This window comes from Deltaproteobacteria bacterium, assembly GCA_029860075.1.
Lineage (GTDB): Bacteria > Desulfobacterota > JADFVX01 > JADFVX01 > JADFVX01 > JAOUBX01.
Map to the genome: position 1 here is coordinate 1 of JAOUBX010000039.1, position 42,228 is coordinate 42,228.

The following is a 42,228-nucleotide window of genomic DNA, read 5'->3' on the forward strand; positions in this document are numbered from 1 at the left end:
ATAAGGTATCCCGACATATTATCGGTAATAACCGTTACATCAATGCCGTCTTTCATCAGTTCCCAGGCAGTGAGTCTTGCTCCCTGGAGAAAGGGCCTCGTTTCATCGGCGTAAACAGATATTTTTTTGCCACCTTCCAGCGCCCCTCTTATCACACCGAGCGCTGTTCCATAACCGGCCGTTGCAAGCGCTCCGGCATTGCAGTGAGTAAGCACCCTGTCACCATCTCCGAGTAATGCGCCCCCATTTCTACCGATACGCCTGTTAATCTCTATATCTTCATGGCAAACCTTGAGCGCTTCCTCCTTCAATATTCCCTTAAGTGCGCTAATTCCCTCTCCCCTGCTGTCCGAGAAAACCTTCTTCATCCTTTCAATGGCCCAAAAGAGGTTTACCGCCGTCGGTCGTGTTCCACCAATATGCTCACATATTTTTTTGAACTCACTTTCAAAGGCATCCATTTCTTTTGCGTCTGAAGAACGGGCTCCCAAGGCAATCCCCATAGCCGCAGCAACACCGATAGCCGGCGCTCCACGGACAACCATCTCCTTTATAGCCACGGCAACACCTTCATAACCGTCATACTCATTATAAACTTCTTCAGCGGGCAACAATCGCTGATCAATCATGACGACTTTGTCATTAGTCCATTCAATCGTTTTAAAGGACATCTGCATCTCCCTCTCGTTTATTTTAAAAGAGGCATTTATAACATATCGGGGGGGTGGCGTTCAATCCCTGATCAACCAATTATAAATTGACTAGCTCCTCTTTTAAATGCTATCTTTAAAAAGTGAAAAGATTCATTTTTATAACAATATCGGCACTTTCTACTGCTCTTTTCTTCTCGGCATGCGCCTCTCAAAAAGGCTTCTCCGTCAACAATGAGTTAATCCCGGACAACCAAAAAACTTCCTATGAAAGCCCGGCCGACTCAAAAGCAGCCTTCAATTACCTGCGCAGCGAATTTCTTCTCATCGAAGGAGATCTGGCAGGAGCCATCGACAAACTGCTAAAAGCGATAGAATACGATCCTTCCTCCCCCTACCTTTATACAAGGCTGGCCTCCCTCTATTTGCGAAGCGGCGAAACCAGGCTTGCCATTGACAATGCAGAAAAGGCGCTTTTCATCGAACCGGGCTACCTCGATGCACACAAGCTCCTGGCGGCCCTCTACTCCTCTGCCAACAGGATAGATATGGCTATTGAGGAATACGAAAAAATCATTGAACTCGACAATGAAGACGAAGAGGCTCACCTCTTTCTCGGCATACTCTATTCCTCTCTTGGTGATTATGAAGATGCCGTCACCAGCCTGAATAATCTCCTGGAAATGAGGCCCGACTCCATTATGGCTTTTTATTATTTGGGGCGTGTTTATTCCGAAATGAGGCTCTTTACAAGGGCCATTGAATTCTACAATAAAGCCATTAATCTCAAACCGAGCTTCCGGGGCGCCCTTTATGAACTGGCATTTATCTATGAAATGGAGGGCAAAACGGAAAAAGCGATCAAAACCTACAGAAAGCTGCTTCATTTCCACCCCAATGACGATGGAGGAAGAAACAGGCTGGGAAACCTTCTCATCAAGGGGAATCGCTATGACGAAGCGCTGGAGCAGTTCCAGGAAATGAAAAAGACGACTTCAAACATTTCGGCAGTGCGCCTTAAAATCGGCCTCATCCATATGGAGAAGGGAAATACAGACGCAGCAATAAGGGAATTTCAGCTCACTCTGGATGCAGAGCCCGATAATGATATGGCCAACTACTACCTCGGTTTTGCCTATATGGGTAAAGATAACTTCAGCCTGGCCAGGGAAAAATTCGCTCTAATACCTTCATCATCGGGCTACTACCAGGAAGCGATCCTGAATATAGCTCACATATTAAAAAAAGAGGAAAAAACAGAGGAAGCCGTCACCTACCTTGAAAAAGCCATCGAAGCAGGCATGGGCGCCGCAGAATTCTATAACCTTCTCGTTTCACTCTACACCGATATGAAAGCCTACGAAAAAGGAATCGCTTTTTTCATGGAAAGAATCAAAGGGGCGCCGGAAGACAAGGAACTTCATTTCAACCTCGGCACCATCTATGAACAATGGGGAAAATCGGATCAATCAATAGAAGCAATGAAGAAAGTACTGGAAATCGATCCTGACCATGCCAATGCCCTCAACTACCTGGGCTATACCTACGCCGAAATGGGCAAAAACCTCGATGAGGCTGAAAAGCTTGCAAAAAGAGCGCTTGAGATCAAACCCGATAACGGATATATAATGGATACGCTCGGCTGGGTCTATTTCAAAAAAAAGGATTACAAAAAAGCCATTTCCGTCCTTAAAAAAGCGGTAGAACTCTCTCCCAACGACCCTGTAATCACAGAACATCTTGGCGATGCCTATCTTGGGAGCGGCAAAAAAGGGAAGGCAAGAAAACTCTACCAGAAGGCATTTGAAATCTACGACAAGGATGATGAAAAACGCAAGGTCAGGAAAAAAGCTGACGATTTGAAAAAGAGGTAGACATGCCCCATCAATTTAAATGTTTCCTGCTTCTTTTCATATTTCTCCTCCCCTCCTGTACGCTTTTTCCCCGGCAAACGATAACGTCACCGCCCACCAGGGAATACTCATACAAGGAACTCCTGCAAGCCCTGGATTCACGAAGCAACATCATCGAATCGATTGAGGGAAGAATCAGCAGCAAAATTATTATTAACGGTGATTCAAATGCTTCAAGGCAACTGCTCGTTTTAAAAAAACCGGCTTTTATCAGAATGGATATTCTAACACCCTTCGGCTCACCCGCCCTTACCATGGCCACGGATGGGGAATTCCTTGACCTCCAGTATCATTCGGAAAACCGCTTTTTTTCAGGCCAGGCCGATGACCGCAGCCTGTCGGGACTCCTTTCATCGTCACTTAATATTAGTGATCTGGCAAGGGTTTTGAGCGGAGACATTCCTCTTATCTCTTTTGACGAAGCAAAATCTACCGTAAGCATGGAAAAAGAAGGTTACCGGCTCACCGTTAAAAAGGGCAAGGCAAAACAGGAGATACTCCTGGAAAGCAAGCGGCTTTATCCCCTGGAGGGGATTATTTATGGTGATAAAGACAAGGTCTTGCTCTCTATCAGGTTAAACAAATACAAAAAGGTTAAGAGCATTGAATTCCCCACATCAATAGATCTTTCCATTCCTCTCGAAAACTACGAAATGAGAATCCGCTATCTTGATGTTGCCCTCAATGAATATACAGGAATGAATGCCTTTCAGCTGACTCCCCCCGAAGGCACACTCGTTGAAAACCTCAACAATATTAATTTCTAAATTTCCCTATCCCTTTCACCGGCAGCACCCCCATCGACAGAGGCATCTATCCAGTCGAGGTAATCACCGCTTCCCGTGGCAATGGGTATGCAGATAACTTCCGGCACATCATAGCTGTGCAGTTCCTTTACCCTTTTTACCAGCATGGGAGCAAGAGAAGAAGCCGTCTTTGCCACCATCATAACCTCACTTTCGTCGAATACTTTCCCCTCCCACCGGTAAACAGACCTGACTTTAGGGATAATATTCACACAGGCGCAAAGGCTTTCTTCAACAAGCTTTTTTGCTATGGCAGCGCCTTCCTCTTCATTAGGCGCAGTCATAAATACAGTCATATGCTTCGGCATATTAATCTCCCTGGTGAATCTATTTTATTTAGTTTATCTTAATCAAAAGAGCACCCTATTCAGGGGGGCTGCAGTCTCGTGGCTGCACTTGCCAGGCACCTACATTGCCTCATTAAATTCCGGCCTGTACCTTACAAGGCCTGAGACCTTGTTTACAACCGACTTATTTGGGAAAAGGACCATAAATGCTTCATCGGGAACGCCATCCCATTGGGAACGCAAACCATATTTTGAGGACCTTTCAAAACCGAAACGGGGGTAGTATTCTTTGTGTCCCAGCACAACAACAAAGGGATAGTTCTTCTTTGAAAGGATTTTCAGACCTTCCATAACCAGTTTTGATCCAATCCCTTGATTTTGAAATTCAGGCAAGACGGCCATAGGCCCCAAACCCATTCCCTTTATTTTGCTTTTTCCGGACAATACAGTAACGGGGCTAAAGAATATATGGCCGACAATTCGATTTTCTTCGACTGCCACCAGTGACAAGGTTTCTTTGCATGAAGCCCGAACTTTATTTATCAGACTGCTCTCAATAGTTCCTCCGAATGCGAGATCATTCAGCGATCTTATGCTGTCGTAATCTTCTTCTCTTTCAAAACGAATTTTCATCACCTCAATCCTTCCATTAAATTCGAATAGAAGACTTCTTAAAGGCTAAGGGCTTTATTACTCCACTACTGTTTATCCAATGATGTGCTTCAAAAAAATGTAAAATAGTCAATAGACTCAAAATCATGCCCATTTGGGTTCAGCAGCAGCGCTGCTTTTCACTGACAGCCCACTCAAACTGCAATTTTAGAAACGCTTTCATCACTTGCACCCTGCGGATATCCATTTATTAAAGACATAAGCATGCCACTTGTCAAATGAATTTTCCTGTTCTGTCAAGCAAAGCATAGCTGTTACAAACTGGTCACAGGTGCTCCGCACCATAACCTTTCAAGCCCTTTCCTTGACATAGCAGCAATCCCCTGATATTGTGATTTTGTAAAGTATTTGATGACCTGACTAAACTATAGGGGTAAAAAAATATTGCGCTACATTACAAACAATGTCCGTTCATGATTAACAATGGTAACGGGCTTTTTTGTATTAACAGGTTATTATGAATAACATATTAGTCGTTGATGATGACAGACTGATAAGAGAGGCAGCGGGGAAGGTGCTCCGCGATGCCGGTCACCGGGTATTTCTGGCTGCCGGCGCCGATGAATGCCTTCAAGTTCTCCAAAAAGAGGATATCGATGTTGCGCTCATCGATATTTTCATGCCTGTAAAAAGTGGTTTCGATGCTGTCCCTGAAATAAAGGCCATTGATGAAAACGTCGTTATCATTATTATAACTTCACACGCTTCCGTTGAAACGGCAATCAGCGCTATCCGGGTCGGGGCTTATGACTATCTCAAGAAGCCCTTCCATGAAGATGAACTTCTGCACTCTGTCAATATGGCTCTTGACAGATCAGCCTTGCTTCATGACAACACAGCGCTCATTGAAAGCCTGACGAAGCGGGTTTCCGAACTGGAGCTTTTCAAGGAGGTCTCTACGGCTATTTCCTCTATGTTTGAGATGAAGTCTCTCCTTGAAAAAATCATGAAGATTACAACCGATACCATTGGCGCTGAGGCATGTTCTGTTCTGCTCCTTGACAAGGAGACAGGGGACCTGACCTTTGAAGTCGCTCTCGGGGAAAAGGGAGAGGAAGTCAAGGAATTCAGGATAAAACCGGGACAGGGGATCGCCGGGTGGGTTCTAAGTAATGGTGAGGCCACTATTGTAAACAGTGTTAAAAAGGACAAGCGATTCTACCAGGGGCCCGATAAGAAAACAGGTTTTACTACAAGGTCAATCATTGCCGCCCCCCTTTACGACAAAGATGAAATTATCGGTGTAATCGAGGTCATCAACAAACTGGGAGATAAGGATTTCGATGACAGAGACCGTGCCACCCTCATCACCATGTGCGGCCAGATCGCAGTAGCCCTTAAAAACGTTCAGCTCATTTCTGATCTCGATGATCTTTTCATGGGAACCATCAGGGCCCTCTCTTCTGCCGTCGATGCCAAGTCGCCATGGACAGCCGGCCATTCGGAACGGGTTACTAAATATGCCGTGCTGCTTGGGGAGGGAATGGGGCTTTCCAGGGAAGACATCAAATCACTTGAATTTGCGGGGATATTACATGATATCGGCAAAATAGCCACCAACGAGTCAATCCTCGACAAGCCGGACAAACTCACCGATGATGAATACAGGGCAATAAAAAGGCACCCCGTCAGAGGCGCAGAGCTGATGAAGCACATAAAACATCTCGACCACCTCATCCCCATTGTGAGACATCATCATGAACATTTTAACGGAAGAGGATATCCCGATAATCTGGAAAGAGAAAATATTCCCCTCCTTGCCAGAATACTGGCCGTGGCCGATACCTTCGATGCCATGAAGGCCGACAGGCCCTACAGAAAAGGGAGAGACATGAAATTCATCGTTGAAGAATTCAGGCGCTCTTCAGGAACCCAGTTCGATCCCCGGGTAATCGATGTACTCCTCTCCCTTATAGAAAAAGGCAAGCATAATAATATTGACCACATTGACCTGACAGGAATAGCGACTTACTATGTTGAGCAGGAGGCATAAACCCGTCACATTGCTTCCATAAGATTGCCTGTTGCTTTCAGGCCGGGTAAAAGAACAAAAAGTCACCGGCAAAACCCGCTTGACAATTCCCCCCAAAAAGAAGAAAAAAACAATCGCATAGCGCTATGCTTCATTGCAAAAAAGTGCCAAACCCGCTAAAATAACCTTTTTTTATTAACTCACGGGAGGGATTTTCCCTCCTTTTTTATCTTTTAAGAAAGTTAAAGAAAAGCACTGTTATTATGACTAAAAAAATCATACATCCAATCAGGGAAATTCCTTATAACTATACCTCCTATTCAGATCGTGAAATAGCCATTCGCTACCTTGGAAAAGACATGTGGGACCTTATTGAAGAACTGCGTGGAACAAGGCGGACAGGCCGCTCGGCACGTATGCTTTTTGAAGTACTGGGAGACATGTGGGCGCTTAGCCGTAATCCCTATCTCATGGAAGACCTGGAGGAAAATGAAAAACGCAGACAGGCATTGGTTGATGCCCTTTACCATCGTCTGAAACAAATTGAAGAACGCTCAGAAGGGAATGAAAAGGCCCTTCAGCTGCTCTCAGCAGCACGTAATGCCGTTAATAGCTTTTCAAACAGTTTTGATGAAAATGTAAAGCTTAGAAAAAAAGTGCGAAAGCACCTTTCACAGGTGACCTCTAAAGACAACATCGATTTTGGTGGTCTGGCAAGAGTTTCCCATGCAACGGACGCCACCGATTGGCGTGTAGAACACCCCTTTGTCGTCGTTACACCAGACCGGGAAAAAGAGGTAGGAAAGATCGTCAAGGCATGCATCGATGCGGGACTGACTATCATCCCCCGTGGTGGAGGTACGGGATATACAGGAAGCGCCGTACCCCTTCACGCCCATTCTGCCGTCGTCAATACGGAAAAACTGGACAGCCTCGGTGAAGTTGAGTTCCTTAACATACCCGGTGTAGAAGAAAAGGTCCCTGTTGTGAGCGTCGGTTCAGGTGTGGTAACGAGGCGCGTGTCAGACCTTGCCTCAAAGCATGGTCTTGCCTTTGCCGTCGATCCCACTTCTCAGGACGCCTGTACCATAGGCGGCAACATCGCCATGAATGCAGGAGGGAAAAAGGCCGTACTCTGGGGAACAACGCTCGACAACCTTCTCTCCTGGAGGATGGTAATGCCCGATGCCAAATGGCTCGAAGTTGAGAGAATCAATCATAATCTCGGAAAAATCCATGACCAGAAAAAGGTCACATTTACCATTACCCGGTATGATTCGGACGAAACGACAGTTATAGGGAAACCGGAGAAGCTGGAGATCCCCGGCGCTTCCTTTCGCAAAAAGGGCCTCGGCAAAGATGTAACAAATAAGGTCCTTTTCGGCCTTCCCGGCATACAAAAAGAGGGCTGTGACGGTCTTGTTACCTCTGCCCGCTTTGTGCTCCACCGCATGCCACCCGAGGCACGCACTATCTGCTTGGAATTTTTCGGGTCAGACCTTTCAAAAGCCGTCCCGGCCATTATCGAGATAAAAGACTATTTTGAAAAAAAGAAGGACGTCCTCCTTTCCGGACTGGAGCATCTCGATGAAAGATATATAAAGGCCGTTAAGTATTCAACAAAGGCAGCCAGAAGGGAAGCGCCAAAAATGGTGCTTATTGCCGACATTGCCGGTGACGAGGCTCACGCTGTCAACAGAGCGGCCAAAGAAATGGTGCGGCTCACAAAAAAACGCCAGGGTGAGGGCTTTGTTGCATCGAGTCCCGAAGCGAGACGCCGCTTCTGGCAGGACAGGTCCCGTACGGCAGCGATCTCGGCACATACCAATGCCTTCAAGATTAACGAAGACGTCGTTATCCCCCTGGAAAACCTGGCTGAATACAGCCGCCAGATAGAGCGAATCAATATAGAGCAGTCTATTTCGAACAAGATCCGCATCGCCGATGCCGTTCTTCATTACCTTAAAGGTGACCTTCCTGAAATACGAAAGGCGAAGGAATTCGAGGACAGTGAAGAAAACAGGGTAATCATCGATGCCAAGAAAGTCCAGTCTCTTAAAATCGTTAAAAAGAGCCGTGACAGGTGGCAGTCTATCCTGAACGGGCTTGATGAAAAAGCTGATCACTGCCACGATCTTTTAAGTGAAGATGAGAAAGCTCGTATTTCAAAGGGAGATCTGCTCGTTGATCTTATCCTGCGGCGTGACCTGGTAATTTCCTGTAAAAGGGATGTGGCAGAAGACCTCTTTGATGTTTTTTCCGGCCGTGATCTTGCCGGAGTACGAAAGCGTATCGAGGAAATTCACGGGACCATAAGGGATGAAAGGCTTTTTGTTGCCCTTCATGCCCATGCAGGCGACGGTAACGTGCACACTAACATTCCCGTCCATTCACAAAATTATGAAATGCTCCATGAAGCAGAGCGTATAGTTGACCGTATCATGGATCTGGTCAGATCCCTTGACGGTGTTATCTCCGGTGAGCATGGCATCGGCATTACAAAAATAAAATATCTTATGCCGGAAAAACTGGAAGCCTTTGTGAAGTATAAGAAAAAAGTCGATCCCCATGAGCGCTTTAACAGAGGTAAGCTCATGCCCGGCTCCGGTCTGGAGGGGGCCTATACACCGTCCCTCAAGCTCGTTGAACAGGAAGCCATTATCCTTGAAGAGAGCGAGCTTGGCGCATTAAACGATGATGTAAGGCATTGTCTCAGATGCGGTAAATGTAAATCCAAATGCATGACTCACGTGCCGCGTGCCAACCTGCTCTATTCACCGAGAAATAAAATACTCGGTACAGGACTTGTGTTGGAAGCCTTCCTTTATGAAGAACAGACCCGCCGGGGAATATCTCTCAGGCACTTTGACGACATGGGTGACATTGCCGACCATTGCACTGTCTGCCACAAATGCCTTACCCCGTGCCCCGTAAACATCGATTTCGGTAATGTAACAAACAGGATGAGAAAAATCCTTACCGACAGGAAACAAAAGCGGAGAAGCCCCGGAGAAAGAGCCGCCTTTGCCTTTCTGAATACAACCAGACCCAAAAGCATCCGAATATTAAGAAAGGGTATGGCCAAGTGGGGTTTCAAGGCCGGCAACATGGCCCATGAAGTAGCCAGGCTGGCAGGGATGACGGGCAGAAAAGGCGATATACCACCGGCAACAACCTGCAGGCCGAATATGCTGCAACAAAGTATTAATATGGTTAAGAGACCCCTTGGCGTAGATGTTCCACCTCAAACAACGAGAGACCTGTTCGGCCTGGAGGATCCACGCACCATCCCCATTTTTCGTGATCAGAAAAAAATAACGGAAGAATCGGAAGCCCTATTTTACTTCCCCGGCTGTGGTTCAGAGAGGCTCTATAGCGACATTTCGCTGGCAACTATTGCCATGCTCATTGAAAGCGGCGCAGAGGCCATACTTCCTCCAGGCTACCTTTGCTGCGGCTACCCCCAGATTTCAACGGGCCAACACGCCAGAGGACACAGCATAACGACGGAAAACCGTATCCTCTTTCACCGTGTAGCCAATACGCTCAACTATATGGATATTAAAACGGTTGTCGTCTCCTGCGGGACCTGCCTCGACCAGCTGGAAACCTACCAGTTTGAAAAGATCTTCCCCGGCTGCAGGCTCATCGACATTCATGAATATTTGATGGAAAAGGGAATGTCAGTCCCTGAAAGAGAGGGAACAAAATACCTCTACCACGACCCCTGCCACAGCCCTTCAAAGCAATATTCTCCTGTAGAAGTTGCTTCTAAACTGACAGGCAATAAAGTACTGCTTAACGACCGTTGCTGCGGGGAAGCGGGAACGCTGGCTGTATCGAGACCGGACATATCGAACCAGCTCAGATACCGCAAGGTTGAGGAACTGGAGCAGGGAATTAAAGAACTGGCGCCGGGGGGAAAAACAAGAAAAGAGGACATCAAGCTTCTCACCTCATGCCCTGCATGCCTTCAGGGGCTATCCCGCTATGAAAACGAAACAGGAGTTAAAGCAGACTTTCTCGTTATTGAACTTGCAAAAAAATATTTCGGCGAAAACTGGAAAGCGCATTTCATCTCAAAAGTTGGGGAGGACGGTATAGAAAAAGTGCTGCTCTGATAATCCCGGAAACGGTAGTTGGGCATAGATTTATAGTGTAACATATTGTGCCGGAGACCATGATCCGGCTGCTGCCTCCGGGATAATAAAAAAGGGGGGTTCGGGAGGGCTCCCCCATTCCGCCCCTCCCTGCTTAATCTCTCTCTGCTTCACAAAAACCTTTCTTCCTGCCTTAAAAAGCCCGGAAACAGATCAAAAAAATCAAGTTATTTGACAAGATCACAGCATCTCACCCGGTCAGGGTGAAATTTTTTTTACTTAATAGTATCAACAACTTATAGATCGGGGAAAACATATCAATGCAACTATTGATAGAATTGTTTAGTATAATGCAGCACCAGTTGATTGACAATGCAACATTTGGCTGCTAGTTTTATAAAAACGGTTTTGTAAAAATACTGATTTGACAAAGAGTATTTTGGCGCTTATCAGAAAAAAATTTCAAACTTTTTACCGTAAGGAAACTGACATGAATAGTGATTATTATCAGATCAGCTTTGATGATAAGAAAAAAGTCCTTCTCGTCGATGATGAACCGAGGATGCTTGAGTCCCTCTCCATGCTTTTGGAGAGTGACTACAGAACCTATAAAGCGACAAATGGACTGGAAGCCTGGAACTTCATGAAAAAGAATGTGATGGATGCCATTATCCTCGACATCGTTATGCCTGACATGGATGGCCTTGACTTTTTGAAAAGACTAAGAGGGGAAGGGAACAAGGTTCCCGTCATCATTGTTACCGGAAAAAGCTGTCTCGAATATGCAGAAAAAAGTGCTCACCTCATGGTTAGCGGTTATTTCAGCAAACCTTATGACATCGACAGGATCATGGACAGGCTAAATTTTCTCCTAAAAAGCGTCTCCGGTTCTTATAAGAAATCCTTATTACCGAAAAAAGCAAAACATCCTTTACTCAAAAAAGTGATGGAACATCTGGAAGACAACTATACAAGCCCCGTCAGCATCAATGGCACTTCAAAAAAAGCCGGTATATCAAGCAGTCACCTGAGCAGGCTTTTCAAGGAGAACCTTAATTTAAGCTTTACCCAGTATATAAACAGGCTAAGGGTAGAAAAAGCAAAAGACTTGCTTGAAGATAAAAGCCTGACCATCAATGAAATCATGAATAGTGTGGGCTTTTCCACAGAGCAGCATTTTTTCAAGCAATTTAAACGATATACAGGAACAACACCGGGGAGACTCCGGCAACTGAATGAGATTGAGAAAAATTCGGGCAAACTCAATTAAGTTTTTTCGTTGAAATTGCTCTTCCTGATAAGCGGTATGCCCTGAACCCCAATTTATCACATTGATTGAGGACTAGTAATTCTCTCCACTTTGCCACCCCTTTTTCCCGATGAGCGGCACAAAAACACATCCGAGAAGATTCTCTTCGTCAAAAGTCTCTCCCCGCCGGGTAATCCTGACGAGGGACTGCATCATTCTTCCCCCAACAGGGATGACAAGCCGGCCTCCCTCAGCCAGTTGTTCCTTGAGGCTTTCAGGCACGTAAGGCGCCCCTGCCGTTACGATGATGCCGTCAAAGGGAGCCTTATGAGGCAAGCCGAGTGTTCCATCACCCACCAGGACATGGATATTATGATAGCCCTGTTCTTTTAAGGTTTTGTCCGCCCTCTCTGCAAGCGCGGCATGACGTTCAACAGAATAAACCTTATTACATATTTCAGCGAGAACAGCCGCCTGGTAACCGGAGCCGGTGCCAACCTCCATGACCTTTTCTCCACCCTTTAGAAGGAGCGCCTCCGTCATAACCGCCACCATATAAGGCTGGGAAATGGTCTGGGAACAACCGATCAGTAAAGGACCATCGTAATAGGCGCTTCTTTGACTTTCATGCGGAACAAACTCGTGCCTTGGAACCGTTAACATGGCTTTTAAAATCAAAGGATCTTTGATTCCCCTTTTCTTCAACTGCTGCGCCACCATATCTCTTCTTGCGTCACTGTAAATATCCATAGGAACAATTATACCTTATTAATTTCCAAAGGATAAGGAGAGGAAATAATTCAGGCTGACAAATAAAATACACCTCTGCCTCTATACTCTTTAAATTTAGAGCTACTCTTTTTTTGGAACCTGGAGACTTTATCTGTATCTAATAAACATAATAGAAAATAATATCTTGACAAGAATGACTGCATATTATAGAGATAATATTATGTTTATCAGGTTTTTCAGAAAAAAAGGATTTTCATTATTGTCGGCCATTACCCTCTTTTTTGTGGGCCTTTGCATTATTCCCTGCGGAATACTGAAAGAAGCTCATGCCGCTTCTGTTCATGAACAAATGACGGCACATGAAATGCCCCATACAAAGAAAGCGGATAAAATGGCGGGGCACAACTGTCATGATAGTGCCATGTCTGCTGTTGACAAGACTTCTTTAAACAAAATTTCTTCCTGCCCCCACTGCAAAAGCGAAATCCCTGTCATTATACAGGAAGCAAAGGTCAAATATCTTTCTCCCGAGATGCCGCTTAAACTTGCCCACTGGCAATTTGATACATTTTCAACGAATCTCAAGTTAGAACTTCCCGAGGATGATCCACCACCGGGAAATCAAAAACACCCCATTCATATTCTTCATTCCCTTTTTATAATCTGATACCCCGCAGTTGATGCAGGCTAAGGCAAGTCGCCCGGGTGCGTCTTGCATGAGCTATCCTTTCATGTGCCCCTGGAGCACATGAAAAAAAGTGGAATTCAACATGTGGAGTATTATTATGTGGTTTATCAAAAAAAGATGGCTTATTTTAGCTTTCCTGGTTTGCCTTCCGCTGGATGGCTATCCGGCAGAGAATAAAAGTATAAGCCTTACCAACCTTGTCAATGAGGTCATAAATAGTAATAGGGATCTGGCTGCATTAAAGGAGCATATTAATGCCATTTCAACCCTCCCCGACCAGGCCGGATCACTGCCCAATCCTTCTCTAACAGTTGGCCTCGTCAACATCCCTACAGACAGCTTCGATCTGAAACAGGAAGCGATGACGCAAAAAACTATCGGCCTCATGCAAAAATTCCCCTATCCCGGCAAGCGGGGACTCAAAAGAGAAATTGCCCAAAAGCAATTAGAGAAAAGCCTTACAGATTTGGAAACCCTTAAACTGCAACTTGTCCGTGATCTCAAAATAGATTATTACACCCTCTACTTTGTCAGCCGTTCAAGAGAGGTAACTCAGCGGAATAAGCGGCTCCTTCAGGATTTCATACGTATTGCCGAGACCAAATATTCCGTTGGGAAAGGGATTCAGCAGGATGTATTAAAGGCCTATGTTGAGCTTTCAAAGATGAATGAAAAACTCATATCGCTGGAGGAGAAAGAAGCTGTCCTCAAGGCAAGACTCAACTATTACATGAATCGTGAACCGGATTCTCCCTTTGAGATGCCGCAGGAACTGGAACTAAGCCATGGGACAATGTCCGACATGGAACTTATGAAGGGCTCTTTTGAAAAACACCCCCTTTTGAAAGGAATGAAGTCCCTCATTAAAAAAGGCGACAAGGCAAGGCTCCTTGCCGAAAAAAACTACTATCCCGATTTTAATGTAACTCTCCAATACGGCCAACGTGAAGACGGCAACATGGACAGGGCAGACTTTATAAGTACTATGGTGAGCGTCCAGCTCCCCATCTGGCAAAAGAATAAGGAAGATAAAAAACTTATGGAAAAGAGGGCCAGATTGAATGAAACCAGGCTGAGATATGAATCAGCCAGAAATCGACTAGCCTTTATGGTCAAAAAAACAAAAAGCGAGATGGAGAGCGCCTGGGAAAAAACACTCCTTTTCAGGGATGGTATCATCCCCCAGGCAAAGGCCTCTCTTGAATCAGCCATTGCCGGATACCAGGTGAACAAGGTCGACTTCCTGACGCTTCTCAACAATCACCTGACACTTTTTAATTACGAGATACAATACTACCGATCGTTGACAGACCATGAAATAAAGATGGCCGAGCTTGAAGAAGCCCTTGGCGGGAGTTTTATGGCCCCAAATAATGGAGAAATGGAATGAAAAATATAATTCTGTCCACATTGATATTACTGCTTATTACCGGAGCCGGTGCAGGTGGCTATTACTTTGGTAAGGGAGCTGCTGAAAATAATCATCCCGAAAACGAAAAAAAGGCTGAAGTCACAACAAAAGAAAGGAAAATAAAATACTGGGTGGCACCCATGGACCCGACTTTTATAAGAGATGAACCGGGGAAATCTCCCATGGGAATGGACCTTATTCCTGTCTACGAAGACGAGGGAGAAGAAAAGAGCAGTGAAGGGCTCATTCGAATTGATCCCATAACGGTCCAGAATATGGGCGTCAGAATGGCTGTGGTTAAAAAAAGACCCTTGTCGAGAAAAATACGTACTGTGGGCGTCGTCGAATATGACGAAAAGAGTGTTATACAGGTTCACAGCAAGGTAGAGGGATGGATTGAAAAACTATACGTAGACTTTACAGGCAAGTCCGTTAAAAAAGACGAAATGCTACTTGAAATATACTCACCCCAGCTTGTATCGAGCCAGGAAGAATATCTCGTTGCACTTGAACTGAAGGAAAAGCTTGGTAAAAGTGCCTATTCGGAAGTGGCAGGAGGGGCTGATTCCCTTTTAAAGTCAGCCAGAAAACGTCTGGACTATCTTGATGTTCCCAATCACCAGATTGAAGAACTTGAAAAAAATCGCCGTATTTTAAAGACCCTTCACATCCATTCACCGGGGAAAGGCATTGTTACAAAAAAGCATATACAGGAGGGAGGCTATGTTAAACCGGGCATGCCCATCTATACCATTGCCGACATATCGAAAGTCTGGGTCCATGCCGATATTTATGAATCTGAACTCCCCTGGGTCAAAACCGGGCAACCTGTCAATATGACCCTCGCCTACTATCCGGGCAAGGTTTTCGAAGGAAAGGTCTCATACATTTATCCATTCCTTGAGGCAAAGACGAGGACTATCAAAGTCAGACTTGAGTTTGATAATACCGACTGGCAGCTCAAGCCCGATATGTACGCCAATATCGAAATCGATTCTGTCATATCCGATAATAGCATTGCCCTCCCTACGGAAGCGCTCATACGAAGTGGCGAACGAAATGTAGTCATAACGGCAGTGGAAAAAGGGAAGTTTCTTCCAAAAGATGTAACCATCGGCATTGAATCGGGTGACGGCTATTACCAGGTACTTGAAGGCCTCAGTGATGGTGAAACAGTCGTTACTTCAGCTCAGTTCCTTATAGACTCCGAAAGCCGCCTCAAAGAGGCCATTAGCAAGATGTCTCATGACATCATGGACGACGATGACATGTCAGATATGGACATGAGTGATATGAGTCTTGATGATGATATGGATATGTCGGAAATGACCCTGGAGTAGAACGCCGATGACGCAGATTTAGCGGATTTTCACGGATAAAGAGAAAATAAAAGAGGAAGATTGAATGATTAATTCAGACATTACAGATAAGGTCATTAAGGCTTTTTATAATGTTTACAATACTCTTGGTTATGGTTTTTTGGAGAAAATATATGAAAATGCCTTAATCATAGAGCTTAAAAAGCTGGGATGTCAGGTAGAAGCACAGAAAAATATTAAAGTGTATTACGAAGGCAAAGAAATAGGGGATTATTATGCGGATCTATTAATTGATAATTCGGTGATTGTGGAGCTAAAGGCTGCTGAAAATTTATGTAAGGAACACGAGTGCCAATTGATTAACTACTTAAAAGCAACAGAATATGAGGTTGGGCTCCTATTTAATTTTGGTAAAAAAGCCGAATTCAAACGAAAGGTCTTTACCAATAGCAAGAAATAAAAAATCAGCGGTGATCCGTTAAATCCGCGTCATCCGCGTTCCATAAAACAAGGTAATATATAATGATTGAAAAAATAATCGAAACATCCATAAAAAATCGTTTCCTCATTATCCTCCTGACCTTACTGGCCGCCGGCTGGGGTATTTATTCCATGAAAAACATGCCCCTCGATGCCATACCGGACTTGTCCGATGTACAGGTCATTGTCTACACCGAATATCCCGGGCAGGCACCGCAGGTGGTGGAAGACCAGGTCACCTATCCACTGACAACGGCCATGCTTTCCGTCCCTTTTGCCAAAGTGGTGAGGGGCTATTCCTTCTTCGGCTACTCTTTTGTCTACATCATTTTTGAAGACGGGACGGACATGTACTGGGCACGCAGCCGGGTACTTGAATATCTCAACTTCGTTTCCAAACGTCTGCCACAGGGAGTCACACCCAGTCTCGGTCCTGATGCCACAGGCGTAGGCTGGATCTATGAATATGCCTTAATAGATAAGACCGGCAGGCATGACCTTTCCCAGCTTCGCTCCATACAGGACTGGTACCTACGTTACGAACTACAGACCGTCCCCGGTGTTTCCGAAGTAGCAGGCATCGGTGGCTATGTGAAGCAGTACCAGGTGGAAGTAGACCCCAACAAGCTCGTTGCCTACAACATTCCCCTGTCGAAAGTAAAAAATGCCATTGCACGGAGCAACCGTGACGTGGGAGGAAAGCTCCTCGAAATTGCCGAAGCAGAATTCATGATCAGAGGACGAGGTTATATTCAATCCATTGATGATGTAAAAACCATCCCTGTCCATGTCGATGGAAAAGGGACACCCATTCTCGTTAAAGACGTGGCTCACGTTCATTTGGGACCGGAACTGAGACGCGGGATTGCCGAACTAAATGGTGAAGGTGAGGTGGCCGGGGGGATTGTCGTTATGCGGTCGGGAGAAAACACCCTTCAGGTGATTGAAGCGGTTAAGGAAAAACTGGAGAAGCTCAAAAAAGGTCTCCCTCAAGGTGTGGAGATTATTACCACCTATGACCGCTCGGGCCTTATCCACCGGGCCATTGATTTTCTCAAGGAAAAGCTCATCGAGGAAAGTCTCATTGTGGCCCTCGTTTGCGTTCTCTTCCTTCTCCATGTGAGAAGTGCTCTCGTTGCCATTATCACCATCCCCCTGGGCATTCTCATTGCCTTTATTATTATGCACTGGCAGGGAATCAACTCAAATATCATGTCTCTCGGCGGTATTGCCATTGCTATCGGGGCCATGGTGGATGCGTCCATTGTTATGATCGAAAATGCCCATAAGCATTATGAAAAGATAGTACGCAAAAAAGCGATTGATCTAATGGGGGGAAATCCCCCTCAATCCCCCTTTGCCAAAGGGGGAAGCCAATCAACCCCCACTGTAACAAGAGGGGGCAAAGATGGGCTTTTAGATGAGAAAGCATTTGAAACCGAGCTTCATAAAATATATAAAAAGGTAAACCTCACTAGCGAAGAGAGATGGAACCTCGCCCTCACTGCTTCCAAAGAAGTCGGCCCGGCCCTCTTCTATTCACTGCTTATTATTACTCTCTCTTTCATCCCCGTCTTTACCCTTGAAGCGCAGGAAGGCAGACTCTTTTCTCCTTTGGCTTTTACCAAAACCTATGCCATGGGTGCTTCAGCATTCCTGGCAATTACCCTTGTCCCTGTTCTCATGGGATACTTTATCCGTGGGCATATCCTGCCTGAAAAGAAAAACCCACTTAATCGCCTGCTCATTGCAGCTTACCGGCCCCTTATCAGGATCGTGCTCCGTTTCAGAAAATCAGTCATTGTTGCAGCGCTTACTATTCTCGCTATTACAGCTTATCCGCTAACAGAAATAGGGTCTGAATTTATGCCCCCCCTGAATGAAGGGGACCTTCTTTACATGCCTGTAACAGACCCCGGCATCTCCATAAGAAAGGCGAAAGAGTTGCTGCAGCAGACTGATAAAATCATAAAATCTTTCCCTGAAGTAGAGCAGGTCTTTGGTAAAATCGGCCGGGCCGATACAGCTACCGATCCGGCACCTCTTTCCATGATTGAAACAACGATTACCCTTAAACCTAAAAGCGAGTGGCGGGAAGGAATAACTGTCGACAAGTTAAAAAACGAGATTAATCAAGCCATCAATTTTCCCGGCCTGTCGCAGGCATGCTGCACCATGCCCATTAAAACAAGGATAGATATGTTATCGACGGGAATAAACGCTCCCATCGGTATCAAGATCGCAGGCGATAATCTTTTCAAACTGGAAAGGATAGGGAAGGAAATAGAAACGCTTTTAAAAGACCTGCCGGGAACACTCAGTGTTAAGTCCGACCGTTCCCTTGGCGGTAATTATATCGATTACGATATCAATCGTGCGGCAGCGGCCAGGTATGGTCTTACCGTCGGTGACATTCAGGACGTGATTATAACGGCCATCGGTGGAATGAATGTAACGGAAACGGTGGAAGGCCTGGAGCGTTATCCCGTAAATCTCAGATACCAGCGGGAATTAAGAGATGACATGGAATCCTTAAGGAGAATACTGGTCCCTACAGCAAGGGGGGAACATATTCCTATCGGGCAGGTTGCAGACATAAGGATCAGAAAAGGCCCACCGGGAATAAAAAGTGAAAATGCACGGTTAAATGCCTGGGTCAGTGTGCATATCCAGGACACGGATGTAGGAACTTACGTGAAAGAGGCCATGGCTATCGTCAATGAAAAGATCGAACTGCCTCCCGGCTACACCATCACCTGGAGTGGACAATATGAATATATGGAAAGGGCAATCAAAAAATTGCAGCTCGTCGTTCCCGTAACAGTTGTCATCATTTTTCTACTCCTCTACCTCAATTTCAGAAATTTTTCAGAAAGTATGATTATCATGCTCTCCATCCCCTTTGCCCTTGTGGGAAGCATTTGGTTTATTTATCTCCTCGGTTATAATCTGAGTGTAGCCGTGGGCGTCGGTTTTATCGCCCTGGCAGGGGTGGCTGCTGAAACGGGCGTCATTATGCTCATCTACCTCGACCAAGCTTATAAAGAAGCCATTGAAAAAGGAAGGATGAATGATTTCTCCCAACTTACGGAAGCCGTTACCAAAGGCGCCGTCGATAGAGTAAGGCCAAAACTGATGACGGTCATCTCTACCATGGCAGGCCTCATCCCCATTCTCTGGGGAACAGGAACAGGCTCGGAAGTAATGAAACGAATTGCCGCACCCATGGTAGGAGGCATGGTGTCATCGACGATTTTGACGCTGCTGGTAATACCGGCTATTTATATTATCTGGAAGGGCTGGGAGATGAAGAAGCAATAGAACGTGGATTTGGCGGATTTACATAGATTAACGATTTAAGAGTTTTTAAATTCAGAAACAAAGAAAAAAATCAGCGGAAATCCGCTCAATCCGCGTCATCCGCGTTCCATAAAATAAATTTAAGGAGAGAACATAATGTGGGATTTAATAGGAAAGGTTTTACCGGGTATCTCGGAAATGATGAACATTCATCCCATGCTGGTTCATTTTCCCATCGCCCTGCTTAACGCCTTTGTTTTGATGGAACTGCTTGCCTACCTTCTCAAAAAAGAAGAGATGAAAAATGCCGCTACATGGATGCTCTACCTCGGAACGATGGGAGCCGCTGCAACGGTGGTGGCAGGTTTTTCCGCCGCTTCTTCCGTACCGCACAATGAAGAGGTTCACGCCATCATGACCCGGCACATGTACTTCGGGCTCACTGTGTTTCTGCTTAGTCTTTCCCTCACTACCTGGAGGCTGACAGGGTTTAAGAAAGGCTCTCCGGTACATCTTGTCATTGGATTTATTATGGTGACAATCATGGCCTTCGGCGCAGATCTGGGGGGACTTATGGTTTACAAATACGGCGTTGCAGTAAAGGCTGTTCCCCAGGCTGAATCCCATGATCACAGCATGGGTGGACATGATCACAGCACGGGAGAAAATAAAGAGGATGATATGGATATGGGAGGGATGACCCTTGAAAGTTTGGAAAAAGATAGAAAGCAGAGCCCTGACAATCATGATCATGGAGCACATGATCATTAAAATGGGGAAAAAACAATAGAACACAGATAACACAGATTGTACGGATTAACACAGGTTAAAGTATTAAGGTTTTAAAAATCCGTGTTCATCCGTTAAATCCGCGTCATCCGCGTTCCATAAAAAAAATTAAGGAGAAAAAAATGAAAAAGAAAATTGCAGCAATCATTGGAGGAGTAATTATAACAATGGGAGGTTCAACCTATGCCGCCATGGAACATGATCATTCCGCCCATGACCATGGTTCACAGTCAATGGAGCATCAGTCGGAAATGAAGATGCCTGACGGAATGGAGATGCATACCATGGAGATCGACGGGCACAAGATCAACTTCCACATTATGAACCGGAAGGCCTTCAGAAAATATATGGACAATATGGGCCATAAAACTCACAAGATGAAGGAAGGCATGACCCATTATGTCATGATGGATATCACCGATAAAGAAGGAAAGAAGATCAAGAGAGCAAAGGTAAAGCTCAAGGTCATCGGCCCTGACAAAAAATCAGAAGAAAAGGCTGCCTTCCCCATGATGGGGAATTTCGGTGCCGAGTTCCATATGATGGACAAAGGCAAGTACCAGGTTATGACCCTTTTCAAGATAAAGAAAGCAAAGCATTACGGTGGATTCTGGCATGAGATGAAGTAAAATTATAGAACGCGGATGACATAAAGCTTCACTTTCCGCATTCATGAGGATTAGTGAAACTTATACTCGTAGGGTGCTGGTTTGGCGGATATACACGGATTGGAGCATTAAGGATTATAAATGAAAATCTGCGGAAATCCTATAAATCCGCGTCATCCGCGTTCTATAGCACAAGTGCAGGACAGGTAAAAACTACCTTTGCGATTCATCAAACTTCTGGAGTGTTTCTTCAGAGGGTTTGGCTGTAAGCAAACTGACAAGGATAATTGCAATGAAGGCTAAAATGAAGCCCGGCAGCAGTTCGTAAAAATACTCACCCTTAATTTTAACGTAGTTTTTCACAACAAAAATTGTGACGGCCCCCACAATCATTCCGGCCAGTGCACCCTGTTTGGTAGTGCCTCTCCATGTTAAGGAGAGAATTATCAAGGGTCCAAAAGCGGCCCCAAACCCTCCCCATGCGTAGCCCACCATTGCCAGGATGGTTCCACCGGTGGCGGAAGTAATAAAATAAGCAATCAATGCAAAGCCAACAACAGCAAACCTGCTTATCCAGGCCTTTTGTTTGTCATCGAAACGACTGAATAAAGGGAGATCTTCTGTAATTGCCGACGATAAAACCAAAAGCTGTGAATCTGCCGTTGACATAACAGCTGCTAATACGGCTGCCAGAATAAAACCCGAGAAAAGAGGATGAAATAAAGCGCTTACAAGGGCCAGGAAAATTCTCTCCTTATTACCATCGGGGCCTGCAACTCCTTCCAGTGGTGTAACATCATGGTAAGCAATGCCCAAAATACCGATTGAAACAGCCAAAAGAAGACATAAAATCATCCAGGTCATGGCGATTCGTCTTGCACCGGGCACGTCTTCAACGGTTCTGATACCAATAAACCGGGCCAGGATGTGAGGCTGCCCGAAATAACCAAAGCCCCAGGCCATAAGTGATGCGCCTGTAAGCCATGTTGTCGTAAAATTAAAAGCCTTCGGCTTTGCTGCTGCAATGTCGGCACCTGATCCGGCAATTGCGAAAAAAGCCAGAAGTGAACAGAAGATTAAAGCGCCCAGCATGAGAAGCCCCTGAATGAGGTCTGTCCAGCAAACAGCCATATACCCACCGAGAAAAGTATAAGAGACGACCACTAATGTCGTGATTATGAGGGCTGTTTGTTCAGTGGCACCAAAGCTGTGCGCAAAAAGCAAGGTTCCGCCTTTGAGGCCCGAAGCAACATAGAGTGTAAAAAAGAGAAGAATTACCACCGCTGATACCGTTTTAAGCACGCCTGTAGTATCATCAAAACGGCGAGACAAATAAGTGGGCAAGGTAACGGCATCCAACTTTTTGCTATAGGCTCTTAGCCTTGGGGCGACGATATACCAATTACCATAGGCACCCAGAATCAATCCGAGAGAAATCCAGACACCATCAACCAGTCCGGCAGCAAAGACAGCGCCGGGTAAACCCAGGAGCAACCAACTGCTCATATCCGACGCTCCGGCACTGATGGCCGTTGTCACCGGACCCAGTGTACGACCGCCAATAATAAAGTCCTCATTATTTTTGGTCCTCCTCATGGAGTAGTAACCAATGCCCAACATGAGCAACAAATAAAGACCAAATTGTATTGAAATTCCCATTATGGGTCCTCCTGAAAGTTTTGCTCTACCCTTTAGCGATACTTCTGATTCGCTCAATTAACAGGGCAAGCCTTGCCTGGCTTGCCTCATCGGGAGGCAGGTGCCCGGGAAGACTGTGCATAAAATCCGATTCTTTAAGCAGCGAAAAAAATTTCTCCATCAGGTATTTCTTTAACGCTTCATCACCGTTTACAACTTCAGCGACAAGCTCTTTCCGTCCATCGATAAGTGCAATAATGTCCTCCATATCGTGGCTGCTCATGTAATCACTGTCTCCCCTTCCGATGAAAGCCTCAATTTTTGTGGCGATAAAGTATGGCGCCGTAACCAGTCTTATAACATGACCCGAGGGAAGAGTAACTTTTTCTGCGGTTTCCATAGCAGTATCGTACCACCGGTTGCTGAATCCGAGAATGTCCGGCTCCGTGGGCATAACGTCAAGCAAGATCTCCCCCGAAATCCACCTGCAAAGAGGTGCGCCTTCTGATTGGTCCTCCTCAAAGCCCCTTTCACGCAATCTTTCCGATAAGCGGTAATAATCACTCCTGGAGGCAACCTCCGTAATAACATCCACGTCCATGGTAACTCTCGCCTCAGGAGCCGCCGGGTCTGTCATAAGCAAAGGGGTTGCACAGCCGCCCAGGAACACCATCTCATCAGCCAGCGAACCGAGTTGTCTGACGGCTGCCGACAGGATTTCCATGTTTGGATTTCGCCCTTTAATCATCTGTCGGCCAGCCGCTTTTCAAGTTCTTTCACAGCGACCTCTCTCTCCCTGGCCCTGCCGCCTCTTATGGCATCGACAAGGACGAGAAGCTCGTAGAGGGCCATATCCTTCCTCGCGGCTACGGGTACGCATTTATAAAGGGGTGAAAAGGACACGCCCCTCACCTCGCCTTCGGGATCGGGCCATACATAAGGGAGTTCATCCCCCTGCGATATAATAGAGGAAAGGGGCGGAGCGGAAAAGCCTGTCACCATTCCCCTGGTCACCTCGCCCAGGTCGGGAACAAAAACATAGCGGATACCGTGAAGAAGGAACTCCTTCAGCGCCTGCACGGAAGGTGAGAACCTGTCATTGATCCGTCCCCCCAGTCTTGCCGCCACAAGTCTTTTTATCCCGGCATGGACCTCGGCGGGGCTCATCCCTATCTCTATGGCAAGGGAGGCATAGGACCACGAATCCCTCTTATCCTCGGGCATGGCGACGATCTTGAGCGCTACGACAATGTCCTGCGGCTTTAATACCATGGAAAACCTTTCTTGTTTACTATTTGCGATTCGCGAATAGCATACAATGGGTTTTGGTAGAGTGTCAAGTTTTTTGTACTTCTATATGTGCTTGGATTGCTTTAAGAGGGAAGGGAGAGAATGAAGGCGGGTGTTAAGCCTTGCGTCCCTGGAATTCATAGATGATATAATGCTTCACTTTCCGAATTTATGAGGATTAGTGAAACTTATACTCGCAGGGTGTCGGTAGGTGTCAACATACCTTTCGCCTGACCTCACCATTTAAGCCGCTTTTTTCATATCAAAATGCAGCGGTTGTTCATTAACAGGATTGAGCATCACCACTGGTTCATGATCCCAGTTTCTGGTTTTGCCTGCCCAACGCTCTGGGTACTGCATTTTTGCCTTCTCATAAACCTCTTTTCGTCGTTTCAGGATAATCACATCGTCGCCATTATGACGTTGCACCGGGGTTACAAATTTCAATCCACTATGGTGATGACAATGGTTATACCACTTTGTGAAAATGGCCACCCACTTGCGAGCTTCATCAATACTTTCAAAAGGCTTTGATGGATAAGAGGGTGTATATTTCAGTGTTTTAAATAATGATTCTGAAAAAGGATTATCATTACTCACCGATGGTCGGCTAAATGATGGCATAATCCCAAGCTTTTGCATCGTTGCCAGCATGCTTGCTCCTTTCATTGGACTACCATTATCCGAGTGTAAAACCAGTTTATGATTGATTGGCAAGCCTTCAGAAAGCCGTGTCTTTCTCAGAATATCTGCAGCCTGTTCTGATGATTCATTCTCATAAACTTCCCAGCCCACAATTTTCCGGCTATAAATATCCATAAAAAGGTACAGGTAAAAAAATGTGCCTTTAATATTCCTTGCCAGGTACGTTATATCCCAAGACCACACCTGATTAGGGCTATCTGCTGTATAAGTCCGGGGCTTATTTGTTGTGGCCGGACTTTTTGCTCGTCCACGGTGCTTCAGTTGATTGGCACCACGCAGAATACGATAAAAACTACTCTCTGAAGCCATAAACACACCTCTATCAGCTAATACAGGTACAATCTGTTTCGGTGCATGGTTCTTAAATTCGCGGCTATTACAAATATCAAGAATCGCATCTCGTTCCTGTTGGCTAAGTTTATTGGCAGGTACTTTCTTTACTTGTTGACGACCATCATTGTATCCAGCTATACGCCAGTTTTGTAAGGTACGGGCACTTATGCCAATAACCTCACAGGCCTGTTTCTGACGAGATCCTTTATTCATTGCTTCTCTTATTGATCCTATAGCCATCTGACGATTCTCGGAAGAAATTAATCTTCCTCCTTTACCCCCCAGATGGCTTCGCACTTTTTTGATAGAACCAACAGTGCAGCTGTCTCAGCCAATGCCTTTTCCTTGCGTTTTAATTCTGATTCCAGACGCTTGATTTTCTTCTTATCTTCCTGACGACTGCGAAGCTTCTCTTTCTTGTCTTTTTCTCTCTTTTGATAACCTGATAAGGCCGATAGTTTCCATTCTTCTATTTGTTCTGAATACAATCCTTTGTTACGACAATACTCACTCAACTGCATTTCATTAAATGAAGCAGTTTCAATGACTGCAGCGAGTTTGTCTTCTGCTGTCCAGTTATTCGGTTTACTTTTATCTGATGGCACGGCTATCCCTCTATTTTTATAATTGTTTCTCCATTTATAGAGGGTAACATCTGAAACACCTGTTTCTTTACATAATTTGGATACTGATACCGCATTGGGTGGCAGCATCTTTTTGATTACCGATTCCTTAAATTCTTCTGAATACCTTTTTTGCATTATTTACTCTCCATTCGCCCCTCATATCTTTACTTTAAATGAGGCGAAAGGTATTCTGACACATAGGGGTGTGGATATGGGAGGGATGACCCTTGATGAGAGTGGGAGCACCTCAGGTTCTCACAACCATGAGGGACATGATCATTCGCATTAAGAATTTATTTATAAGGACTTTTATCTGGTAGTTTTTTTGAGGGGGATAGGTATTATGTCCCCGGAACACCCCTGGTGTATTTCGTGAATTTACCTTGACGCTGCTATTTTTCTTACTGATTTCGCGTAAATTAGGCGGCTATTATATTTTTGTAATGAAGCGATATATTCATCGTTTGAAATCTCACCATTTCTGAAACAAACCGCATTGTTATGAAGTTCAGCTCTCCAATTTTTCTTCTTATTGCCAACTGTTACACCATGCGCCACATTCAACCCTGTTATAATCTGGCTTTTAGATTTGTCAGCCTTTTGGCTCTTATCCGGATGAATTGTAAAGCCTTCCTCTTTTATTATCCTGTATACCATTTCCTCAAAGCCGTCGGATATTCTATCCCCGGAAAAGGTTATATCATCTGCTAGAATCGAAAAGTCTTTCAATCCCCAGCTTTTTGTCAAACCATATAAACGTCGCTGCAAACGAAGCGTCACCAGATTTGCAATATCAGTACTGGTCGGCGCCCCTTGCGGCAATTGATAATCATGAGTAACAAGTCTCGTTAGAAGTTTTGCTACTTCACTTGGAATTTTTATTTCTTCGATGAAGGCATTCATAACCCGCTTTGGGCTTACTGAAGGGAAAAAAGATTTCAAATCGCATGAGAATGTCACTCTGTTATCTCGATGAACCAAGGCATTTGTAATATTGGATTTGCCTTTAAGACCATAATGCGAGTGCATGCTGTGAATTAGCTTTGAAAATAATTTCTTGTGAAGAGTTTTTTGTAGCTTTTTTAGAGGTTTGTTTGGTGATGAAATTTTTCTGGTGCCACCGGACGGTTTTGGTTCTTGACGGCACTTGTACGATTTACAAGCTATGTTGGCCATGTGTCTTAAGTACGCTTCTGGCACCTCCAAGGTATTGGCCAAGTCTAAAATGTTATTGAACGCAGAATCTGTTTGTTTCAAATTAACGCCTTTTCAAAATATGAATGCAATATCCATAGAATAATCAAAAAAAAGATTAACTAGATTGTTTGAAGATATAGTCTAGTACCCTAGCTGCTTTAGCCAAAAGCGAATTCAGGAGCCTTGCAAATGGCATAAGCAATGCTACAAGAGCAAAAAGGTGAACATATTTACTCTGGTGCAGTCTTTCAGGTTGTCTAAGAACAATTTCCTTCTTACAATCGGGCCTCACTGAATTACTTATATCAGACAGGTCCCTTTGTACTAATGAAACAGCAATAAGAATTTTAAGCTCCCATGTTTTCATGACCTCACCTCCTTTCGTTGTAAATTATCAGTTAACGAAAAGGGTAACATAAAATACTGATGTTAATATCACCCAAGCCCATACTTCATTGTGTCGTTCTCCCGGCCTTGTCGTTAATCTGATTTTCTGGCAATAAACATTCTTATTGCCATTACTGTTTAAAAATAACGATAAACAGTTAAACTATGGCCATTAAATTGCCACAGTAATCTTCATCATCATGACGAAGGCAGGCTAAACCAGATAAGCCATTGCAGACCTATGATCTTCGGTCTGGGTTTAAATGGTAAATCCTGGGAAGCTTGAGCGATTTAGCATCGAAAGGAGCTAAAAAACCGCCTGTCCTAATATGTAATTCAGTTTTAAAAGAACAACTCCGCGAATCACGGAGGACACAATCATATATCAAACATCTTTTGTCTGGCTTTATGAGTTACTTGCAACTCACAGGCCCGCAGCTACAAAATATCACAAGATGTAGTAGACACACTACAATATAAGCACTATCTATTGTAGTGTCAAGAGGTGCAATAATAAATTTGGAAAATTGGATGCCTAATATTGAACCGACCCAACCCCTTTTAGAAACTGTGGAACTTTCAATTTCCAGTTAAATACTGCTGGAGTCTTTTCTTGAGGGCTTAAGGAAGAGATGAAGTATAAAAAAATAGGCCCTGACCTATTTTTATACTTCCTGATTTCTAATCAAAACATTTTCGATACTTACTATGGGAACGCTAATTGTCTGTCCTGTTCGTTCAACGTTAACAAGAACCGAAAATTGTTGTTTATTAGATATTTTCTTTGCCACCTTCTTTGCATTTTCGAGAACAACGCTAGAGATTTTTTCCTGTTCGTAACCAGCTATTGAAAAAGCTTTTGCTGCACCTGTAACACCAATCGTGTGGCAACCACCGACAAGTATAATGTGCTTCTTTGGATTGTCGGGATTCTCAATTCTTTCCAAATAGCCATAATCTCTTTGGTCTGTGTCTTCATAATAATTCTTTTTGTTTTGCTTATTGTATAAAGCGGTTTCTTTGCCTAAACTGCTATAGTTATATTGTGCAATTTGTTTTTCTAATATTTTTGCCGTTAAAAAATTATAATCCGGGCCACCTATTAAAATTAAATGCTGGGACATATCAATACGGGTGCTTTCAGCCTCACCCGCCGAAAGCATTCGTAGTTTTATATTAGGATAAAGGTAGAAAAGGGTTACTATAACTTCAAAATAAGCATCTATATCGCCGTATTTCAACGTATATATAAATTCACGTGGCTCTTCAGTTTGTCTTTCTTCTGGATTATCTAGTTCAGAGCAAACAATATTAACGTAATCACCATCTTTTATTCCCCATACTTTTCGGAGATTCCGGGTTTCAAATAATTTAATATATGCCTTACGATTATGTATGAGATGCATGAAACCATATACTACTGCGACTAACACCAATACTAAATGGAGATAATCAAACCCGTGTGTAAAGCTCTCAATAGAATAAGGACTGCTATGCGTGGAGGTAGCGTTACTCATCACGGTCTGTGAAAAAATCTGAAGCACCTAGCTTTCCCCTCCATTCTTTATGATGAATCATTACATTATTACCTACTACAATATATGATGATGGAACGTCTTTAGTTAAGATTGCTCCTGCAGTTATATATGCTTTTGTTCCAATCTTCACTCCGCCGACAACCTTTGCACCAAATCCGATAAAAACATTGTCATCTATCTTTGGAGATGGTTCTATTACATCGTCCCATCCTAAATGGGGTTCTCTCTGGGAATGTATTAATTCTCCAAATATCCTTGCATTATTTCCAACTACGGCTCTTTCGCAGCAAAATCCAGTTATTATAGAATTATTTCCAACTACAGTTTCGTCACTTATATTTGCCCCATACAGTATTTTACAATTATTCCCAATTTTTACAGCTGACCCAATTCGACAATAATCATCAACCATTGTTCCATCGCCTATTGCCGTTTCCTCATGAATAATTACATGCGAACCAATGATGCACTTATTTCCTATTATTGTTTTCTCTGTTTTTTTAAAAGACTCCTCAGATTCGACATACGGATAACCTATAATAGAATATTCACCAATTATGCACTCACTACCAAAACAAACATTTCCATATTGCTTTACACTATCAGGTATCCTGATCACGACTTGCACCATTTCTCTATCCATGTAACGACGGCTTCTATTACCACTTTTTTATTTTGGATAGTTCTGTTTGAATTACCAACTTCATCATCAATATCAATAAAGCCATGGTCTGAGTTTTGTATTGTCATAAATTCAGATTTTTTATTTGGTTCACTGTATGTCCTTGAGACTTTAAAGGGAACCATTGAGTCATTGTCCCCATGTATTGTCAATACAGGCAACTTGGTCTCTTTTAGAATTTCATATGGCTTAATTACCTTAAATTCTTCGATTAAATTTGCACCGAGCTCGAACTCACCATCTAGCATTAAAAAACCTTCTTTCTTTAAATGCTCAAAACCCTTCTTGTTAAAACTATCCTTTGCCCAAGGAACGATTGGTTTTAAGAAAGTAGAGACATAATCCAAAACCGGACAGAGCAATACAAGACAGTTGATATTACTCATATTTTGTGCCGAATACATTAATGTTGGTCCAGCACCGAAGCTCATACCAATGATTGAAATATCGCCAGCCCATCGGTTAGATATCTGTTCCACACTTGAGGCTACATCAATATTTTCTCCTATGATTGTCATATCTCTTTGAGTTCCTCCACTTTCACCGTGACCCCTAAAATCAAATCTCAAGGAGGCAAATCCTTTTTTGTATAATTCCATTGCAATATTCGTAAAGAAATTATCATATTCATTCTTGTTAACATTAATGCCATGTGCTAAAAGGACAAAGCCCTTTATATGTTCAGGAATTAAAAAAATACCACATAATTTTGTGCCATCTTTGCTATTGTAAAATAACTTCTCTTCCTTATACATACTGCCTCCAATTACAACTCTAAATTAAGTCAAATACAGTGCGCCATTGGGTTCTACTTTCAAAATACCTCTGAAAAACATTAACAAATAATACGTGAGAAGTTTTTGAGTGATAATCTCTTAAGTTTTTATATATATTTAAGCCAACATGCTCAAGATTTGTTCTATTTGTTAATTTAGGCAATTGATTTAAAAAATTTACACGCGCGTCACAAATTTCTTTCCAGAAATTTTCCTTTAGCAATAGACTATGGCTTTTTTGTCTGAAAGCTTCTTCTGAACCCTCTTGTAGAATTTCCCCAAATTCTTGACTATAAGCCTTGGTTATTGCATTTTCAAAAGTACTATATTCCTGTTGTTCAACTGAATGAAAACTCTTAAATCTTGTCTCCGGTGAATGAAGAAAAAGCCATATTTGATCTTCATTGTAATGATTAAGAAAGTACTCGGTAACAGTGTTAATATCAAACGCCAAAAAACCACCAGCTAGGAACTCATAACATTCACCACCACAGGCTCTATTTAAATGACCAACAACTGAATCATCAATCATCCCCGTAATTTTCGCACCTACAAAGTCAAATTTACCTATTTGGTTGAAAACTTGATAGACTTGGTCTGGTTCACCGATAATTATATCATCATCCATAAATAGTATTTTTGAGCCACCATGAATGATTGATTTTGCCACAATTAGTGCATAATTTCTAACAAATCCAAGGTTCCAACCTTTTGTCCCTAAAGGCTTTATAAATTTTTTAAACTCTAGATCCTTAAAGCTCTTCAATAATGCATCTTGTTCATTTTTACCATGATATACAATGTTTGAACCTTTGTACTTATCTCTAATAAAGTTATACGTTTCAGGTAAGGTAGAGTCATCAACAATAACCGTATTGATGTCTGTCTTTTCTAACTTCACGAGAGATTTAGCTAGCGTGTCTGGTCTATCTTTTGTAATGAGAACAATACATCCGTTTGCCATATAATTCTATCTCTACCGTTTATCTTCTTCCCTGCTTAAATTCAACCCGTTAGAGATAGAAAACGTTTCCCTCACAAAGTTAATCAAATTTAATCCCCTGTATTAATTAGAGATAGAGTAAAATCTCAATCCTATTAATTCCTTAGTTAACAGGCTCCAAATCCCGTTAATAATTTCCCAAACAAAAAAGCCCGTCACCGTTTTGCCGATGCGGGCTTTTGAAATATCATCGCTGTTGTTGATTCCCCGTTTGAACTGCCCCACCGCCAGGGGACGGTCCTTACCCCCTCATTTTGTTGACTATTCTATAATCATGAATTCCTTTTTGCAAAGAATAAATGACAGGTTTGTCAACTATAGATATATAGAACGCGGATGACACGGATTTGGCGGATAAGAGCGGATTAAAGGCAAAATCTTTTATCTCGCGCAAAATAGTTTATGCCCTGTGGGTACAGGGAGCGCAAAGAAAAGATTGAATCCTGTAGATCATGCCTGCCCCGTGAGAGATTCAACGGGATTAATCCTGTCAAAGAAAAAGAAATCTTTAGACGGGATTTACGGGATAAGGGCGGATTAAGAAAAAAGAGCTTTATATCTGCTTCGCAGGAAAGCCACAGCCCATCCTGCCTGGCTTGCAAAGCTGAATCATGGGGTTATACTTTAATAAAAAAGGGATAAGGAGGTGGTGCAATATGCGAAGACTGATAATGTATGTAATGGCTCTATGCTTTTTCTTCAGCTCCACTGCAGCCATGGCCGCTGATGTGGGAGAAAGAGCCGTCGATTTTTCCGGGGCCTCCACTGCGGGGGAAATAAAACTTTCCCACTACCTGGGAAAGAAGAACGTGGTGCTGGCCCTCTTCTTCAGGGCCTTTACACCTGTCTGACAAGAGGAGTTGAAAGCTTTTCAAAAGGACCTTGAAAAATTTGAAAAGCTGAACGCCCAGGTCCTGGGCGTAAGCGACGACGATCTTGAGACGCTGGAAAAGTTCAGGGATGAGCACGGGATTACCTTCCCCCTGATAGCCGATGACGCAAGAAAGGCGAGAAAGGCCTACGGTTGGGGGAGACAGACCTATCTCATCGACAAAAAGGGAATTGTCCGCTTCATGCAGAAAGGGGTGCCTGATAATGAGCTTTTTTTGAAAGAACTTGAAAAGCTGGATAAAGAGTGAATAAAGGGATATTAACAAAGCTTTTGTTGCTGCTGGTCTTGCTGCCCGGATGCACAGGAATACCGGAGGGCGTTGACGCAGTTGAAAAGATCAAGTCCTCTAGATCCTGTTAATCCTGTCAAAAAAAAGAAATATTTAGACGGGATTTACGGGATAAGGGCGGATTAAGAAAAAAAGCTTTCTATCTGCTTCGCAGGGAAGAGCAAAACCACTTGACCACGGAAAAAGACGGAAAGGGCCGGAAAAGGGGCAAAAGCAAAGTCTTTTGTCTCGCGCCAAATAGTTTATGCCCTGTGAGTACAGGGAACGCAAAGAAAAGAATTATTTAGAGGGGAGTTTAAATTACCTGTCGTCATAATGTCCACCAATGGCAAAGATATAGATATAGTGGTCATCAAACTTATATATTAAACGGTCTTTTTGAGAGATGCGGCGGGACCAGAGGCCCGAGAGATTATGTTTTAAGGGTTCCGGCTTTCCCGTACCTTTGGTTGGGTCCGAGCGCTGTAATTCCTGGATGAGTTTACAGAGGTTTTTATGTAATACCTTGTTTTCTTTTCGCAGTTCCTCATATTTGCCCCATGTTTTCCCCTCAAATACGATTGATCTCATCCAGTTCCTCTTGGGTCGGTTGATAGCCCTTTCCTTTGCTATGGGTCTTGAGAGATTCGCCTATCTGTTTCATTAAGGAATCATTTTGAAGCACTAAAAGCGTTTCCTGTTCCTGTTGGTAATCCTCAAGGCTTACAACCACAAAATCCTCACCGTTTCGACGTGTTACCCGCAGCGGTTCATGGTCTTTTATTACCTTTTCAACCTCTTCTTTTAAATGCGCCCTGAACTGATTAACAGTTGTTTCATACATGGTTTTTACCTCCCTGTTAAAGTTATTTAATTGTACTGTAGTTCAGTACACCTTGTCAATTATAGAGCTAAGTTGGACATCCTGATACCATACCGGGCAAAAACTGCACGGGAAAACCCTTTATCTCGCGCAAAATAGTTTATGCCCTGTGGGTACAGGGAACGCAAAGGAAAGATCAAATCCTGTAGATCCTGTTAATCCTGTCAAATCTATCTTCCTCCCTGCACCATGATCTCTCTTGTGCGCACTTGACAATTATACCATAGGGGGGTATGGTATAAACAGGACTAAGAAAAAGAGGAGACTTTTTATGCATCCAAACCATGGTAAGGAAATCGGCAGGCTCAATCGTATCGAAGGGCAGGTGAAGGGGATTAAGAAGATGATAGAGGAGGGGCGCTACTGCATCGACATACTCTCCCAGATCAAGGCGGCCCATTCTGCGCTCAGGCAGGTGGAACTCAATATCCTCGAAACCCATGTGGGGAGCTGCCTGAAGGAGGCCGCCCAATCGAATGACTCCCTTGAAATTAACAATAAAATCGGGGAGATAATGAAACTCCTCGGGAAAAAAGGATAAAAGGCCCGAGAATGTACAAGAGGCCCTATTACTTTAAGCATAAAGAAGGCATCTCATGAAAAAGCGGATCATCTAAATAGACAAGAGGTAATGACTATCCTGAAGGATAACTGATATGGATGAACCAAAGATCATAGATTCACTGAGAAGTCTGCACGATCTCTCCAAGGCGATTAACTCCACCCTCGATATCGGTGAGGTGGTGGATATGGTTCTGGAGAATACATCGCGGCTTATGAAGGCCGAGAAGGTCCTTATCCTTTGCCTTGAAAGGGATAAAAACATCCTCAATGTTCATGACGCCTACGGTTTTGCAAAAGGTGAGATGGAAATCGAACAATTTCAAAACATCGGTTCCTTCGATCACTGTCTTCTTCATAAGGGGAAGGTAATCAGGCTGGAAGAAATTCTTCCCCCTGGGGATTACAAGGAATACCTGAAGACAATGCCTTTCCTCGCCGAGATGGTTTTTGCCCCGATGGAGATCAAGGGGGAGGCCGTCGGCCTGCTCGGCGTATCTAACAAAAAGCATGAGTTCTCGCAAACAGAACTTGAGATTTTCTGCTCTCTCGCCAGCCAGGCGGCGGTAGCCATGGAGAATGCCAACCTGTACAGACGGTTGAAAGATACCTTTCTCCATACCGCAGAGGCACTTGCCGAAGCTGTCAACAGCCGGGACCCATATACAGGCGGCCATGTAAGGCGGGTTGTTAATTATTCCCTCAGCCTTGCCCATGCTCTGGGACTGCCGGCAGAGGAAAAAGCAAACCTTCAGCTTGCCGCTATTCTTCATGATATCGGGAAAATCGGCATCGATGACGCCATATTGAGAAAGAGTGGGGCTTTGTCAGATGAAGAAGAAAGCTTGATGAGGAAACATCCCGAGATAGGAGCAAGGATTTTGAGCTTTATCAAGGAGATGCAAGGTGTTATTCCAGGTGTTCGGCACCACCATGAAAAGTTTGATGGAGGTGGCTATCCGGAGGGGCTCAGGGGTGAAGATATCCCTCTTTATGCCAGGATAATAGCGATTGCCGACACCTTTGATGCTCTTACCACCGACAGGCCTTACAGAAAGGCCATAGACAAGAAAAACGCTTTGGAAAAGTTGTATAAGGATGAAGGTGCTCATTTTGATCCTTTTCTTTTGAAACTCTTCTCAAAGTGCATGAAGGTAAAACCATAGGCTCCTGATATGATCTGATATGAGGTGGAATTAAATGTATTGGAATGTCAATCCTGAAATATTAAGCCTTGGTCCTATAGCCATTCGTTGGTACGGGCTGTTCTTTGCTCTGGCATTTCTCTTAGGCTTTGGCATTGTACGCTGGATTTTCAGGTGTGAAAGCAAGGCGGAGAGAGACCTGGAGCCTCTCTTGTTTTATATGCTGTTCGGCACACTCATCGGTGCACGCCTGGGGCACTGTTTCTTTTATGATCCTTTATATTACCTCAGCAATCCGCTTGAGATCATCAAGGTCTGGAAAGGGGGACTTGCCAGCCATGGCGGAGCCATTGGCGTCTTCGTCGCTCTCTACCTGTACTCCAGAAACCGCCCTGACCAGCCTTACCTTTGGTTACTGGACAGGATGGTAATTCCGGCAGCACTGGGCGGGGCATTGATTCGCATAGGTAATTTTTTTAATTCCGAAATAATCGGGGTGCCTGCTGATGTGGCATGGGCGATTGTCTTTGCAAAAGTCGACTTGCTGCCAAGACATCCGGTGCAGCTCTATGAGGCGACTGCCTACGTCTTTGTATTCCTGCTGCTGATCCATATTTACCGTCATCAGGAATGTAAAGTTAAGCCCGGACTATTGCTGGGATTGTATCTGGTCACTATATTCACGGCACGTTTTTTTATCGAACTTTTAAAGATCCGGCAGGCAGCCTATGGAATCGAGTTGCCATTTAGTGTTGGTCAGTGGCTGAGCTTGCCTATGATTATTGCCGGTGTGATGCTGCTTTTTTTAAAACCCGAAAAAAGAAGGAATGTATGCGGGCATTGTGAACATGGGGTGTAATCATTTTTCCAGGTAAGCTAAAAAAGAAGAGGGGACATAGTCATGGCTAAAGATCCGCTATGCGGTATGGAAGTTAACGAGGAGGGGGCCAAATTTATGGTCCATTTTGGACATGAAACCTACTATTTCTGCTCGGAAAAATGCAAGGAGAGCTACGAACAGCAGATAGGCTTAAAAAAGCCGGTTTCAAAAAAAGGGTTTTTAGAAAAGCTTGCAGAAGGAACACAGAAAGCAACAGGCGGCAAGCCACCCAAGTGCCACTAAACAGGAGGTAATCAAAATGACTAAAGATCCCGTATGCGGCATGACTGTCGACCCGGAAAAAGCCGCCGGCAAATCGGAATATAAGGGCGAAACTTTTTATTTTTGTAATGTTAACTGCAAAAAGAAGTTTGATGAAGCGCCTGGAAATTATCTGGCACCCCAAAAGGGCGAAACAATTACGCTTCCCGTTGAAGGGATGCGCTGCGGAAACTGTTCCTCCAAAGTAACAAAGGCCCTTAGTGAAGCGGAAGGCGTCATAGAGGCCTGCGCCGATCATGAAAAGAAAAATGCCGTCATCAGTTTTTATCCTTATCGAACGAACAGGGGAAAGCTCGTTAAAATCATTGAAGGACTGGGGTATACTGTTCCGGGGGAAGAGGGAAAGCAGACTGAGGAGTCATTTATATCCCCCTCACCCCAACCCTCTCCCACCAGGGGAGAGGGAGAAGTTGTGGGGAAGAAGTCTTCCTCTAAAATTGAGACGGTCACCCTTCCCATTGGAGGGATGACCTGCGCCTCATGTGCCTCTACCATTGAAAAAGCCCTTTCCACACTCGACGGTGTTGCCAATGCAGCCGTTAACTTTGCCGCCGGAAAGGCCACTGTAAAATACGCACCTGAGCTGGCAAGACCGGAAGAGTTGGAAAAGGCCATCACCGATGCGGGCTACGAAGTACTCAAGTCCGATGAAGAAGGTACCGATAGGGAGAAGGAGGCAAGGGAAAAAGAGATCTCGTCGCTGAAAAAGAGATTTACCCTGGCGGCCCTTTTCACTGTGCCCATTTTCTACGTGGCCATGGTGGAGATGATAAGCGAAAGCCTCATACCGGGTTTCATATCCCCTTCACATTCCCCTGCAGGTTTTGCCCTTTTCCAGATCATCCTCTCCATACCGATCATTATTATAGGGTGGAATTTTTACAAAAAGGGCTTCCCCGCTCTTTTTCGTGGAACGCCTAATATGGACTCCCTCATCGCCATGGGAACATCAGCCGCCTATGGTTACAGCTTTTATGCCGCCTCCCAGGTGCTGCTGGGGCTGGACCCTTCGGGAAAGTATGTAAAAAGTCTCTATTTTGAGACGGCAGCCGTCATCATTACTCTTATCCTCTTCGGGAAATACCTGGAAACGGTGAGCAAGGGGAAGACCTCCGAGGCCATAAAGAAGCTCATGGGCCTTGCACCGAAGACGGCCATCATTGAAGTGGATGGAGTGGAAGAGGAGATCCCTGTCTCCCAAGTGCATGTCGGTCACGTGGTGATTGTAAAGCCGGGGGAAAAGATCCCTGTTGATGGTGAAGTTATCCATGGGAGAACGGCCATCGATGAATCGATGCTCACGGGAGAAAGCATGCCCGTTGAAAAAGTCGAGGGTTCAAAGGTAGCGGCAGCCACACTGAACAAGACGGGTTCTATAAAATTCCGGGCAGAGAAGGTGGGAAAGGATACGGCCCTTGCGCAGATCATTAAGCTTGTTGAAGATGCCCAGGGCTCAAAAGCGCCCATCGCCCGAATGGCCGATATTGTTGCAGGGTATTTTACCTGGGGAGTCATTGGGGCTGCTGCAATTGCAGGACTCCTATGGACTATTGCAGGGACGGTCTTCGGTGTTAGCCTTCCGGGCGGAACCTTCGTCTTTGCCCTGACAGTGATGATAGCGGTGCTCATTATCGCCTGCCCCTGCGCCCTGGGGCTTGCCACACCCACATCTATTATGGTCGGTACGGGCAAGGGCGCCGAACTGGGTGTACTGATTAAGGACGCCGCAGCCCTTGAACATTTCAGAAAGATCAACTTTATCGTCTTCGATAAAACAGGGACACTGACAGAAGGCAAGCCCCGCGTTACGGACATCCTTACCTATAATAACTACGATGAAGAGGAGATTTTAAAGATCACCGCCAGCGGTGAAAAGAAGTCGGAACATCCCCTTGCCGAGGCCATCGTCAATGAGGCTGCCCGCCGAAATCTGGAACTCTTCGACGTACATCACTTCAATGCCATCCCCGGTCAGGGCATTGAAATCCATGTTAATAACTCGACCCTCTTCCTTGGAAACAGGAAGCTCATGGATGATAAGAAGATTGAAATGGAGGCCGCAGATAACGATGCGAGCCGCCTTGCCGATGAAGGGAAAACGCCCATGTTTATCGCCAAAGAGGGCAAGCTGGCGGGAATCATTGCCGTTGCCGATGTGTTAAAAGAAAGCAGCGTGCAGGCCATAAAAGAGCTCCACAGGCTCGGGATCAAAGTGGCCATGCTCACCGGGGACAATCGCCAGACGGCAGAAGCCATTGCAAGGTTGGCCGGAATAGACCGCGTCCTGGCCGAAGTGCTCCCTGAAGACAAATCGAATGAAGTAAAAAAGCTCCAGGCCGAGGGCTACACCGTAGCCATGGTAGGCGACGGCATTAACGATGCACCGGCACTGACCCAGTCCGATGTAGGAGTAGCCATCGGGGCAGGCACCGACGTGGCCATGGAATCGGCCAAGATCGTCCTCATGAAAAGCGACCTGCTCGATGTGGTAAGGGCCTATAAACTAAGTGCCGCAACAGTTCGGAACATTAAGCAGAACCTCTTTTGGGCCTTCGGTTACAACACCATCGGTATCCCCATTGCGGCAGGAATACTCTATCCCTTTTCAGGTTTTCTACTAAGCCCCGCCATTGCCGCAGCGGCTATGGCCTTTTCTTCCATCTCTGTTGTAACCAATGCATTGAGATTAAGAAAAGTCAGGTTGTAGTTTTTATTTATTAGAAAGTGGAAAAAGAGACTTTTCCCAGACAATTACAGTTGCACATTTAGCCGCAGGCATTATAATGGTGATCTTTATGGTTAAGTGCAAAGGAGATCTTTTATTTCGATGAAATTGTAGAGACGACTCACCGAGTCGTCTCCCCTGAGACGTTCCACCGAAACGTCTCTACAAAATAAAAGCAGGATTATAAACCAGGCAGATTACATACTTTTTTTAGGGTAAACCAAAAGGAGAAGCAAATGAAAAACCTAACATCAATACTATTCTCAACTATTTTAATGATGGCAGCTTCTACCCATGCCGCCATGGAACACAATCACAACCACAGCGCACACCAGATGGAGCATAAATCCGAGATGAAAATGCCCGAAGGAATGCACATGCACAACATGGACATTGACGGCCACAAAGTGACTTTCCATATTATGGACCAAAAGGCCTTCCGTACCTATATGGATAACATGGGTCACAAAACCCACAAGATGAAAGCGGGAATGACACATTACATTATGATCGATATTGTCGACAAGAACGGAAAAAAAATTAAAAGGGCCAAGGTAAAAATAAAAACCATTGACCCTGCCGGAAAAGCCTCTGAAAAAATCGGTTTCCCCATGATGGGGAGTTTTGGAGCCGAGTTTGACATGACGGTCAAAGGAAAGTATCAGGTGATGACGCTCTTTAAGGTTAAAGACCATAAGCATCATGGTGGGTTCCGGCATGAGATGAAGTGAGTATTGTCAGATATTTATAAAAAAAGGGGCTGTTTTTTTCAGCCCCTTTCTTTTTCTAAAATGCCCGGACTTCCAGTCCCTGCCCCGAAGCACCGGTATAATACAAGCGCACCCTGAGATAATCAGGTCCGACCACGGAAAAGTCATGCCTTGATCTGCTCGTTAAAAACAATCCCTCTACCGTCGTCACCGTCAACGTATACAGGTTCACCATTAACACCGTCTACAAGAATCATCATCGTGTCGATGCGTCCGCCCCCCCTATCGCCACTTAATCCAAATTTCACATTTTTATTAATTATTTCTCAGCTTGTTTCACCATTGCGACCTCACAATATTACGGCCAAATATCCCTGTCTACAGGAAAAATATGTGCTTTGCAGGATTTATCTGTCATTATTTGTATTACGCTGTCTTTAGCTGCATATTAATGATATTTAACTGGATTTCTTATACAAGATGGGGCGGGAGATTACCATAACGATGGGGGGAGGATAATTAAGGGCAAAAGGGGAAAAAGATCCGCTTTTTATGCTCTTTTTCAAAAACCAATAAAAACCCTTGACATCGTATTTTTTTATGAGTAGATTTATGTAAATTTCCACTTTAATTATATTTGATCTTTTGATCGGAATAAAAATATCGGGGTAGAGCGAGGCTTCACCTGGATTTATCAACTGCCGTCAGGTTGGTCTGATAGAATGCTTGTGAACTGATCGCTCCAGGGGTGGGGCATGTCAAAATCTCTTAAAAAATCAAAACATATCCATATTATAAAGCGCTCGTGGGGAACCCACGTTGTGTATCACAGACTTTTTGGTAATCTTACTGTGCTCGATGACAAGGCCGCAATGCTACTGGACCTCTTTGATGATCCTGTGGGCGGGGACGACCTGGCGCTTCTCTTTCAACAATACGGAACATATCTTAATACATTTTACGATATGTATTATCTTGTTGAAGAAAGTAGCGATGAAAGAGAAGAACAAAATCTGGACCTTGAGGAGAGGGCCCGGTCACTTGTTGACGGAAACCTCATCGGCGGTTTGCAGCTCAATATTTCGGATGCCTGCAATTTTGCCTGTTCCTATTGCTTTTGTGATATTGTTGATGAGCGGGGACAAAGACGGACTGAGCTTGCCGATAGCAATGAGAAACTCATGCCTTTTGAAATTGCCGCCAAGGCTATAGACACACTCCTGGCAAAGGTGAAAAATACCGGAAAGCCGGGGCTGGTGATAAAATTCTACGGGCGGGAACCTCTGCTCAATTGGAAAGTTATAGAAAAAATCCTCAACCATTACAATCATGGAGAACATCACGGCGCTCGGATTGCATATGCTATTACAACCAATGCGTCTCAACTTACCCCTGAAATTGCGCAAACCCTTGCTCACTATAAGGTAGGTACAATAGTAAGTATTGACGGCCCGGCAGCATCTAACGACAGATTACGAAGAACGAAAAATACAGGATCAAATACCTTTGATGTTATCCAACAGGGTATTGACTGCCTTAAAAAGGCAGGAGCGCTTCAGGCATTATCAGCGGTAGTTACTGAGGAGAATTTTGATGAATTCGATAACCGTCTCGTCGATTTGGCTGAAAAGCATGGCGTAAAGGAGGTCCAGATACTCCCGGGAGTACAGGGAGATTTTCTTGGTCGTATGGGACCGGAAAAAGTAATCGAAAAACTTTATAATATTTTTGTTTACGGGCGCAGGAAAGGAATTGCCGTAAGTGGTTACTGGCTCAATCCGGTGATTAGTTCCCTTTCCACACATAGATTTCGTTCCACAGGAGAAGTGGTGCGCACGGCTCCAGACAGCTGTGCCGCTACAGGGTATCAAATTAGTGTAGAACCTTCAGGTGACATATTCCCATGCCGTTCCATGTCAATGCATCTGGGACACATCGATGATTTTAAAAAAATGCTTAAAACAGATGCATATAAACATGTGGCTATGCGAACCTACAACAATGTAAAGGCTTGTCATGGTTGTTCTATTGAGGGATTCTGCCAGGGGCCCTGTCCCGGCAACCTGGAGGAGAAATCCAACGACATATACCAATTGGATCCGTTTTTTTGTGATGTTTTTAAAGGAATTCATGAGAAGGTGCTATCTCATTTCGTTACCTTGCCTTCCTATCAATAAACTGAGTCTGTTAGCAGGGGAGAAATGCCGGGGGATGCCTTTTCAAATATAAAGGGAGGTGTGAAAAATGTATTATAATCCTTTTTATGGAGGGGCCTATTTTCCCTGGCCTCAAAGTGTGCCAGGTTGGGCAGGGCCGATTATCGGTTCACCGGTTCTATCCACTGCACCTATCGGCAACCAGGCAAGTGAAACACTCAGAGCGGCGGCCCGTGCAACGCCTGCATTTGATCCTTTTGGATTGGGAGCGGCGGCCCGCGCCACACCTGCATTTGATCCTTTTGGATTGGGAGCGGCGGCCCGCGCCACACCTGCATTTGATCCTTTCGGATTGGGAGCGGCGGCCCGCGCCACACCTGCATTTGATCCTTTCGGATTGGGAGCGGCGGCCCGCGCAACGCCTGCATTTGATCCTTTCGGATTGGGAGCGGCGGCCCGTGCAACGCCTGCATTTGATCCTTTCGGATTGGGAGCGGCGGCCCGCGCAACGCCTGCATTTGATCCTTTCGGATTGGGAGCGGCGGCCCGCGCAACGCCTGCATTTGATCCTTTCG

General features: G+C 44.6%; 38 protein-coding genes and 1 pseudogene. 22 read left to right on the forward strand and 17 right to left on the reverse strand.

Going from position 1 to position 42,228, the window contains the following annotated elements; translation table 11 throughout:
- The coding region (locus OEV42_12320) for a s-methyl-5-thioribose-1-phosphate isomerase (protein MDH3975057.1) at positions 1 to 671 on the reverse strand (671 nt) is incomplete at its 3' end.
- 122 nt (positions 672 to 793) lie between these two features.
- On the opposite strand from OEV42_12320, the gene OEV42_12325 reads away from it, so the two are divergent.
- Entirely contained in the window at positions 794 to 2,524 is a 1,731-nt protein-coding gene (locus OEV42_12325; protein MDH3975058.1) for a tetratricopeptide repeat protein, read from the forward strand.
- A gap of 2 nt (positions 2,525 to 2,526) precedes the next feature.
- Positions 2,527 to 3,330, forward strand: a complete 804-nt coding sequence (locus tag OEV42_12330) for a DUF4292 domain-containing protein (GenBank protein MDH3975059.1) — start codon at positions 2,527 to 2,529, stop codon at positions 3,328 to 3,330.
- Here the strand turns inward: OEV42_12330 and OEV42_12335 are convergent.
- Together OEV42_12335 and OEV42_12340 are read right to left on the reverse strand one after the other, a co-directional pair.
- The gene (locus OEV42_12335) at positions 3,327 to 3,677 is read right to left on the reverse strand and encodes a divalent-cation tolerance protein CutA (GenBank protein ID MDH3975060.1); all 351 of its coding nucleotides are present in this window, start codon (positions 3,675 to 3,677) and stop codon (positions 3,327 to 3,329) included. The genes OEV42_12330 and OEV42_12335 overlap by 4 nt on opposite strands.
- Positions 3,678 to 3,776: 99 nt before the next feature.
- Positions 3,777 to 4,289 carry an N-acetyltransferase gene (locus OEV42_12340; protein MDH3975061.1) on the reverse strand — a complete coding sequence of 171 codons (513 nt, stop codon included), beginning with the start codon at positions 4,287 to 4,289 and terminating at the stop codon, positions 3,777 to 3,779.
- A gap of 496 nt (positions 4,290 to 4,785) precedes the next feature.
- On the opposite strand from OEV42_12340, the gene OEV42_12345 reads away from it, so the two are divergent.
- From OEV42_12345 to OEV42_12355, 3 genes are all read left to right on the forward strand, one after another.
- On the forward strand, positions 4,786 to 6,321 hold the full coding sequence (locus tag OEV42_12345) for a response regulator (GenBank protein ID MDH3975062.1): 1,536 nt from the start codon (positions 4,786 to 4,788) through the stop codon (positions 6,319 to 6,321).
- A 242-nt stretch (positions 6,322 to 6,563) separates the two neighbouring features.
- Positions 6,564 to 10,421 (forward strand): DUF3683 domain-containing protein, encoded by a 3,858-nt coding sequence (locus tag OEV42_12350; protein MDH3975063.1) that lies wholly within the window; start codon positions 6,564 to 6,566, stop codon positions 10,419 to 10,421.
- Between the two features lie 469 nt (positions 10,422 to 10,890).
- A complete protein-coding gene (locus tag OEV42_12355) occupies positions 10,891 to 11,670 on the forward strand; it encodes a response regulator (GenBank protein ID MDH3975064.1) in 780 nt (259 codons plus the stop codon).
- 72 nt (positions 11,671 to 11,742) lie between these two features.
- Here OEV42_12355 and OEV42_12360 read toward each other — a convergent pair whose 3' ends face one another.
- Entirely contained in the window at positions 11,743 to 12,399 is a 657-nt protein-coding gene (locus tag OEV42_12360; GenBank protein ID MDH3975065.1) for a protein-L-isoaspartate(D-aspartate) O-methyltransferase, read from the reverse strand.
- A gap of 175 nt (positions 12,400 to 12,574) precedes the next feature.
- On the opposite strand from OEV42_12360, the gene OEV42_12365 reads away from it, so the two are divergent.
- The 7 genes from OEV42_12365 (at position 12,575) to OEV42_12395 (ending at position 20,997) form a co-directional block, all read left to right on the forward strand.
- The gene (locus tag OEV42_12365; GenBank protein ID MDH3975066.1) at positions 12,575 to 13,048 is read left to right on the forward strand and encodes a hypothetical protein; all 474 of its coding nucleotides are present in this window, start codon (positions 12,575 to 12,577) and stop codon (positions 13,046 to 13,048) included.
- 118 nt (positions 13,049 to 13,166) lie between these two features.
- A complete protein-coding gene (locus tag OEV42_12370) occupies positions 13,167 to 14,459 on the forward strand; it encodes a TolC family protein (GenBank protein MDH3975067.1) in 1,293 nt (430 codons plus the stop codon).
- The gene (locus tag OEV42_12375; protein ID MDH3975068.1) at positions 14,456 to 15,820 is read left to right on the forward strand and encodes an efflux RND transporter periplasmic adaptor subunit; all 1,365 of its coding nucleotides are present in this window, start codon (positions 14,456 to 14,458) and stop codon (positions 15,818 to 15,820) included. The genes OEV42_12370 and OEV42_12375 overlap by 4 nt, the downstream gene beginning before the upstream one ends.
- Positions 15,821 to 15,884: 64 nt before the next feature.
- Positions 15,885 to 16,259, forward strand: a complete 375-nt coding sequence (locus OEV42_12380) for a GxxExxY protein (GenBank protein MDH3975069.1) — start codon at positions 15,885 to 15,887, stop codon at positions 16,257 to 16,259.
- A gap of 62 nt (positions 16,260 to 16,321) precedes the next feature.
- Positions 16,322 to 19,600 (forward strand): efflux RND transporter permease subunit, encoded by a 3,279-nt coding sequence (locus tag OEV42_12385; protein ID MDH3975070.1) that lies wholly within the window; start codon positions 16,322 to 16,324, stop codon positions 19,598 to 19,600.
- A 135-nt stretch (positions 19,601 to 19,735) separates the two neighbouring features.
- Positions 19,736 to 20,350 carry a DUF2231 domain-containing protein gene (locus OEV42_12390; GenBank protein ID MDH3975071.1) on the forward strand — a complete coding sequence of 205 codons (615 nt, stop codon included), beginning with the start codon at positions 19,736 to 19,738 and terminating at the stop codon, positions 20,348 to 20,350.
- A gap of 140 nt (positions 20,351 to 20,490) precedes the next feature.
- Positions 20,491 to 20,997, forward strand: a complete 507-nt coding sequence (locus OEV42_12395) for a hypothetical protein (GenBank protein MDH3975072.1) — start codon at positions 20,491 to 20,493, stop codon at positions 20,995 to 20,997.
- Positions 20,998 to 21,189: 192 nt separating this feature from the next.
- Here OEV42_12395 and putP read toward each other — a convergent pair whose 3' ends face one another.
- The 10 genes and pseudogenes from putP to OEV42_12445 all read right to left on the reverse strand — a co-directional run bounded on the left by putP (position 21,190) and on the right by OEV42_12445 (position 31,112).
- Positions 21,190 to 22,635 carry a sodium/proline symporter PutP gene (gene putP / locus OEV42_12400; GenBank protein MDH3975073.1) on the reverse strand — a complete coding sequence of 482 codons (1,446 nt, stop codon included), beginning with the start codon at positions 22,633 to 22,635 and terminating at the stop codon, positions 21,190 to 21,192.
- A gap of 25 nt (positions 22,636 to 22,660) precedes the next feature.
- Complete coding sequence (locus OEV42_12405) at positions 22,661 to 23,362, reverse strand: hypothetical protein (protein ID MDH3975074.1); 702 nt, start codon at positions 23,360 to 23,362, stop codon at positions 22,661 to 22,663.
- Positions 23,359 to 23,886, reverse strand: a complete 528-nt coding sequence (locus OEV42_12410) for a hypothetical protein (GenBank protein ID MDH3975075.1) — start codon at positions 23,884 to 23,886, stop codon at positions 23,359 to 23,361. The genes OEV42_12405 and OEV42_12410 overlap by 4 nt, the downstream gene beginning before the upstream one ends.
- Before the next feature lie 261 nt (positions 23,887 to 24,147).
- Positions 24,148 to 25,703 (reverse strand): annotated as a pseudogene (locus tag OEV42_12415) (IS3 family transposase).
- 243 nt (positions 25,704 to 25,946) lie between these two features.
- Positions 25,947 to 26,825: a reverse transcriptase family protein gene (locus OEV42_12420; protein ID MDH3975076.1), complete on the reverse strand. Its 879-nt coding sequence runs from the start codon at positions 26,823 to 26,825 to the stop codon at positions 25,947 to 25,949.
- Positions 26,826 to 26,880: 55 nt separating this feature from the next.
- A complete protein-coding gene (locus tag OEV42_12425) occupies positions 26,881 to 27,132 on the reverse strand; it encodes a hypothetical protein (protein MDH3975077.1) in 252 nt (83 codons plus the stop codon).
- A 685-nt stretch (positions 27,133 to 27,817) separates the two neighbouring features.
- Positions 27,818 to 28,669, reverse strand: a complete 852-nt coding sequence (locus OEV42_12430) for a hypothetical protein (protein ID MDH3975078.1) — start codon at positions 28,667 to 28,669, stop codon at positions 27,818 to 27,820.
- On the reverse strand, positions 28,662 to 29,333 hold the full coding sequence (locus OEV42_12435; GenBank protein MDH3975079.1) for a hypothetical protein: 672 nt from the start codon (positions 29,331 to 29,333) through the stop codon (positions 28,662 to 28,664). The genes OEV42_12430 and OEV42_12435 overlap by 8 nt, the downstream gene beginning before the upstream one ends.
- Positions 29,306 to 30,127 carry an alpha/beta hydrolase gene (locus tag OEV42_12440; GenBank protein MDH3975080.1) on the reverse strand — a complete coding sequence of 274 codons (822 nt, stop codon included), beginning with the start codon at positions 30,125 to 30,127 and terminating at the stop codon, positions 29,306 to 29,308. Before OEV42_12440 ends, OEV42_12435 begins: the two co-directional genes overlap by 28 nt.
- Before the next feature lie 19 nt (positions 30,128 to 30,146).
- Positions 30,147 to 31,112 (reverse strand): hypothetical protein, encoded by a 966-nt coding sequence (locus OEV42_12445; protein ID MDH3975081.1) that lies wholly within the window; start codon positions 31,110 to 31,112, stop codon positions 30,147 to 30,149.
- A 695-nt stretch (positions 31,113 to 31,807) separates the two neighbouring features.
- Between OEV42_12445 and OEV42_12450 the strand changes: the two genes are divergently transcribed.
- The gene (locus tag OEV42_12450) at positions 31,808 to 32,002 is read left to right on the forward strand and encodes a hypothetical protein (GenBank protein MDH3975082.1); all 195 of its coding nucleotides are present in this window, start codon (positions 31,808 to 31,810) and stop codon (positions 32,000 to 32,002) included.
- A gap of 9 nt (positions 32,003 to 32,011) precedes the next feature.
- Positions 32,012 to 32,290 (forward strand): redoxin domain-containing protein, encoded by a 279-nt coding sequence (locus tag OEV42_12455; GenBank protein ID MDH3975083.1) that lies wholly within the window; start codon positions 32,012 to 32,014, stop codon positions 32,288 to 32,290.
- 342 nt (positions 32,291 to 32,632) lie between these two features.
- Here the strand turns inward: OEV42_12455 and OEV42_12460 are convergent, their stop codons facing one another.
- Positions 32,633 to 32,902, reverse strand: a complete 270-nt coding sequence (locus OEV42_12460) for a Txe/YoeB family addiction module toxin (GenBank protein ID MDH3975084.1) — start codon at positions 32,900 to 32,902, stop codon at positions 32,633 to 32,635.
- Positions 32,883 to 33,155, reverse strand: coding sequence for a type II toxin-antitoxin system Phd/YefM family antitoxin (locus OEV42_12465; protein ID MDH3975085.1), 273 nt, complete (start codon positions 33,153 to 33,155; stop codon positions 32,883 to 32,885). Before OEV42_12465 ends, OEV42_12460 begins: the two co-directional genes overlap by 20 nt.
- Positions 33,156 to 33,465: 310 nt before the next feature.
- Between OEV42_12465 and OEV42_12470 the strand changes: the two genes are divergently transcribed.
- From OEV42_12470 to OEV42_12495, 6 genes are all read left to right on the forward strand, one after another.
- Positions 33,466 to 33,735: a metal-sensitive transcriptional regulator gene (locus OEV42_12470; protein MDH3975086.1), complete on the forward strand. Its 270-nt coding sequence runs from the start codon at positions 33,466 to 33,468 to the stop codon at positions 33,733 to 33,735.
- A 115-nt stretch (positions 33,736 to 33,850) separates the two neighbouring features.
- Positions 33,851 to 34,921 (forward strand): HD-GYP domain-containing protein, encoded by a 1,071-nt coding sequence (locus OEV42_12475; GenBank protein MDH3975087.1) that lies wholly within the window; start codon positions 33,851 to 33,853, stop codon positions 34,919 to 34,921.
- A 34-nt stretch (positions 34,922 to 34,955) separates the two neighbouring features.
- Positions 34,956 to 35,759, forward strand: a complete 804-nt coding sequence (gene lgt / locus OEV42_12480) for a prolipoprotein diacylglyceryl transferase (GenBank protein MDH3975088.1) — start codon at positions 34,956 to 34,958, stop codon at positions 35,757 to 35,759.
- A 42-nt stretch (positions 35,760 to 35,801) separates the two neighbouring features.
- Positions 35,802 to 36,023 (forward strand): YHS domain-containing protein, encoded by a 222-nt coding sequence (locus OEV42_12485; GenBank protein ID MDH3975089.1) that lies wholly within the window; start codon positions 35,802 to 35,804, stop codon positions 36,021 to 36,023.
- 16 nt (positions 36,024 to 36,039) lie between these two features.
- A complete protein-coding gene (locus OEV42_12490) occupies positions 36,040 to 38,769 on the forward strand; it encodes a heavy metal translocating P-type ATPase (GenBank protein ID MDH3975090.1) in 2,730 nt (909 codons plus the stop codon).
- A 254-nt stretch (positions 38,770 to 39,023) separates the two neighbouring features.
- Positions 39,024 to 39,518: a hypothetical protein gene (locus OEV42_12495; GenBank protein ID MDH3975091.1), complete on the forward strand. Its 495-nt coding sequence runs from the start codon at positions 39,024 to 39,026 to the stop codon at positions 39,516 to 39,518.
- 143 nt (positions 39,519 to 39,661) lie between these two features.
- Here the strand turns inward: OEV42_12495 and OEV42_12500 are convergent, their stop codons facing one another.
- A complete protein-coding gene (locus tag OEV42_12500) occupies positions 39,662 to 39,805 on the reverse strand; it encodes a hypothetical protein (GenBank protein ID MDH3975092.1) in 144 nt (47 codons plus the stop codon).
- Positions 39,806 to 40,252: 447 nt separating this feature from the next.
- Here OEV42_12500 and OEV42_12505 point away from each other — a divergent pair, with 447 nt between their 5' ends.
- Together OEV42_12505 and OEV42_12510 are read left to right on the forward strand one after the other, a co-directional pair.
- Positions 40,253 to 41,674: a radical SAM protein gene (locus OEV42_12505; protein ID MDH3975093.1), complete on the forward strand. Its 1,422-nt coding sequence runs from the start codon at positions 40,253 to 40,255 to the stop codon at positions 41,672 to 41,674.
- Positions 41,675 to 41,741: 67 nt separating this feature from the next.
- The coding region (locus tag OEV42_12510; protein ID MDH3975094.1) for a hypothetical protein at positions 41,742 to 42,228 on the forward strand (487 nt) is incomplete at its 3' end.

Coding starts and splice junctions, on each gene's coding strand:
- OEV42_12395 (MDH3975072.1), top strand. CDS start 20,491: ATGAAAAAGAAAATTGCAGCAATCATTGGAGGAGTAATTATAACAATG.
- OEV42_12355 (MDH3975064.1), top strand. CDS start 10,891: ATGAATAGTGATTATTATCAGATCAGCTTTGATGATAAGAAAAAAGTC.
- OEV42_12350 (MDH3975063.1), top strand. CDS start 6,564: ATGACTAAAAAAATCATACATCCAATCAGGGAAATTCCTTATAACTAT.
- OEV42_12370 (MDH3975067.1), top strand. CDS start 13,167: ATGTGGTTTATCAAAAAAAGATGGCTTATTTTAGCTTTCCTGGTTTGC.
- OEV42_12365 (MDH3975066.1), top strand. CDS start 12,575: ATGACTGCATATTATAGAGATAATATTATGTTTATCAGGTTTTTCAGA.
- OEV42_12460 (MDH3975084.1), bottom strand. CDS start 32,902: ATGAGATCAATCGTATTTGAGGGGAAAACATGGGGCAAATATGAGGAA.
- OEV42_12385 (MDH3975070.1), top strand. CDS start 16,322: ATGATTGAAAAAATAATCGAAACATCCATAAAAAATCGTTTCCTCATT.
- OEV42_12425 (MDH3975077.1), bottom strand. CDS start 27,132: ATGAAAACATGGGAGCTTAAAATTCTTATTGCTGTTTCATTAGTACAA.
- OEV42_12405 (MDH3975074.1), bottom strand. CDS start 23,362: ATGATTAAAGGGCGAAATCCAAACATGGAAATCCTGTCGGCAGCCGTC.
- OEV42_12440 (MDH3975080.1), bottom strand. CDS start 30,127: ATGTATAAGGAAGAGAAGTTATTTTACAATAGCAAAGATGGCACAAAA.
- OEV42_12360 (MDH3975065.1), bottom strand. CDS start 12,399: ATGGATATTTACAGTGACGCAAGAAGAGATATGGTGGCGCAGCAGTTG.
- OEV42_12390 (MDH3975071.1), top strand. CDS start 19,736: ATGTGGGATTTAATAGGAAAGGTTTTACCGGGTATCTCGGAAATGATG.
- OEV42_12485 (MDH3975089.1), top strand. CDS start 35,802: ATGGCTAAAGATCCGCTATGCGGTATGGAAGTTAACGAGGAGGGGGCC.
- OEV42_12380 (MDH3975069.1), top strand. CDS start 15,885: ATGATTAATTCAGACATTACAGATAAGGTCATTAAGGCTTTTTATAAT.
- putP (MDH3975073.1), bottom strand. CDS start 22,635: ATGGGAATTTCAATACAATTTGGTCTTTATTTGTTGCTCATGTTGGGC.
- OEV42_12465 (MDH3975085.1), bottom strand. CDS start 33,155: ATGTATGAAACAACTGTTAATCAGTTCAGGGCGCATTTAAAAGAAGAG.
- OEV42_12505 (MDH3975093.1), top strand. CDS start 40,253: ATGTCAAAATCTCTTAAAAAATCAAAACATATCCATATTATAAAGCGC.
- OEV42_12345 (MDH3975062.1), top strand. CDS start 4,786: ATGAATAACATATTAGTCGTTGATGATGACAGACTGATAAGAGAGGCA.
- OEV42_12495 (MDH3975091.1), top strand. CDS start 39,024: ATGAAAAACCTAACATCAATACTATTCTCAACTATTTTAATGATGGCA.
- OEV42_12330 (MDH3975059.1), top strand. CDS start 2,527: ATGCCCCATCAATTTAAATGTTTCCTGCTTCTTTTCATATTTCTCCTC.
- OEV42_12375 (MDH3975068.1), top strand. CDS start 14,456: ATGAAAAATATAATTCTGTCCACATTGATATTACTGCTTATTACCGGA.
- OEV42_12490 (MDH3975090.1), top strand. CDS start 36,040: ATGACTAAAGATCCCGTATGCGGCATGACTGTCGACCCGGAAAAAGCC.
- lgt (MDH3975088.1), top strand. CDS start 34,956: ATGTATTGGAATGTCAATCCTGAAATATTAAGCCTTGGTCCTATAGCC.
- OEV42_12335 (MDH3975060.1), bottom strand. CDS start 3,677: ATGCCGAAGCATATGACTGTATTTATGACTGCGCCTAATGAAGAGGAA.
- OEV42_12435 (MDH3975079.1), bottom strand. CDS start 29,333: ATGGATAGAGAAATGGTGCAAGTCGTGATCAGGATACCTGATAGTGTA.
- OEV42_12470 (MDH3975086.1), top strand. CDS start 33,466: ATGCATCCAAACCATGGTAAGGAAATCGGCAGGCTCAATCGTATCGAA.
- OEV42_12475 (MDH3975087.1), top strand. CDS start 33,851: ATGGATGAACCAAAGATCATAGATTCACTGAGAAGTCTGCACGATCTC.
- OEV42_12340 (MDH3975061.1), bottom strand. CDS start 4,289: ATGAAAATTCGTTTTGAAAGAGAAGAAGATTACGACAGCATAAGATCG.
- OEV42_12445 (MDH3975081.1), bottom strand. CDS start 31,112: ATGGCAAACGGATGTATTGTTCTCATTACAAAAGATAGACCAGACACG.
- OEV42_12410 (MDH3975075.1), bottom strand. CDS start 23,886: ATGGTATTAAAGCCGCAGGACATTGTCGTAGCGCTCAAGATCGTCGCC.
- OEV42_12430 (MDH3975078.1), bottom strand. CDS start 28,669: ATGAGTAACGCTACCTCCACGCATAGCAGTCCTTATTCTATTGAGAGC.
- OEV42_12450 (MDH3975082.1), top strand. CDS start 31,808: ATGCGAAGACTGATAATGTATGTAATGGCTCTATGCTTTTTCTTCAGC.